Source organism: Mycobacterium kiyosense (genome assembly GCA_021654635.1).
GTDB classification, from domain to species: Bacteria; Actinomycetota; Actinomycetes; order Mycobacteriales; family Mycobacteriaceae; genus Mycobacterium; species Mycobacterium kiyosense.
Map to the genome: position 1 here is coordinate 3,970,591 of AP025179.1, position 57,671 is coordinate 4,028,261.

49 protein-coding genes and 6 pseudogenes (2 of these 55 only partly in view) are annotated in these 57,671 nt (G+C 68.5%); 16 read left to right on the top strand and 39 right to left on the bottom strand.

Going from position 1 to position 57,671, the window contains the following annotated elements:
* On the top strand, nucleotides 1-2,090 hold the 3' portion of the coding sequence (locus L6444_RS18625) for an FAD-dependent oxidoreductase (RefSeq protein WP_236976464.1). It extends 1,012 nt beyond the left edge of the window; the window shows 2,090 of its 3,102 coding nt (coding positions 1,013-3,102); the start codon falls outside the window, past its left edge; it ends in the stop codon at nucleotides 2,088-2,090.
* Between the two features lie 47 nt (nucleotides 2,091-2,137).
* Here the strand turns inward: L6444_RS18625 and L6444_RS18630 are convergent, their stop codons facing one another.
* The 3 genes from L6444_RS18630 to dapB are packed head-to-tail and all read right to left on the bottom strand — an operon-like array spanning nucleotide 2,138 to nucleotide 3,788.
* On the bottom strand, nucleotides 2,138-2,593 hold the full coding sequence (locus L6444_RS18630; protein WP_236976465.1) for a flavodoxin family protein: 456 nt from the start codon (nucleotides 2,591-2,593) through the stop codon (nucleotides 2,138-2,140).
* Entirely contained in the window at nucleotides 2,590-3,054 is a 465-nt protein-coding gene (locus L6444_RS18635) for a hypothetical protein (RefSeq protein ID WP_236976466.1), read from the bottom strand. The genes L6444_RS18630 and L6444_RS18635 overlap by 4 nt, the downstream gene beginning before the upstream one ends.
* Complete coding sequence (gene dapB, locus L6444_RS18640; protein ID WP_236976467.1) at nucleotides 3,051-3,788, bottom strand: 4-hydroxy-tetrahydrodipicolinate reductase; 738 nt, start codon at nucleotides 3,786-3,788, stop codon at nucleotides 3,051-3,053. Before dapB ends, L6444_RS18635 begins: the two co-directional genes overlap by 4 nt.
* Nucleotides 3,789-3,950: 162 nt before the next feature.
* On the opposite strand from dapB, the gene L6444_RS18645 reads away from it, so the two are divergent.
* The 3 genes from L6444_RS18645 (at nucleotide 3,951) to L6444_RS18655 (ending at nucleotide 7,076) form a co-directional block, all read left to right on the top strand.
* On the top strand, nucleotides 3,951-5,321 hold the full coding sequence (locus L6444_RS18645) for an HNH endonuclease signature motif containing protein (RefSeq protein ID WP_236976468.1): 1,371 nt from the start codon (nucleotides 3,951-3,953) through the stop codon (nucleotides 5,319-5,321).
* Between the two features lie 85 nt (nucleotides 5,322-5,406).
* A complete protein-coding gene (locus tag L6444_RS18650; protein ID WP_236976469.1) occupies nucleotides 5,407-5,928 on the top strand; it encodes a GNAT family N-acetyltransferase in 522 nt (173 codons plus the stop codon).
* Complete coding sequence (locus L6444_RS18655) at nucleotides 5,925-7,076, top strand: epoxide hydrolase family protein (protein WP_236976470.1); 1,152 nt, start codon at nucleotides 5,925-5,927, stop codon at nucleotides 7,074-7,076. Before L6444_RS18650 ends, L6444_RS18655 begins: the two co-directional genes overlap by 4 nt.
* Nucleotides 7,077-7,103: 27 nt before the next feature.
* On the opposite strand, the gene L6444_RS18660 is transcribed toward L6444_RS18655, so the two are convergent.
* The 4 genes from L6444_RS18660 to L6444_RS18675 form a co-directional block, all read right to left on the bottom strand.
* On the bottom strand, nucleotides 7,104-8,186 hold the full coding sequence (locus L6444_RS18660; RefSeq protein WP_236976471.1) for a PDR/VanB family oxidoreductase: 1,083 nt from the start codon (nucleotides 8,184-8,186) through the stop codon (nucleotides 7,104-7,106).
* A complete protein-coding gene (locus L6444_RS18665) occupies nucleotides 8,183-9,145 on the bottom strand; it encodes an alpha/beta fold hydrolase (RefSeq protein WP_459551862.1) in 963 nt (320 codons plus the stop codon). The genes L6444_RS18660 and L6444_RS18665 overlap by 4 nt, the downstream gene beginning before the upstream one ends.
* 16 nt (nucleotides 9,146-9,161) lie before the next feature.
* Nucleotides 9,162-10,073, bottom strand: a complete 912-nt coding sequence (locus tag L6444_RS18670) for a metal-dependent hydrolase (protein WP_236976472.1) — start codon at nucleotides 10,071-10,073, stop codon at nucleotides 9,162-9,164.
* A 104-nt stretch (nucleotides 10,074-10,177) separates the two neighbouring features.
* Nucleotides 10,178-10,642: an SRPBCC family protein gene (locus tag L6444_RS18675; protein ID WP_236976473.1), complete on the bottom strand. Its 465-nt coding sequence runs from the start codon at nucleotides 10,640-10,642 to the stop codon at nucleotides 10,178-10,180.
* 138 nt (nucleotides 10,643-10,780) lie between these two features.
* Here L6444_RS18675 and ald point away from each other — a divergent pair, with 138 nt between their 5' ends.
* Nucleotides 10,781-11,896 (top strand): alanine dehydrogenase, encoded by a 1,116-nt coding sequence (ald, locus tag L6444_RS18680; protein ID WP_236976474.1) that lies wholly within the window; start codon nucleotides 10,781-10,783, stop codon nucleotides 11,894-11,896.
* Nucleotides 11,897-11,918: 22 nt separating this feature from the next.
* Here ald and L6444_RS18685 read toward each other — a convergent pair whose 3' ends face one another.
* From L6444_RS18685 to L6444_RS18710, 6 genes are all read right to left on the bottom strand, one after another.
* Nucleotides 11,919-12,947: a nitronate monooxygenase gene (locus L6444_RS18685; protein ID WP_236976475.1), complete on the bottom strand. Its 1,029-nt coding sequence runs from the start codon at nucleotides 12,945-12,947 to the stop codon at nucleotides 11,919-11,921.
* A 4-nt stretch (nucleotides 12,948-12,951) separates the two neighbouring features.
* Entirely contained in the window at nucleotides 12,952-14,271 is a 1,320-nt protein-coding gene (locus L6444_RS18690) for a M16 family metallopeptidase (protein WP_236976476.1), read from the bottom strand.
* A gap of 8 nt (nucleotides 14,272-14,279) precedes the next feature.
* Entirely contained in the window at nucleotides 14,280-16,532 is a 2,253-nt protein-coding gene (locus L6444_RS18695; protein ID WP_236976477.1) for a polyribonucleotide nucleotidyltransferase, read from the bottom strand.
* Between the two features lie 324 nt (nucleotides 16,533-16,856).
* Nucleotides 16,857-17,387: an LppU family putative lipoprotein gene (gene lppU, locus L6444_RS18700; RefSeq protein WP_444980224.1), complete on the bottom strand. Its 531-nt coding sequence runs from the start codon at nucleotides 17,385-17,387 to the stop codon at nucleotides 16,857-16,859.
* Nucleotides 17,388-17,398: 11 nt separating this feature from the next.
* Nucleotides 17,399-17,668 carry a 30S ribosomal protein S15 gene (rpsO, locus tag L6444_RS18705; protein WP_180917911.1) on the bottom strand — a complete coding sequence of 90 codons (270 nt, stop codon included), beginning with the start codon at nucleotides 17,666-17,668 and terminating at the stop codon, nucleotides 17,399-17,401.
* 138 nt (nucleotides 17,669-17,806) lie between these two features.
* Nucleotides 17,807-18,775 carry a bifunctional riboflavin kinase/FAD synthetase gene (locus L6444_RS18710; RefSeq protein ID WP_236976478.1) on the bottom strand — a complete coding sequence of 323 codons (969 nt, stop codon included), beginning with the start codon at nucleotides 18,773-18,775 and terminating at the stop codon, nucleotides 17,807-17,809.
* Between the two features lie 82 nt (nucleotides 18,776-18,857).
* Between L6444_RS18710 and mntR the strand changes: the two genes are divergently transcribed.
* On the top strand, nucleotides 18,858-19,547 hold the full coding sequence (gene mntR, locus L6444_RS18715; protein WP_236976479.1) for a manganese-binding transcriptional regulator MntR: 690 nt from the start codon (nucleotides 18,858-18,860) through the stop codon (nucleotides 19,545-19,547).
* An 82-nt stretch (nucleotides 19,548-19,629) separates the two neighbouring features.
* Here mntR and L6444_RS18720 read toward each other — a convergent pair whose 3' ends face one another.
* The 5 genes from L6444_RS18720 to L6444_RS18740 all read right to left on the bottom strand — a co-directional run bounded on the left by L6444_RS18720 (nucleotide 19,630) and on the right by L6444_RS18740 (nucleotide 24,779).
* Nucleotides 19,630-20,883 carry an acyl-CoA dehydrogenase family protein gene (locus L6444_RS18720; protein ID WP_236976480.1) on the bottom strand — a complete coding sequence of 418 codons (1,254 nt, stop codon included), beginning with the start codon at nucleotides 20,881-20,883 and terminating at the stop codon, nucleotides 19,630-19,632.
* 3 nt (nucleotides 20,884-20,886) lie between these two features.
* Complete coding sequence (locus L6444_RS18725) at nucleotides 20,887-22,089, bottom strand: lipid-transfer protein (protein ID WP_255731315.1); 1,203 nt, start codon at nucleotides 22,087-22,089, stop codon at nucleotides 20,887-20,889.
* Nucleotides 22,090-22,243: 154 nt separating this feature from the next.
* A complete protein-coding gene (gene truB, locus L6444_RS18730) occupies nucleotides 22,244-23,146 on the bottom strand; it encodes a tRNA pseudouridine(55) synthase TruB (protein WP_236976481.1) in 903 nt (300 codons plus the stop codon).
* Nucleotides 23,143-23,823, bottom strand: coding sequence for a 4'-phosphopantetheinyl transferase PptT (gene pptT / locus L6444_RS18735; RefSeq protein WP_236976482.1), 681 nt, complete (start codon nucleotides 23,821-23,823; stop codon nucleotides 23,143-23,145). Before pptT ends, truB begins: the two co-directional genes overlap by 4 nt.
* The gene (locus L6444_RS18740) at nucleotides 23,820-24,779 is read right to left on the bottom strand and encodes a metallophosphoesterase family protein (RefSeq protein ID WP_255730692.1); all 960 of its coding nucleotides are present in this window, start codon (nucleotides 24,777-24,779) and stop codon (nucleotides 23,820-23,822) included. The genes pptT and L6444_RS18740 overlap by 4 nt, the downstream gene beginning before the upstream one ends.
* Before the next feature lie 146 nt (nucleotides 24,780-24,925).
* Between L6444_RS18740 and L6444_RS18745 the strand changes: the two are divergent.
* Both L6444_RS18745 and L6444_RS18750 read left to right on the top strand, forming a co-directional pair.
* Nucleotides 24,926-25,509 (top strand): annotated as a pseudogene (locus L6444_RS18745) (DUF3558 domain-containing protein).
* 42 nt (nucleotides 25,510-25,551) lie between these two features.
* A complete protein-coding gene (locus L6444_RS18750; protein WP_370653110.1) occupies nucleotides 25,552-27,267 on the top strand; it encodes a CocE/NonD family hydrolase in 1,716 nt (571 codons plus the stop codon).
* On the opposite strand, the gene L6444_RS18755 is transcribed toward L6444_RS18750, so the two are convergent.
* The gene (locus tag L6444_RS18755) at nucleotides 27,226-27,771 is read right to left on the bottom strand and encodes a DUF1802 family protein (RefSeq protein ID WP_236976483.1); all 546 of its coding nucleotides are present in this window, start codon (nucleotides 27,769-27,771) and stop codon (nucleotides 27,226-27,228) included. The two genes, L6444_RS18750 and L6444_RS18755, sit on opposite strands and share 42 nt — an antisense overlap.
* Nucleotides 27,768-28,037 carry a DUF2277 family protein gene (locus L6444_RS18760; RefSeq protein WP_236976484.1) on the bottom strand — a complete coding sequence of 90 codons (270 nt, stop codon included), beginning with the start codon at nucleotides 28,035-28,037 and terminating at the stop codon, nucleotides 27,768-27,770. The genes L6444_RS18755 and L6444_RS18760 overlap by 4 nt, the downstream gene beginning before the upstream one ends.
* Nucleotides 28,038-28,164: 127 nt before the next feature.
* Between L6444_RS18760 and L6444_RS18765 the strand changes: the two genes are divergently transcribed.
* Together L6444_RS18765 and L6444_RS18770 are read left to right on the top strand one after the other, a co-directional pair.
* On the top strand, nucleotides 28,165-28,914 hold the full coding sequence (locus L6444_RS18765; RefSeq protein WP_236976485.1) for an enoyl-CoA hydratase: 750 nt from the start codon (nucleotides 28,165-28,167) through the stop codon (nucleotides 28,912-28,914).
* A gap of 4 nt (nucleotides 28,915-28,918) precedes the next feature.
* A complete protein-coding gene (locus tag L6444_RS18770; protein WP_236976486.1) occupies nucleotides 28,919-29,311 on the top strand; it encodes a hypothetical protein in 393 nt (130 codons plus the stop codon).
* 7 nt (nucleotides 29,312-29,318) lie between these two features.
* Here the strand turns inward: L6444_RS18770 and L6444_RS18775 are convergent, their stop codons facing one another.
* The 11 genes from L6444_RS18775 to rimP all read right to left on the bottom strand — a co-directional run bounded on the left by L6444_RS18775 (nucleotide 29,319) and on the right by rimP (nucleotide 41,315).
* Complete coding sequence (locus L6444_RS18775) at nucleotides 29,319-30,392, bottom strand: ABC transporter ATP-binding protein (RefSeq protein ID WP_236976487.1); 1,074 nt, start codon at nucleotides 30,390-30,392, stop codon at nucleotides 29,319-29,321.
* Complete coding sequence (locus L6444_RS18780; protein ID WP_236976488.1) at nucleotides 30,385-31,701, bottom strand: ABC transporter substrate-binding protein; 1,317 nt, start codon at nucleotides 31,699-31,701, stop codon at nucleotides 30,385-30,387. Before L6444_RS18780 ends, L6444_RS18775 begins: the two co-directional genes overlap by 8 nt.
* A gap of 2 nt (nucleotides 31,702-31,703) precedes the next feature.
* Nucleotides 31,704-32,462: a carbohydrate ABC transporter permease gene (locus L6444_RS18785; protein WP_236976489.1), complete on the bottom strand. Its 759-nt coding sequence runs from the start codon at nucleotides 32,460-32,462 to the stop codon at nucleotides 31,704-31,706.
* Entirely contained in the window at nucleotides 32,459-33,355 is an 897-nt protein-coding gene (locus L6444_RS18790) for a carbohydrate ABC transporter permease (RefSeq protein ID WP_236976490.1), read from the bottom strand. The genes L6444_RS18785 and L6444_RS18790 overlap by 4 nt, the downstream gene beginning before the upstream one ends.
* Nucleotides 33,356-33,510: 155 nt before the next feature.
* Nucleotides 33,511-34,821, bottom strand: coding sequence for an MATE family efflux transporter (locus tag L6444_RS18795; protein WP_236976492.1), 1,311 nt, complete (start codon nucleotides 34,819-34,821; stop codon nucleotides 33,511-33,513).
* 3 nt (nucleotides 34,822-34,824) lie between these two features.
* The gene (locus L6444_RS18800) at nucleotides 34,825-35,847 is read right to left on the bottom strand and encodes a DHH family phosphoesterase (protein ID WP_236976493.1); all 1,023 of its coding nucleotides are present in this window, start codon (nucleotides 35,845-35,847) and stop codon (nucleotides 34,825-34,827) included.
* Nucleotides 35,810-36,343, bottom strand: a complete 534-nt coding sequence (rbfA, locus tag L6444_RS18805) for a 30S ribosome-binding factor RbfA (RefSeq protein ID WP_236976494.1) — start codon at nucleotides 36,341-36,343, stop codon at nucleotides 35,810-35,812. The genes L6444_RS18800 and rbfA overlap by 38 nt, the downstream gene beginning before the upstream one ends.
* 11 nt (nucleotides 36,344-36,354) lie before the next feature.
* Nucleotides 36,355-39,222, bottom strand: coding sequence for a translation initiation factor IF-2 (gene infB / locus L6444_RS18810; RefSeq protein ID WP_236976495.1), 2,868 nt, complete (start codon nucleotides 39,220-39,222; stop codon nucleotides 36,355-36,357).
* A 75-nt stretch (nucleotides 39,223-39,297) separates the two neighbouring features.
* Entirely contained in the window at nucleotides 39,298-39,654 is a 357-nt protein-coding gene (locus L6444_RS18815; protein ID WP_236976496.1) for a YlxR family protein, read from the bottom strand.
* Between the two features lie 72 nt (nucleotides 39,655-39,726).
* Nucleotides 39,727-40,770, bottom strand: a complete 1,044-nt coding sequence (gene nusA, locus L6444_RS18820) for a transcription termination factor NusA (protein WP_236976497.1) — start codon at nucleotides 40,768-40,770, stop codon at nucleotides 39,727-39,729.
* The gene (rimP, locus tag L6444_RS18825; protein ID WP_236976498.1) at nucleotides 40,767-41,315 is read right to left on the bottom strand and encodes a ribosome maturation factor RimP; all 549 of its coding nucleotides are present in this window, start codon (nucleotides 41,313-41,315) and stop codon (nucleotides 40,767-40,769) included. The genes nusA and rimP overlap by 4 nt, the downstream gene beginning before the upstream one ends.
* Nucleotides 41,316-41,529: 214 nt before the next feature.
* Between rimP and L6444_RS18830 the strand changes: the two genes are divergently transcribed.
* Together L6444_RS18830 and L6444_RS18835 are read left to right on the top strand one after the other, a co-directional pair.
* Nucleotides 41,530-42,069 carry a twin-arginine translocation signal domain-containing protein gene (locus tag L6444_RS18830; protein ID WP_238305701.1) on the top strand — a complete coding sequence of 180 codons (540 nt, stop codon included), beginning with the start codon at nucleotides 41,530-41,532 and terminating at the stop codon, nucleotides 42,067-42,069.
* Nucleotides 42,066-42,530 carry a ferritin-like domain-containing protein gene (locus L6444_RS18835; RefSeq protein WP_236976501.1) on the top strand — a complete coding sequence of 155 codons (465 nt, stop codon included), beginning with the start codon at nucleotides 42,066-42,068 and terminating at the stop codon, nucleotides 42,528-42,530. Before L6444_RS18830 ends, L6444_RS18835 begins: the two co-directional genes overlap by 4 nt.
* Nucleotide 42,531: 1 nt before the next feature.
* Here the strand turns inward: L6444_RS18835 and L6444_RS18840 are convergent.
* From L6444_RS18840 to mqo, 8 genes and pseudogenes are all read right to left on the bottom strand, one after another.
* A pseudogene (locus L6444_RS18840) lies at nucleotides 42,532-44,276 on the bottom strand (proline--tRNA ligase).
* 388 nt (nucleotides 44,277-44,664) lie between these two features.
* Nucleotides 44,665-46,257 (bottom strand): MFS transporter, encoded by a 1,593-nt coding sequence (locus L6444_RS18845; protein ID WP_236976503.1) that lies wholly within the window; start codon nucleotides 46,255-46,257, stop codon nucleotides 44,665-44,667.
* Between the two features lie 22 nt (nucleotides 46,258-46,279).
* A pseudogene (gene cobA, locus L6444_RS18850) lies at nucleotides 46,280-47,523 on the bottom strand (uroporphyrinogen-III C-methyltransferase).
* A 134-nt stretch (nucleotides 47,524-47,657) separates the two neighbouring features.
* Complete coding sequence (locus L6444_RS18855) at nucleotides 47,658-49,043, bottom strand: cobyrinate a,c-diamide synthase (protein ID WP_236976505.1); 1,386 nt, start codon at nucleotides 49,041-49,043, stop codon at nucleotides 47,658-47,660.
* Nucleotides 49,040-49,654, bottom strand: coding sequence for a cob(I)yrinic acid a,c-diamide adenosyltransferase (gene cobO / locus L6444_RS18860; protein WP_236976507.1), 615 nt, complete (start codon nucleotides 49,652-49,654; stop codon nucleotides 49,040-49,042). The genes L6444_RS18855 and cobO overlap by 4 nt, the downstream gene beginning before the upstream one ends.
* Before the next feature lie 20 nt (nucleotides 49,655-49,674).
* A pseudogene (locus L6444_RS18865) lies at nucleotides 49,675-51,525 on the bottom strand (magnesium chelatase subunit D family protein).
* Nucleotides 51,522-51,998, bottom strand: coding sequence for a GNAT family N-acetyltransferase (locus L6444_RS18870; protein ID WP_236976509.1), 477 nt, complete (start codon nucleotides 51,996-51,998; stop codon nucleotides 51,522-51,524). The pseudogene L6444_RS18865 and the gene L6444_RS18870 overlap by 4 nt, the downstream one beginning before the upstream one ends.
* A complete protein-coding gene (gene mqo / locus L6444_RS18875) occupies nucleotides 51,995-53,479 on the bottom strand; it encodes a malate dehydrogenase (quinone) (RefSeq protein WP_236976511.1) in 1,485 nt (494 codons plus the stop codon). The genes L6444_RS18870 and mqo overlap by 4 nt, the downstream gene beginning before the upstream one ends.
* A gap of 132 nt (nucleotides 53,480-53,611) precedes the next feature.
* Here mqo and L6444_RS18880 point away from each other — a divergent pair, with 132 nt between their 5' ends.
* From L6444_RS18880 to L6444_RS18895, 4 genes and pseudogenes are all read left to right on the top strand, one after another.
* Nucleotides 53,612-54,628, top strand: coding sequence for an alpha/beta hydrolase (locus tag L6444_RS18880; protein ID WP_236976513.1), 1,017 nt, complete (start codon nucleotides 53,612-53,614; stop codon nucleotides 54,626-54,628).
* A gap of 4 nt (nucleotides 54,629-54,632) precedes the next feature.
* A complete protein-coding gene (gene mtr / locus L6444_RS18885; RefSeq protein WP_236976515.1) occupies nucleotides 54,633-56,027 on the top strand; it encodes a mycothione reductase in 1,395 nt (464 codons plus the stop codon).
* Nucleotides 56,028-56,101: 74 nt separating this feature from the next.
* Nucleotides 56,102-56,364: pseudogene (locus L6444_RS18890) on the top strand (hypothetical protein); the annotation flags it as partial.
* A gap of 319 nt (nucleotides 56,365-56,683) precedes the next feature.
* A pseudogene (locus tag L6444_RS18895) lies at nucleotides 56,684-57,671 on the top strand (ISL3 family transposase) (it continues 286 nt past the right edge of the window).

The following is a 57,671-nucleotide window of genomic DNA, read 5'->3' on the forward strand; positions in this document are numbered from 1 at the left end:
TGCGGCCCCGTGCCGGGGTCACTTTCGCCGACGGTACGCAGGTGACTCCGGACTACATCGTCGTCGCCGTCGACGCCCCGGCAGCCGAATATGTCACCACCGCGCTGCGCGCAGCGGGCACCGGCGGCACCGTGGCGAGGCTGGACGGTTACGCCACCATCCCTCCCCCACCTGAGGGTCCCCTGCAGCCTGAGACAACCCGGCCGCGCCAGCGACGGGATCCCTACTCGATGGATCAAATGGGGCGGGTGCCGTGGGATCGGTTCCAAACGCTGTGCGGCATCCAGTACTACTTCGACACGGAATTTCAGTTACTCCGCGGACACATGCTGTTCAGCGGCACAGAGTGGGCGCTGTCGTCGATCAACCAGACCGGATTCTGGGAGAAGCGGCCAAGTCTGGACCGCGACGGACACGTCTCCGTGCTGTCGGTCGACATCGCAGATTTCAACACTCCCTCCAGTCATCTCGTCGACGAGTTCGGCCGGGGCAAGGCGGCTCGCGACTGCACGGCCGACGAAATCGCCGCGGAGGTATGGCGACAGATCGTTTGCGCACTCACCAGTTGCGCCGGATCCGTCGGGGAAGAGGCGATGCCGTGGCCCGTGTGGTACGCGCTCGATCGAAGTCTGATCATGGCTGACGGGCCCGGACAGGGCCGGGGCCGCGTGGTCCGCAACGAGTCACCGTACCTGGTTCCCATCGTCGGCGACTGGAACAATCGCCCCGGCAGCGACCCGTGGAACCCGCACGGATCGTCTTGGAGCAGCGCACCGTCCGAGGACTGGTGGCTCGAAGATCTTCAGCAACGCAACGTCTGGCAGGCCCGCCACGGCGGCTATCAAGTGCACAACAATTCGGTGGTCTTCGCGGGCACCTGGAACAAGACGTTCACCCGGGTCACCTCGATGGAGGCCGCGTGCGAGTCGGGACGCCACGCCGTGAATGCCATTCTCGACCATTACATCTGGGTCGAGTCAGGCGGTGTCGATCGCCGAGACAAGACCACTCTGGACTGGAAGTTTCCGTTCGGCTTCCTCGATCAAGGCCTGTCGAGTCCGATTCGGCTGCCGACCTCGGCCGGCGACTACTGCTACGTGTTCGACATCGAAAACCGCGAGCCCGCCGAAACCCGTGCGCTACGCACGCTCGACTCGAAACTCTGCCAGCAGTCACTGCCGCATCCGCTGGACTCGCCAGTCCCGTTTCCCCTGTCCCCTACCTTCGCGGGAGGTCCACCAATGTCCATGCCTTTCAACGACTTCAACCAGCAGTTGCTCAACTATCTGCAGACCGGGCGACAGCTTCTGGAGCAGTGGACGGCGATGACGGCCGGGTCGGGGTTCCCGGTCGCCCCGCCCATGCCGGCGGCTGCGCCGTTCGTGCCTTACGGGCCGCCCATGCCTTCTATGCCGTCCAGCGCTGCGGTGCCACCAGCGCCGGCTGACTACAGCCAGCAACTGTTCGGCTACCTGCAGGCCTGGCGGCAGTTCCTGGAGTCGGCGACCGGCGCAGCGCCGGCGCCGACATCGGTTGCTTGGCAGCCGAATGCGGCTCCGCCGACCGGGGCGCCCGCCAACGGGCCTTCGCCGACCGGGGCGCCCGCCAACGGGCCCGGGGTGCCCGGGGCGCCCGGTCACTACCGTCCGCCTGATGTGCCGATCCCGCCCGCCGACGACAACGCCAGCAAGGGCGCCCCGCCGGACGACACCGCCAAGGGATCGGGCCCGACGTGGCCGCCGCCGGTGGATCTGCCGCCCAGCAGCTATTCCCTGAGCCAGATCAGCAGCACCGGCTCCGACCTGGCGGCAATGCGCGCCGCGCTCGGGGACCCGTCGGCACCGATTGCGCCCGGCAACGACTTCGGGTATCAGATTGACCGGATTCACGGACCCCACGAGCAATCCCACCCGGCCTCACTCCACCCAACGGAGGCAGCCGCGCGCGCTGAGGTGGGATCGCCTTTTCGCAGCGCGATGAATCGCGTCCAGCCCACTGCGTCGCCGCAGCCAGCGCCGCGATCGCTGTTCACCCGTCCGGGTGCGCAGCGAGTGCGGCCACGGGAAGCCGGCGAAACACCTTCGCCCTGAGCGGCTTTGGCGCCATATCAACGCCTCAAGCTGCTGTGGCCGCGGAGTCAATCCATCAGCGTCGCTGCGACCGTGGCTCCGAGGTTCCAGCACGCTTCGATGTCGGCCCTGGTCGGCTTTCCCGAGACGACGACGTGATCGGTCGCCTTGACCCAACCGAGCCCGGCGGTGATCCCGTCCACGGCACGCACGGCTCCCTCGGTGCCCTCATTCCCGTGCAGCCACAACCCGAAGGGCCGCCCACGCGTCGAATCCATTATCTGGTAATAGCTTTGGTCGAAGGCATGCTTGAGAGCGCCCGATACGTAACCCAGGTTGGCCGGGGTACCCAGCACATACCCGTCGGCTTCCAGCATCTCGACCGGCGTGACGGTGAGGGCGGGCCGTCGGCAGACTTCCACACCCTCGATGTCGGGGTCGGTGGCCCCGGCGATGACCGCTTCGAACATCTCCTGGCAGTGCGGCGACGGCGTGTGATGAATCACCAAGAGTGTCTTCGTCATTGGTGCGCCTGCATCTGAACGGCCGTTTTCATCGCCTCGCGGGCCCGCCTGCGGTCCCCCGCATAGTCGTAGGCGCGCGCCAGGCGGTACCAGCGACGCCAGTTGTCCGGATCTTCTTCCAACTCGGTTCGCACCGAGGCGAACAGCGCGTCCGCGGCGTCGCGTTGGATGCGACCGGATGCTCGTCGCGGTAGCGCACTGACGTCGAGTTCCATTTCGTCCTCGGCGATCAGCCGGGCCAGCTTCTGGTGGGTGAAGCCGGCGCGCAGGGTGGCGACCATCGCCCAGAGCCCCAGGAACGGCATCACCAGCACCGCAACCCCCAGCGCCACGGCGGCGGGGCGCCCCGAACCGATCATTATCAACGCGGCGCGGCCGAGCAACACGAAGTAGGCCAGCATCGCGACGCACATGAAGGCGATGAGCGCCTGGGTGCGCACCGTGCGTGCAGCGTCCGTCATTGCAGGTTGAGCAGGGGCTCAATGCCGATGGTCAGGCCGGGGCGTTCGGTGACGCGGCGTACCGCCAACAGCACGCCGGGCACGAAGGACGTGCGATCCAGGCTGTCGTGGCGAATGGTCAGCGTCTCACCCTCGGTGCCGAACAGGATCTCTTGATGGGCGACCAGCCCGGCCAGCCGCACCGCATGCACCGGAATGCCGTCGACGTCGGCACCGCGTGCCCCGGGCAGGCTGGTGCTGGTGGCGTCCGGGTTGGGCGGCAAGTCTTTTCGCGCTTCGGCGATCAGCTTGGCGGTGCGCGTGGCGGTACCCGAAGGCGCGTCGGCCTTGTGCGGGTGATGCAACTCGATGACCTCCACCGAGTCGAAATACGGGGCGGCCTGCTTGGCGAAATGCATCGACAGCACCGCTCCGATGGCGAAGTTCGGCGCGATGAGCACGCAGGTGCCGGGCTTGGCGGCAAGCCACTCCTGCACCTGCTCCAGGCGCTCGCTGGTGAAACCCGTCGTGCCTACGACGGCATGAATTCCGTTGTCTATCAGGAACTTCAGATTGTCCATCACGACATCGGGATGCGTGAAGTCGATGACGACCTGCGTGCCACCCTCGGTCAGCAGGCTCAGCTCGTCGCCCGCGTCTACCGCGGCCGACAGCGTCAGATCGTCGGCCGCCTCGACGGCACCCACCATCGTCGCGCCGACCTTGCCCTTGGACCCCAGCACGCCTACCCGCATGGCTTGCAGCCTACTGTTCGCGATCTTGGCTGGGACCGGTCGGTATGCGTCGCCCGCAAGCGGGCCCGGACCGAATGATCGACTTATTCACAGTTGGCGGTTTATCCACAGTGTCGGCTCGCTCCCGACCGCCGCTTACCGATTTCGCGATAGAATTCGAACATGTGTGCGATCGCTGCTCCGGCCGACGTCGCGGCCCGCTTGGAGGCCCTCGACGCCGCCGTCGCCGCCCTGCGCGAGCTCGACTTCGCCGCGTTGGACCCGGTGCTCCGGCTGCGCGCTTTGGACCAGTTGGAAACCTCGCGCCGGCGTCAGGCGGTGATCAGCCACGACATCATCCACACCCTGGCCCAGGAGGAAATCTCCAAGCTGGGCGGCGCGCCCCACCAGGTCATCGCCGACTGGTGTCGCCTCAGTTACGCCGAAGCCCGCCGCCGCATCCGCGACGCCGCGCAACTGGCCCCTCGGGTCACGATGACCGGCGAGCAGTTGCCGCCCGTACTTCCCGCCACCGCCCAGCAGTGGCGCGACGGCATGCTCGATGCTGAACACTTGAAGGTGATTCAGAAGTTCGTCGATGAGCTGCCTCAAGATCTCCCCGGCGACGTCGTCGAAGAAGCCGAGGAAACCTTGGCGTCCCAGGCCAGGCAGCTGCGTCCCGACCAACTCGACAAGCTGGCCAAGCGGATGGCCTGCCACCTCAATCCCGACGGCGAGTTCTCCGAGCACGATCGTGCCCGCAAGCGCGGCTTCACCTGGAAACCGCAAGGCGCCGACGGGATGAGCGAAGGCACCCTGATCGCCACCCCGGAGCTACGGGCCAACTTCGATGCGTGGCTGGCCAAATTCGCCGCACCCGGGATGGCCAATCCCGCCGATACAAACCCGTGTGTCGAGGCCGAGCCCAGCGAGCAGGCCGCCGCCGACACCCGCACCCCCCGCCAACGCCAGCACGACGCCCTGAATTACCTGGTGGCACGCCAGCTGGGCGATCCCGCCCTGGGCCAGCACCACGGACTGCCCGTGACCGTCGTTGTCTCCACCACGCTGCGCGAACTCACCGACGCAGCCGGGTACGGTGTCACCGCCTCCGGGGTCCAACTGCCCATGCGCGATCTCATCCGGATGGGCCGCAAAGCGTTCCACTACCTCGCCGTTTTCGACGACCACTCCAACCGGCCGCTGTACCTCGGCCGCAGCCGCCGCATCGCCACCGCCGACCAACGGCTGACCCTGTTCGCGGCCGAGCGCGGATGCACGTTCCCCGGCTGCGACGTCAGCGCCGACAAATGCGAGGTCCACCACATCGACGAATGGGCCGCGGGTGGCCGCACCGACGTCGACAGGATGACCCTCGTCTGCGGACCCAACCACAAATTGCTCAACCGCGGCTGGACAACCAGCAAACGGCGCGATAATCGCACCGCCTGGACACCGCCCTCCCACCTCGACCGCAACCAGCCTCGCACCAACTCCTATCACCATCCGGAACGGATGCTGCGCGACAACGACGACGAACGCGCCGGACCGTGAGCACCCCACAGCAATTCCCGGCCCTGGAGCAGAGCTCTAGGCTGGGTGATCGAACATGCCAGCTGCAGCCAACGGAGGTGCTCACGTGAGATCCAGCGAGATCCGGATCCGCGAAGCCAAGCCGAAGGACTACGCGCGGGTAGCGGCGATGCACTACCCGGTGTGGCGGCAGTCGTGGGACGGCATCGTCGCCCCGCACGTGCTGGACATGATCGTCACCCCCAAGATCTGGGTCGAGACCTCCTATCCGACGACCCTGAAGCGTGGTGGTTGGGGCATGTGGATGGCCGAGTCCAGGGGCCAACTGCTCGGGATGATGCTCCTCGGCCCAGACCTGTCCAATCCCAACCTCATTCAGATCGACGCGCTCTATGTGGTGGAGAAAAGTCAACGCGCCGGTGTCGGGAGCGAACTGCTGGGCAAGGCGCTCGAGCAGTATCCGGACAACGACATGATCCTGTGGTGCGCCGAGAAGAACCGCAAGGCACGAGATTTCTACGAAAAGAAGGGGTTCGATGTGGACGACCGCACGTTCAGCTGGAAACCACTGCCCGGCGTGAGCGTGCCGCATGTGGGTTACCGGCTGTATCGATCGGCGCGGACATGACCGCGGACCACATTCGCGTGCAACCCTACGTTCTCGACGTCCCGGAAGCAGACCTCGACGACCTGCGTCGGCGCCTCAGCGCGGCGCGCTGGCCGGCCGAAATCGACGGGGCCGGCTGGGATTACGGCACCGAGCAGACGTTCCTGAGAAAAGTGGTCGAGCATTGGCTGCACCGCTACGACTGGCGGGCCACCGAGGCCGAGGTCAATGCCGCCGGCTCCTTCCGCACCGAAGCGGCAGGTCAACACGTGCATTTTCTGCATGCGAAATCGGATCATCCGCAAGCCGTTCCGCTGGCGATCACGCACGGCTGGCCGGGCTCGGTCGTCGAGTTCCTCGACGTGCTTCCGTTGCTGCGGAAGCGCTTTCATGTGGTGGCCGTATCGATGCCCGGCTACGGGTTCTCCGGGCCCACCCGCGAACGGGGAGTCGACGTAGCCCGCATCGCCGCGGCGGTCGACGACGTGATGGGCCAGCTGGGCTACCAACGTTACGTGGCCCAGGGCGGCGACTGGGGCGCGCTGGTGACCCGCTATCTCGGTGAGCACTACGCGCACCGCGTGGCCGCGATTCACACCAACATGCTGTTCGCGCCGCCGGACCAGAGCGATCAGGAACTGTTGTCGCGCATCACCGAATCCGAACTCGCCGCACTCGTGGCCAGTAGCGAACGAACCAAGGACGGCACCGCCTACCTGCAATTGCAGTCGACGCGCCCGCATTCGCTGGGTTTCGGGCTCGACGACTCACCGCTGGGCTTGGCGGGTTGGATTCTCGAGAAGTTTCACGCCTGGTGTGACACCCGGGAGGGCATGCCGATCAGCATGGATCGGCTGATCGACAACCTGATGTTCTACTGGCTCACGAACACCGCGACCTCGGCCGCGCGACTCTACTGCGAAGCGGCGCGCGCCGGCACCAGCGCGCTGGACGACTGGACCGGTCGCGTCGACGTGCCCACCGGATACGCCGTGTACCCCTTCGAGCTGATGCAGACGCCACGGGCCTGGGCCGAGGCGCGCTACAACCTCGTTCACTACTCGGTGCAGGACCGCGGCGGCCACTTCGCCGCCTTCGAACAGCCCGCGCTGTTCGCCGCTGACCTTGCGACGTACGCCGATGTCCTGACCGACGCGGGGGTGTTCTAGGCGCGGGTCTGCTACGCGCGGGGTCTGTTAGGCGTCTATGACGATCCGGCCGCCGGCGGACCGCGACACGCACACCAGCATTTCGCCGTCGGCCTCGGCGGCGCGGCCGCGGTGATCGACTTGTCCGGCAAGCACTTTGACCCTGCAGGTGCCGCAGAAGCCCTGCCGGCAGGAGTAGGGGGTGGTGGGGTCGCGGTCCAGCATCACCTGCAGCGCAGAGCGATTCGCCGGAACGGACACCACTTCGCGGGATCGCGCGAGTTCCAGTTCGAAGGGTGTCCCGTCCACCACCGGCGGCGGACTGAACCGCTCGTAGTGCAGCGGCGCGTCGGCGTACCCGTCGCGGGCCACCCGCACCGCTTCGAGCATGGCGGCGGGCCCGCAGACGTACACCGCCGTCGCCGGACCGGCCCCGGCCAACAGCTCCTCGACAGATGCGGTGCCGCCGCGCTCGTCGTCGGCCCACACCGTCACCCGCTCCGGCGCAACGGCCAGCACCTCGTCGAGAAAGGGCATGTACTCCCGGCTGCGCCCGGCATAGATTGCGCGCCAATCGGTTCCGCGCTGCGCGGCCACCCGCAGCATCGGCAGGATCGGCGTGACACCGATGCCGCCGATCACGAACTGCACCTCACCCTCGGCCGAGCCCAGATAGAACGCGTTGCGCGGGCCTTCGAACACCAAGGTGTCACCGACGTCGTAGGCCTCGTGCATTTCGATGGAACCGCCGCCGCCGTCGGCGATGCGCCGCACCGCGATGCGGTACTCGGTGCGCCGGCCCGGCGGTCCGCACAGCGAATACTGCCGGCGCCGACCGGACGGCAGCTGCACGTCGATATGCCCGCCTGGCGTCCACGACGGCAGCAACCCGCCATGCGGATCGGCGAGGGTGAGGGCCACCACGTCGGGCGCGACGAGTTCACGTCCCACGACAGTCGCGTGGTGGGTACGCCGCACCGGCCGCACCCGCGACGGGGTCCACCGCGACGCCGCCGACAACCCGCCGATCATCGAACGCAGACCGCACAGCGCCGTCAGGAACCGGTCCCGATCCCGCCGGCCGTACAGGTCGGGCGGCCTGCTGGCCCAAATGCTCTGCGGCTCGGTCATTTCGGAAGGTCCGCGGCGACATCCGTGGCCGCATTCCCGGCCGTATCCGCGGCCTCGTTCGCCGCCTCGTCTGACGGCTCGAACCCGGCCGACACCTGGTCGACCCAGTCAGCGGTCAGACGGGCGATCTCCCGGGGGTGCGACGTCACCGCCCAGTGCCCGCCCTCGACCGGAACGACCCTGCCGCGCCGCGGAATGGCGCCGAGGTACCGCTGCAGCGCGGGAGTGATGAAGATGTCTTTCCGTGGCACCAGCACCTGGACCGCGACCGGGGTCTGCGCCGGCGCCGGACCGGGCGACAGCAGGGGCCCGGGCAGATTGGCCCGGTAGAGCTCCAATCCGTTGACGTAGTCGGCGATCCCGCGCGGCGCATGGCCGCGGATACCGCCTGACTGCCCGATACGTTCCAGCGCCGCAACGACTTTCACTGCGATTCCGGACCGGAAAGCCAGCTCCGGCACCCCCGGGCACAGCAGGAACGCGAGATACGCCGAGCACAACACCTGCCGGGCGACCGACAGCGCGGCCCGCGGCGTGCGCGCCGAACGCACGAACCTGCCCGCATACGGCAGGTGCGGACCCGAGATCGACGTGAACGAGGCGATCCGGCCGGCCAGCGAAGCGTCGGTGATCGCCGCCCAGCCTTGCACCGAACCCCAGTCGTGCCCCAGCAGATGTACCCGGTCAGCGTCCAGACTGTCGATCACCGCGCCCATGTCGGACACCAACTGCGTCAGCCGGTACCCGGACCTGCTTGTTGGACAAGAGGATTCACCAGCGCCGCGAACGTCGTAGGCGAACACGTTGCACCGACCGGCCGGCTGCCGGGCCACGCCATCCCAGATCCGGTGGTTGTCGGGGTAGCCGTGCACCGCCAGCACCGTCGGCAGCTTCGGGTCCGATTCGCCGTAGCGGTGCACTGCCAGGCAGACACCGTCGGAGGCGCGGATCGTCGTCATCAGACCGTCCTCATGGTCAGTGCGACGCCCGGGCCGCCGGTGACACCGCCAGGTAGTCGACAGCCCGCTGCAGCCCACCCAGCTCCGAGGGGTGGAAGTTCGGCCGATAGTAGGACCCTACGACGCGGATCAGCCGGAGCGGGCCGGGCACCAGTCCGCGGCGGGCCGCCCGCAGGTAGCCGCGCCAGCTCGCCCTGCTGCCCGGCGGCACGTACGGGTCGACGGAGAACATGAACCGCACCCCGCGAATCCACAACAGCAGCAACACCGGCCCCACCACCAGCTGCGCCCGCACCTGTCGCCAGTAACCGGCCCGCAGGTGCTTCATCGTGTCGAACGCGACCGCCTTGTGCTCGACTTCCTCGGCCCCGTGCCAGCGCAGCATGTCCAGCATCACCGGGTCGGCGCCCGCGGCGTCCAGAGCCGGCGAGTCCAGCACCCATTCGCCCAGCACGGCGGTGTAGTGCTCGATCGCCGCGATCATCGCCACCTGTTCGAGCAGCCAACTGTGCTGCCGCCGGGTGCTGCGCCACGGCTTCTCCCCCAGCAGAGTCTGAAACAGCCACCGGACCTGGTCGGTGAACGGCGTCACGTCGATGCCCTGGGCGTCGAAGTGGGCGAGCACCCCGGAGTGCGCCTGGGAGTGCATGGACTCCTGGCCGATGAAACCCTGGACGTCCAAGCGCAGCTGGTCGTCTCTGATCAGCGGCAGCGTCTTCTTGAACACCTCGACGAAGAACTCCTCGCCGGCCGGCAGCAGCAGGTGCAGGACGTTGAGCACGTGGGTGGCCAGCGGCTCGTTGGGCACGTAGTGAAACGGCAGCTTCGTCCAGTCGAAGTCGACGTTGCGCGCTTCGAGAACGAGCCGCTCATGATCGGCAGTGTCCGACGAATGCGGACCCACCGCCCTGTCGTCGACTGTGCTCATCAAGGCCCCCTTGCATCGCGCCTCGTGCCCCGCGCCTCGCGCCTCGCGTCTACCGAACCGCCAGGTAGTTTACTGAAGCGCGGGAGTATGCGATACCCGCGGTACTACCTTTGTTCGGCGCGCTGCTTGAGCCGCTGCAACGTGAGCCCGATGTTCTTGGCGTTTTCCGCGTCGCGATCTGGGACGCCGGTGAGCAGCCCGGCGACCTTGCGGAACCACCCGGGACGCTGATCCCAGGTGCTCTCGGTCACCCGGCAGCCGCCGTCCGCGGCGGCCTCGATGTCGTATTTCCAGCGGGCGATCGGAAGCATCGCGGCACGCACGTCGAACGCGAAAGCACGGCCGGGATCGGCATCGGTGACCGTGCACTTGGTGGTCCAGCGCTTGCCGCCGTTCTCGTTGTGACCGACGAACACCGCACCCTCGGTGACGGCCGCACCCTTGCGCAGCTCCATCTTCACGGCTTCCTCGGCCAGCGAAGCCAGCGTCGGCAGGTCGGTGATCAAGCCGTACACCGCCTCGGGGCTCGCGTCGATCTGCACGGTGGCGGTGGCGGAAGGCGCGGTCATCGAAAAATCATAACCAGCACCTCAGCGGACAAACCCGGGCGCCGATCAGCGCCGCGCCGATGCCCCGAATAGCGCTGACCGCGGAATTTTCTGACAATCGAAGTATCCCCGGAACCGAACTCGGCAGGAGGCCCGAACATGCGTGTAGGAATCCCGACCGAGACCAAGAACAACGAATTCCGGGTCGCCATCACCCCCGCCGGCGTGGCCACCCTGACCCAACGGGGCCACGAGGTGCTGGTCCAGGCCGGCGCGGGAGAAGGGTCGGCCATCGCCGACGAAAAGTTCAAGGCGGCCGGCGCGCAGCTGACCGACACCGCCGAGCAGGTCTGGGCCGAGGCCGAACTGGTGCTCAAGGTCAAAGAGCCGCTGCCGGCCGAATACGGCTACCTGCGTTCCGGACAGATCCTGTTCACCTACCTGCATCTGGCCGCCTCCCGTTCGTGCACCGATGCGCTATTGGCTTCGGGCGCAACGTCTATCGCCTACGAGACGGTGCAGACCGCCGACGGTGCACTGCCGTTGCTGGCCCCGATGAGCGAGGTCGCCGGCCGGCTCTCCGCGCAGGTCGGCTCGTATCACCTGATGCGGACCCAGGGCGGTCGCGGCGCCCTGATGGGCGGGGTGCCCGGGGTGAAGCCGGCCGACGTCGTCGTGATCGGCGGCGGCACCGCCGGATACAACGCGGCCCGAGTCGCCAGCGGCATGGGCGCTTCGGTCATGGTTCTCGACGTCAGCCTCGGCAAACTGCGGCTGTTGGACGCGGAGTTCGCCGGTCGCATCGGCACCCGCTACTCGTCGACCTACGAGCTGGTGGGCGCGGTCAAACGTGCCGACCTGGTGATCGGGGCGGTGCTGGTGCCCGGCGCGAAGGCGCCCAGTTTGATTCCGAATTCTCTTGTCGCACAGATGAAGCCGGGTGCGGTGCTGGTGGACATCTCGATCGACCAGGGTGGCTGCTTCGAGGACTCGCGGCCCACCACCCACGACGAACCGACGTTCGCGGTGCACGACACCCTGTTCTACTGCGTGGCCAACATGCCCAGCGCGGTTCCCAAGACGTCGACGTATGCGCTGACGAACGCCACCATGCCGTACCTGCTCAAACTCGCCGACCAGGGCTGGCGTGCGGCCTGCCGCTCGGATCCCGCTCTGGCCAAAGGCCTTTCGACGCACGCTGGGGCGCTGCTGGCCGACCACGTGGCCCACGACCTCGACCTGCCGTTCACCGACCCGGCCAGCCTGCTGAACTGACCCGGCCTGCCGTGTGGGTGCCCTACCGGATGTAGGGCGCCAAGGCCGTGACGATGTCGGCTGCCGGACCCGCCTGCGCCTCCCGGTAGGCCTCCCCGGCCCACAGGTTGGTGCCGTGCGGGTCCTCCTGCTCAACCGCCGCCGCCCGGATCGGCTTGGTCATCTGGTTGACCTCGGGATAGCCAAGTGGGGCAACGTGATCAAGCAACCGGGTGAAGTTGTTGGCCAGCCCGCGCGCATAGCGGCCGGAGAACGCCCGGGTGACCACGGTGGCGTCGAACAGTGGATTCTTCAGCGCAACCCGGTGCGCCGGATTGGTGCCGGCCTCGTCGGCGAGCAGCAGCGCGGTGCCGACCTGCGCGGCGACCGCGCCTCGGCGCAACACCGCCGCGATCTGCTCGACGGTGCCCAGCCCGCCCGCCGCGATCAACGGCACGTCATACGCGCTGCCGATCTTGTCGAGCAGCTGATGCAGCGACTCGGCACCCGGCTCCATGTCGGGGGCGAACGTGCCGCGATGCCCACCCGCGGCCGGACCCTGCACCACCAGGTTGTCCGCACCCGCCGCGACCGCCACCCCGGCCTCGTAGACCGACGTCACCGTCACCGACACCAACAGTCCCAGCGCACTGAGCCGCCGGACCACGTCAGGCGGCGGCGCCCCGAAGGTGAACGACACCATCTCCGGGCGCACGTCGGCCACCACGTCGAGCTTGCGTTCCCAGTCGTCGTCGTCACCGTGCACCGGGTGCCCGACTTCGACGTGGTAATGGTCGGCCACCTCTTCGAGTTCTTCGGCGTAGTACTCCAATTGCAGCCAGTCGGCGACGCTGGGCTGGGGCACGAACAGGTTGGCCCCGATCGGCCCGGTGGTGGCCGCACGCGCGGCAGCGATATCGGCGGCGAACTGGTCCGCACTCAGGTAGCCGCCCGCGACGAAACCCAGCCCACCGGCATTCGACACCGCGGCGGCCAGCGCCGGGGTCCCCGGGCCACCGGCCATCGGCGCACCCACGATGGGCGCCGCGATATCCCAGAAGCCCAATACCACCGGGCTAACCTACCATCGCGCGAAGTTGTTGTGGCAGCGAGCGTTTCGACCGGTACGGGCCCACCACCGCGGCGCCGTAGGGATTGCCGAGCAGGCGCCGCGCCACCGCGTTGACCTCGTCGAGAGTGACCCTGTCGATCTGCCTCAGGGTGTGCTCGATGCTGCGGTGCGCACCGTAGTTGAGCTCGCTGCGGCCGATCCGGCTCATCCGGGACCCGGAATCCTCCAGACCCAGCACCAGACCGCCCCGCAGCGACCCCTTGGCGATCCGGCACTCGGATTCGGTGATCCCATCTCGCGCAACCGATTCCAGCACCGCGCTGGTCACCTTCATGACGTCGGCGAAGCGCTCCGGCAGACACGCGGCGTACACCGACAGTGCCCCGCTGTCGGCGAACAGGTCCAGCGCCGAATACACCGAGTACGCCAGCCCGCGGGTCTCGCGGATCTCCTGGAACAGCCGGGAACTGAGCCCCCCGCCAAGCGCGGTGTGCAACACCGCCAGCGCCCAGCGGTGCTGCCAGCCGCGGCCGGGGGTACGCAGGCCGAGCGACAGATGGGTCTGCTCGGCGTCGCGGTTGCTCAGCAGCAAGGTGGGACGACCGTTGACCCGGCCGGCACCCTTGCGCGGAGCCGCCGGGCGGCGCCCGCGAACCAGCCGCGATCCGAAGTGCTCGCGCACCAGGCGCACCACTTCGTCGTGCTCGACGTTGCCGGCGACGGCCACCACCATCCGCTCCGGGGTGTAGCGGCGCACGTGGAACGAATGCAACTGCGAGCGCGTCATCGCCGACACCGACTGCGCGCTGCCGATCACCGGCCGGCCCACCGGATGGTCGCCGAACAGCGCCGTCATGAACGTGTCGGTCAGCGCGTCCTCGGGGTCGTCGTCGCGCATCGCGATCTCCTCGAGCACCACGTCGCGTTCCAGTTCGACGTCCTCGACCGCGCAGCGGCCGTTGAGCACCACGTCGGCAACCAGGTCAACGGCCAGCTCCAGGTCACTGTCCAGCACATGCGCGTAATAACAGGTGTGCTCTTTGGCGGTGAAGGCGTTGAGCTCGCCGCCGACGGCGTCCACCGCCTGGGCGATGTCGACGGCAGTACGCGTCGGCGTCGACTTGAACAGCAGATGCTCGAGGAAGTGCGCCGCCCCGGCCACTGTGGCGCCTTCGTCGCGGGACCCGACGCCGACCCAGACGCCGACCGACGCGGAACGCACGGCGGGCAGGTGTTCGGTGACCACCCGCAGGCCGCCTGGCAGCGTGCTACGACGCACGCCGCCAGGTCGGAGCGCCCCGGCGGGCTCAGCGTTGGTTGCCACCCGTCAGATCAGCTGCCGGCCGTCGCGGCGGGCTCGGCCGGCGCGGCCTCGGCGGGGGCCGCCGCGTCGTCTTCGGCCACCAGGACCAGCGAGATCTTGCCGCGCTTGTCGATGTCGGCGATCTCCACGCGCAGCTTGTCGCCGACGTTGACCACGTCCTCGACCTTCGCGATGCGCTTGCCGCGGCCCAGCTTGGAGATGTGGACCAGGCCGTCGCGGCCGGGCAGCAGCGACACGAACGCGCCGAAATCGGTGGTCTTGACCACGGTTCCGAGGAACCGCTCCCCCACGGTCGGCAGCTGCGGGTTGGCGATCGCGTTGATCCGGTCGATCGCCGCCTGCGCGGACGGGCCGTCGGTGGCGCCGACGAACACGGTGCCGTCGTCCTCGATGGAGATCTGCGCCCCGGTCTCCTCGGTGATGGCGTTGATGACCTTGCCCTTGGGCCCGATGACCTCGCCGATCTTGTCCACCGGGACCTTGATGGTGGTCACCCGGGGCGCGAACGGGCTCATCTCGTCGGGGCCGTCGATGGCCTCGGCCATCACCTCGAGGATGGTCACCCGGGCGTCCTTGGCCTGGGCCAGCGCGGACGCCAGCACCTGCGAGGGAATGCCGTCCAGCTTGGTGTCCAGCTGCAGCGCGGTGACGAAGTCCTTGGTGCCGGCGCACTTGAAGTCCATGTCGCCGAACGCGTCCTCGGCACCCAGGATGTCGGTCAGGGTGACGTACCGGGTTTCGCCGTCCACCTCGTCGGAGACCAGGCCCATCGCGATGCCGGCCACCGGCGCCTTCAGCGGCACACCGGCGTTGAGCAGCGCCAGGGTGGACGCGCACACCGATCCCATCGACGTCGAGCCGTTGGAGCCCAACGCCTCGGACACCTGGCGAATCGCGTAGGGGAACTCCTCGACCGGGGGCAGCACCGGGATCAGCGCCCGCTCGGCGAGCGCGCCGTGGCCGATCTCGCGCCGCTTGGGCGAACCGACGCGGCCCGTCTCACCGGTGGAGAACGGCGGGAAGTTGTAGTGGTGCATGTACCGCTTGGAGGTTTCCGGCCCCAGCGAGTCGATCTGCTGGGCCATCTTCACCATGTCCAGGGTGGTCACCCCCAGGATCTGGGTTTCCCCGCGCTCGAACAACGCGCTGCCGTGCGCCCGGGGCACCACTGCGACCTCGGCCGACAGCGCACGGATGTCGGTGATCCCGCGGCCGTCGATGCGGAAGTGGTCGGTCAGGATGCGCTGGCGGACCAGCTTCTTGGTCAGCGACCGGAACGCGGCGCTGATCTCTTTCTCGCGGCCCTCGTACGTGCCGGCCAGCCGCTCGAGCACCTGGGCCTTGATCTCGTCGGTGCGCGCGTCCCGCTCGGCCTTGCCGCCGATACTGAGCGCGGCGGCCAGCTCGTCGGTGGCCACGGTGGCCACTGAGTAGTACACGTCTTCCTCGTAAGGCGGGAAGACCGGGAAGTCGCCGGTGGGCTTCGCGGCTGCGTCGGCCAGTTCCTGCTGCGCGGCGCACAGCGTGGCGATGAACGGCTTGGCGGCCTCCAGGCCCTCGGCGACCACGGTCTCCGTCGGCGCCTGCGCGCCACCTTCGACCAGTTCGATGACCTTGTCGGTGGCCTCGGCCTCCACCATCATGATCGCCACGTCCTTTTCGGCGTCACCGCCGACTACGCGGCCGGCCACCACCATGTCGAACACGGCGCCCTCGAGCTGCTCCACGGTGGGGAACGCGACCCATGTGCCGTCGATCAGGGCGACCCGCACCCCGCCGATGGGGCCGGAGAACGGCAGGCCGCTGATCTGGGTGGAAGCCGACGCGGCGTTGATCGCCAGCACGTCGTACAGGTCGTTGGGGTCCAGGCTCAGGATCGTCACCACGACCTGGATCTCGTTGCGCAGGCCGTCGACGAACGACGGACGCAGCGGCCGGTCGATGAGCCGGCAGGTCAGGATCGCGTCGGTGGACGGGCGGCCCTCACGGCGGAAGAACGAGCCGGGGATGCGGCCGGCGGCGTACATCCGCTCTTCGACGTCGACCGTCAACGGGAAGAAGTCGAAATGTTCCTTGGGGTTCTTGCTGGCGGTGGTCGCCGACAGCAGCATGTTCTCTTCGTCGAGGTAAGCGACCACCGCGCCGGCGGCCTGCTGGGCCAGGCGGCCCGTCTCGAAGCGGATGGTGCGGGTGCCGAAGCTCCCGTTGTCGATGGTGGCGGTTGCCTCGAAAACGCCTTCTTCAATTTCAGTCGCAGACATGACGTCGGTGCGGCCTCTCTGGTTTATTCAGCTGTTTCGCGTCGTCACGCGCGAAGGCGCCCTTCTAGAACCAGCGAAGTCCGGATGCGGCTACGGCCATCGATCGAAGCGGCCGACCTGCCCCAGATCCGGGGAGCCCGGCAGCCACTACCGAAGACCGCCCGATGCAGACTGAGCAGCTCTGGCGAATGCGTGGTGACTCGCTGGAACGGAACCCGCGGATCTGCGTGAACCGCACCATGTCGTCCGGGCCTAAGGGGCCCAGAACGCCCTCACTCTACACCGGCCTACGCGGCGGATTGAGCAAACCTCTAGGTCGGGGGGTCAGGTCCGGGGTCCGGCGTTGACATTTTCGACACACACGGCGAACCGCCGCTGCGCGTAGGTGTAGCCCAAACCGCTGCCGCACTGGTCGACCCCGACCGGGGGGTCGAGGTCGGTGAGGATCTCGGTGGCACGCTGCCGATGCGGTGCCGCGCTGTCGCCGCAGTCGACGCGGACCGGATCGACGGTGTGGTGCGGGTCCACGCTCATGCAACCGCCGATCACCCAGTCGACGTCCAGGCACAGGGTGGAGTCCGAGCCGCTGAGCGCGTTGTGCGTGGAGTAGGACGAGTCGACGTCGGTCGGACATTTCGCCCGGTCACCACCCTTGACCAGGGCGACGACCTTGAAATTGGACTCAGGACTGCCGCACGTTGCCTTGGTCGCCTGCGGGCGGTCGGGTGTGCCGGCGAGTTTGAGACAGTCCCCCACTTTGACGTCGGCGAGGTCGGGCCCGCTGGGCCGCACCGAACATCCCGTCAATGCGCCGCCGATCGTGGCCAGGACGGCCCCGGTGATCAGGGCGCGCAGAGCGCCCAGGGTCAGCGGCGCAGACCGAGCCGTTCGATCAGCGAGCGGTAGCGCTCCACGTCGATCTGGGTCAGGTACTTCACCAGGCGCTTACGCCGGCCCACCAGCAGCAACAGGCCACGACGCGAGTGGTGGTCGTGCTTGTGCACCTTCAGGTGCTCGGTCAGGTCCGCGATCCGCTTGGTCAGCAGCGCGATCTGCGCCTCCGGAGACCCGGTATCGGTCTCGTGCAGCCCGTAGGACTTCAGAATTTCTTTTTTCTGCTCGGCGGTAAGCGCCACGAAAACATCTCCATCAATAGGTCCGCGATCAGGATTTTCCGGCGCGGCCACCGCGAACCGCAGCACACGCCGATGTCGTCGGGCAGTTTAGCAGGGTTATCAGGTCCGGTTCCGCGCGTGCAGGCTGGACGAGACCCGTCAGCTCAGCAGCTTGCGGGTGCACTCGGTGTCGCCGGCGATCTCGGCGACCAGCTCGTCGATCGAGTCGAACCGCTGCTGGCCGCGGATTCGGGCGACGAAGTCCAGCGCCACATGCTGGCCGTAGAGGTCGGCCTCGGTGTCCAGGACGAAAGCCTCGACAGTGCGGGTGCGCCCGGAGAACGTCGGGTTGGTGCCGACCGACACCGCACTCTGGTATCGCTCCCCCGGGATCACCGTGCCGGTCGACGGCCCGTGCCCCAGCACGGTGAACCAGGCGGCGTACACACCGTCAGCGGGAATGGCCGAATACATCGGCGGCGCCACGTTCGCGGTGGGATAGCCCAGCTCGGAGCCTCTGCCGTAACCGCGGACCACCACTCCCTCGACGCGGTGCGGACGACCCAGCGCTTCGGTGGCCGCCATCACGTCGCCGGCGTCCACGCAGGACCGGATATAGGTGGACGAGAAGGTCACGTTCTCGTTGCTGTGATGTTCGGACAGCAGCGACATCGACTCCACCGCGAAACCGAACCGCTCGCCGGCCCGGCGCAGCGTCTCGACGTTGCCGGCCGCCTTCTTGCCGAAGGTGAAGTTCTCGCCCACCACGACTTCCACCACGTGCAGGTTCTCCACCAGCAGCTCATGCACGTACCGCTCGGGGGTGAGCTTCATGAAGTCGGTGGTGAACGGCATCACCAGGAAGACGTCGATACCGAGTTCCTCGACGAGCTCCGCACGCCGGGTCAGCGTGGTCAGTTGCGCCGGATGACTGCCCGGATACACGACCTCCATCGGGTGCGGGTCGAATGTCATCAGCACCGACGGCACTCCGCGGGCGCGGGCCGCTTTCACCGCATGCGCGATCAACTCGGCGTGCCCACGGTGCACACCGTCGAAAACCCCTATGGTCAGCACGCATCGACCCCAGTCAGTTGGGATCTCGTCCTGGCCGCGCCACCGCTGCACGACCGCAAGCCTAATCGTCCCGCTTGGCGTCCCGGCAATCTCAGGGCAACGGATTAGGCGTGGGTTGCCTAAGATTTGGCATGTGAGGGCGGACGACGAGCCTGGTGGACTCACCGCGGTTGCCCAGGACTATCTGAAAGTCATCTGGACTGCCCAGGAATGGTCCCGGGAAAGGGTCAGCACCAAGATGCTGGCCGAGAAGCTCGGGGTGTCGGCCAGCACCGCCTCGGAGTCCATCCGCAAGCTCGCCGAGCAGGGCCTGGTCGATCACGCCAAGTACGGCGCGGTCACCCTGACCGAATCCGGCCGGCGCGCGGCGCTAGCGATGGTGCGCCGGCACCGGCTGTTGGAAACCTTTCTGGTCAACGAACTCGGCTACGGCTGGGACGAGGTGCACGACGAGGCCGAGGTGCTCGAGCACGCGGTGTCCGATCGGCTGATGGCCCGCATCGACGCCAAGCTCGGATTCCCGCAGCGCGACCCGCACGGCGACCCCATTCCGGCCACCGACGGTCAGGTCCCGACACCGCCGGCGCGGCAACTGTGGGACTGCGGCGACGGCGACACCGGGACGGTGGCGCGCATCTCCGACGCCGACCCGCAGATGCTGCGGTATTTCGACAGCGTCGGGATCAACCTGGACTCGCGGCTGCGGGTGCTGACCCGACGCGAGTTCGCCGGGATGGTCTCGGTGGCGGTCGAGTCGGACGACGGCGCGACGACGGTGGACCTGGGCAGCCCGGCGGCGTGCGCGATCTGGGTGGTTGCCTGACTCTGCTCAAAGCCCGGTCCGAGGGCGGCGGGGCCGCGATCGGCGGCGGGGCGAGTTTCGCGGCTTCGTTACGCTCGCGCGGCTAGTTGCTCAGCAACCCCTTGGCGATGTGCGTCACCTGCACCTCGTTGCTGCCGGCGTAGATCATCAGCGACTTCGCGTCGCGGGCAAGCTGTTCCACCCGATATTCGGCCATATAGCCGTTGCCGCCGAACAATTGCACCGCCTCCATCGCGACATCGGTGGCCGCCTCCGAGGAGTACAGCTTGATCGCCGACGCCTCGGCCAACGTCAGCGGTTTACCGGCCTGTTGACGCTCGATGGTGTGAAATACCATGTTCTGCACGTTCATTCGGGCGATCTCCATCTTGGCCAGCTTCAGCTGGATCAGCTGGAACTGCCCGATGTTCTTGCCCCACAGGGTGCGACTCTTCGCGTAATCCACACTGAGCCGGTGACATTCGTTGATGATGCCCAGTGCCATCATCGCGATGCCGATGCGTTCGGTGGAGAAGTTGGCGCGGGCGCTGTCGCGGCCGTCGCCGTCGTCGTGCTGCTCGTTCTCCCCGAGCAGCCGGTCCGGGCTCAGCCGGACGTTGTCGAAGAACAACTCGCCCGTCGGCGACGACATCATGCCCATCTTCTTGAACGGCTTGCCCTGAGTCAGGCCCTCCATGCCGGCGTCGAGGACGAAGACCAGCACCGGGCGGTTCCGCTTCGCTATCGAAGGGTCGCCCTCGTCCAGCTTGGCGTAGACGACCAGCACGTCGGCGTAGGGGCCGTTGGTGATGAACGTCTTCTGCCCGTTGAGGATATAGTCCTGCCCGTCGCGCTTGACGTAGGTCTTCATCCCGCCGAACGCATCCGAGCCTGAGTCGGGTTCGGTGATCGCCCACGCCGCAATCTTTTTCAGCGTCATCAGGTCGGGCAGCCAGCGTTCCTTCTGCGCCAGGGTGCCGCGGCTCATGATGGTAGCCGCGCCCAGGCCCAGGCTCACCGACGCGGTGGAGAGCAACCCGATGCTGACCCCGGCGAGTTCGGAGATCAGCACCGCCGCCATCGACCCCTGCGCGCCTCCCATGCCGCCGAGCGCGTCTGAGCCGCCGCCCTTTTCGAGCTGCTCGCCGTTCTGCTTGGCGCGCTCGCGTTCCAGCATCTTCTTCACCGACTCGGCGGCCAGCGCGTCAAGGCCGAACTGGCTGAACAACTTTCGCGCGATCGGGTACGGCGATAGCTCACCGGTCTCCAGCGCGTCGAGATTCGGCCGGATCTCCTTGTCGATGAACTGGCGCACGGTGTCGCGCACCATCAGGTCGGTTTCGGACCACTCGAACATGGTTCAGCGCTCGGCGCGCTGGTAGGCGGTGACGACGGCGGCACCGCCGAGGCCGATGTTGTGTTGCAGCGCGGCCGTGACGTTGTCGACCTGGCGCTTGTCGGCGGTGCCGCGCAGCTGCCAGGTGAGCTCCGAGCACTGCGCCAGACCGGTCGCCCCCAGTGGATGACCCTTGGAGATCAGCCCGCCCGAGGGGTTGACCACCCAGCGTCCGCCGTAGGTGGTCTGGTTGTCGTCGATCAGCTTGGCCGCCTCGCCCTCGCCGCACAGGCCCAGCGCCTCGTACAGCAGCAGCTCGTTGGCCGAGAAGCAGTCGTGCAGCTCGATCACCTGGAAGTCGTCCGGGCCCAGCCCGGACTGGTCGTAGACACGTTGAGCGGCTTGCACATTCATGTCGTAGCCGATGATGTTGGCGGCGCTGCCGTCGAAGGTCGACTCGAAGTCGGTGGTCATCGCCTGTCCGACGATCTCGACGGCCTGTCCGGCCAGATTGTGCTTGGCCACGTACTCCTCGCTGGCCAGCACCACCGCCGCCGAGCCGTCCGAGGTCGGTGAGCACTGCAGTTTGGTCAGCGGGTCGGAGATCATCTTGGCGCCCAGGATGTCCTCGAGCGAGTACTCCTCCTGGAACTGTGCATACGGGTTGTTGACCGAGTGCTTGTGGTTCTTGTAGCCGATCTTCGCGAAATGCTCGGCGGTGGTGCCGTACTTCTTCATGTGCTCACGTCCGGCCGCCCCGAACATCCACGGCGCCACCGGGAATGCGAACTCCTCGATGGCGGCCAGCGCCTGGACGTGCTTACCCAGCGGCGACTCGCGGTCCTGGGATCCGACCTGAAGCGACCCGGGCTGCATCTTCTCGAAGCCCAGCGCCAGCACGCAGTCGGCCAGGCCGCCGCGGATGGCTTGGGCGCCGAGGTACAGCGCGGTGGACCCGGTCGAGCAGTTGTTGTTGACGTTGACGATCGGAATGCCCGTCATGCCCAGCTCGTAGAGAGCACGCTGGCCGCTGGTGGAATCGCCGGCCACGTAGCCGACGTAACCCTGCTCGATCTCGCTGTAGTCGACCCCGGCATCTTCGAGCGCCTTGGTGCCCGATTCCTTGGCCATCTGCGGGTAGTCCCAGCCTTCGCGGCGACCCGGCTTCTCGAACTTCGTCATGCCCACGCCGACGACGTAGACCCTGTTGGCTGACTTGTTGGACACCTTGCTGGACAACTTTGTCCCCTTCCGTGGGCCCGGCCTCGCGAGTGAACGCCACCGCGAAAATTCAAGGGCGGATTTCGCAGTGACGTTACGCTCGCGGGCCCCGCGGGTGGTTAGAGGGTCGCCGGGCGGAATCGGATTGCCCGGCTCCTCCTCAGTCCGTACCGGACTGCATCGTCGCCGGGCGGACTACCACCACCGATCGGGTGCGAGACCCCTCGTCCCGCAGCAGCGCGATCACCCGATCGCCGGCGGCGCAGGCCGCGTACACACCGTCGATACCCGCCACAGCCAGAGCCCGGCCGTTGGCCGCGGCATCGGCTTCCTCGGCGGTGAGTTCGCGACGCGGGAACATCAGCAGGCAGGCCTCGTCCAGACTGAGGCTCAGCCGCGGGCGCTCGGCCAGCTCGTCGAGTGTCACCGCGTGGTTCAGGTCGAAGCGGCCGACCCGGGTGCGCCGCAGCGACGTCAGATGTCCACCCACTCCCAGCGCATCGCCGAGGTCGCGGGCCAGCGCGCGAATGTAGGTGCCCGACGAGCAATCCACCCGCACGTCCAGGTCGACCAGCCCGTCCGACCGCCGCACCGCCAACACCTCGAACCGGTCGATGCGCACCGGCCTTGCCGCCAGCTCGACCACCTCACCGGCACGGGCCAGCTGATAGGCCCGCCGGCCGGCGACCTTGATCGCGCTGACCGCCGACGGCACCTGGCTGATGTCGCCACGCAGCCCGCCGACCGCCGTCTCGATCGCCTCCTCGGTGAGGTGCGCAGCTGAAACCGACTGCAGCAGTTCACCTTCGGCGTCCTCGGTGGAGGTGGTCTGACCCAGCCGGATGGTCGCCGCGTACGACTTCGACGTCGCGGTCAACAAGCCGAGGACCTTGGTGGCCCGCTCGATACCGATCACCAGCACCCCGGTGGCCATCGGATCCAGCGTGCCGGCGTGACCCACCCGGCGGGTGCCGAAGATCCGCCGGCACCGGCCCACCACGTCATGGCTGGTCATCCCGGCGGGCTTGTCAACGACCACCAGTCCCGGCCCGAGACCGCTCACAGCACGATCGCGGTGAGCACCAGGTCGCGCTGCACCGACCACCGCCCGGCCAACGACGTCAGCGGCGGACCCGACACGGCGGCCGGGTCGATCAGGATGCGGGACACGAAACGGCCCGCCGATTCCGAATCCGCCGAGAAGGTGATGTGCGCATCCTCGAACCCCAGCCACCGCTTGGTCAGCGGAAACCACGCCTTGTAGGTTGCCTCCTTGGCGCAGAACAGGATTCGATCCCAGTGCAGGCCGGCCGGCAGTGCCCGCGGAATCTCGCTGCGCTCGGCGGGCAGGCTGATCGCGTCCAGCACACCGTTGGGCAGCACATCGTGCGGCTCGGCGTCGATCCCCACCGAGCGGACCCCTTCGCTGCGTCCCACGACCGCACCACGGTAACCGGTGCAGTGCGTGAGGCTGCCCACGATCCCGTCGGGCCAGCGGGGTTCGCCCTTGTCTCCCTTGAGGATTGGCACCGGCTCGACACCCAGCTCACCGAGCGCGATCCGGGCGCAGTGCCGCACGGTGATGAATTCGCTGCGCCGCTTGGCCACCGACTTGGCGATCAACGGCTCCTCTTCGGGCATCGGTTGCAGCCCGGGCGGATCGGAATACAGCTCGGCGTAAGCCATGTCGTCGATCAGGGTGCCGGGCAGCAGCGCCGACACCAGCATGCCGGCCGTCACCGGTTCTGCCGCTGCCGCAGTTTTTCCCGGAACTGGGTGGCCTGTGCCTTCATCTCCGGGGTGATCACGAAGTGACCGCCGAAGTCGTTGAGGTAGCCCGGCGCGTACTGCGGGTCGGGCAGCACCTGCCGCAGCCAGCTGTAGGGCTTGCGGCGCCGCCACTCCCGCGGGTAACCGACCGACACCTCCTCGAAGCGCACGTCGTCGTGCCAGGTGGTGCGGGGAATGTGCAGATGGCCGTAGACCGAGCAGACCGCGTTGTAGCGGGTGTGCCAGTCGGCGGTCTTGGTGGTGCCGCACCACAGCGAGAACTCGGGGTAGAACAGCGCGTCGCAGGGGTCGCGCACCAGCGGGAAATGGTTGACCAGGACGGTGGGCTGCATCCAGTCCAGCTGTTCCAGACGAGCTCTGGTTTTCGCGACGCGCTCGCGGCACCAGGCGTCCCGGGTGGGATACGGCTCGCAGGAGAGCAGGAACTCGTCGGTGCAGACCACGTTGCGTTCTTTTGCGATGGCCATGCCCTCGGCTTTGCTGGCCGCCCCGGGTGGCAGGAAGCTGTAGTCGTAGAGCAGGAACATCGGCACGATGGTGGCCGGCCCACCCCGTTCGGTCCACACCGGCCACGGGTGCTCGGGGGTGATCACGCCCATCTCGTCGCACATGTTGACCAGGTAGTCGTAGCGGGAGCGGCCGAAGATCTGCATGGGATCACGGTTGGTGGTCCACAGCTCGTGGTTGCCCGGCACCCAGATCACCTTGGCGAAGCGGCGCCGCAGCAGGTCCAGCGCCCAGCGGATCTCGTCGGTGCGTTCGGCGACGTCACCGCAGACAATCAGCCAGTCGTCCGGCGACGACGGGTGCAGCGACTCGGTCACCGGCTTGTTGCCCATGTGACCGGTGTGCAGATCCGAGACAGCCCACAGCGTCGGCTGTCCGGTCGCTTCATGCCCTGTCACGATTAACCACCCTAACGACCCGGCGCCGATGACACGATTTGCCGCCTGGCGGAGCGGGGCTAGAACGAGTTCCAGTTTTCGCTGTGACTGCGCGGACGCGACTTGTACACTCCCGGCAATAGGGCCGCCAACAGCAGGGGGGTGTCGTGTTCGCCAAGGTGCGTCTGGCCGCAGCGTTCGGTGCGCTGGTCACAGCCGTCGTGGTGGGAGTGGCGGGCTGGCAGCACGGCCCGGTTCCCGGACACCGAGGCGTAGTCGAATTGCGGTCGACGGCCCAGCCGATGGAAACCACGATGAAGAGCCCGATCGTGGAGACCCAGAATCCCAGCCCGTTCGACCCGTGCACCGACATCCCGTTCGACGCCGTGCAGCGGCTGGGCCTGGCCTTCACCCCGCCGGAGCCCCAGGAAGGGCTGCGCTGCCAGTTCGACGCCGGGAACTACCAGCTGGCGGTCGAGCCGATCGTCTGGCGCACCTACGCTCAGACGTTGCCGCCGGACGCCATCGAGACCACCGTCCAGGGGCATCGCGCCGCGCAGTACTGGGTGCTCAAGAGCCGACGTATCACAACAGCTACTGGTACATCTCCTGCATGGTGACGTTCAAGACGAGCTACGGGGTGATCCAGCAGTCGCTGTTCTACTCCACGGTCTACTCCGAGCCCGACGTCGACTGCCCGTCCACCAACCTGCAGCGGGCCAACGAGCTGGCACCCATGTACAAGTTCTAGCCCGCCCGACGCGCCTTTCGGCCCTTCCCTAGTGTGGGAAAAGTGAGTACCACATCGACCGAGCACGACGACCTGAAGCTGCGTGACCGCGCAGCCGGAGTGAGCGGCCGCGTCGCCCTGGGCGCGCTGGGCAGGGCATTGCACCTGCCCCGGGCCACGACGCGCTACACCAGGCACCATGTTCAGGTACCGATGCGCGACGGTGTGCACCTGGTCGCCGACCACTATGCGCCGCTGACGCCCAAGCCCGCCGGCACCTTGCTCACCCGCGGCCCCTACGGCCGCCGGTTCCCGTTCTCGCTGGCCTTCGCCCGGTTGTACGCGGCCCGCGGCTACCACGTGGTGCTGCAGAGCGTGCGGGGCACGTTCGGATCCGCAGGCCAGTTCGAACCGATGGTCAACGAAGCCGCTGACGGGGCCGACACGGTGCAGTGGCTGCGCGAGCAGCCCTGGTTCACCGGCAGTTTCGCCACCATCGGCCTGTCCTATCTCGGCTTCACCCAATGGGCTCTGCTTCAGGATCCGCCGCCGGAGCTGGCCACCGCCGTCATCACGGTGGGGCCGCACGACTTCCGTGAATCCGTTTGGGGCACCGGCACATTCGCCGTCAACGACTTTCTGGGCTGGAGCGCGATGGTGGCCCGCCAGGAGGAGCCCGGCCTGCTGCGAGCGGGCATCCGCCAGCTGAGCGGGCCCCGCAAAGTGGCGCGCGCACTCGCCGAGGTGCCGATGGGCAAATCGGCCCGTGCGCTGCTCGGCGAGGGTGCGCCCTGGTTCGAATCGTGGGTGGACACCCACCACGGCGACCCGTTCTGGGACCAGCTGCGCTTCCCCGACGCACTGGACCGCGTCAACGTCCCGGTGCTGCTGCTCAGCGGTTGGCAGGACATTTTTCTGCGGCAGACGCTGCAGCAATACCGGCACCTGCGCGACCGGGGCATCGAGGTGGGACTGACGATCGGTCCCTGGACACACACCCAGATGCTCACCAAGGGTCTGGCGACCTGTACCCGGGAAACCCTGGACTGGCTCGATACCCACCTGGGCGGCGCCACGGCGCCGCGCCGGCCGTCCCCGGCGCACATCTTCGTCACCGGGCAGGGCTGGCGTCACCTGGCGGACTGGCCCCCAGCCACCACCGAACACGCGCTCTACCTGCAGCCCTACGGCCACCTGGGTGACCAGCCGCCGACCACCAAGACCCGGCCGGCCAATTTCCACTACGACCCCGCCCACCCCACGCCGACGATCGGCGGGCCGCTGCTCTCCCCGAAAGGCGGCTACCGCGACGACACCAAACTCGCCATGCGCGACGACGTGCTCAGCTTCACCGGGGCCACCCTCACCCACGACCTGTTCGTGTACGGCAACCCGGTCATCGAGTTGGAGCACAGCGCCGACAACCCCAACGTCGACCTGTTCGTCCGGGTCAGCGAGGTCGACGCGAAGGGCAGGTCCCGCAACCTCAGCGACGGCTACCGGCGACTCGGGCCGCTGGAGCCGGGCACGCACCGGGTCCGCATCGAACTGGACGCCGTTGCGCACCGCTTCGCGGCCGGCTCACGCGTCCGAGTGCTGATCACCGGCAGCTGGTTCCCCCGCTATGCGCGCAACCTGGGCACCGAGGAGCCGATGCTGACCGCGCGGCAGCACAAGCCGGCGACGCATTCGGTGCACTTCGGCGAATCCCGCCTGCTGCTGCCGGTCGGGCGCGGATCAGCTGACCGCCCGGCGGACGCGGGCGACGACGCCGGCTAACGCCTCCTCGGTGTGCACCGGCGCCGCCAGGCTCGGCCGCACCGGCAGCTCTACCCAGCTGGTACAACCCCGGTATTCGGGAGTCCGGGGCAGCCGCACCGGCTCGGCCAGCGGTAGGGCCGAGACCACCAGCACCGCGAGTTTGTGCCGGGGCCGAAAGTCCAGCCGGTCGGCGCGCACCGAATCGGCGGTCCAGATGTGCAGATCCTCGATCTGGCTGAGTCCTTCCAGCCGGTTGACCTCAACTGCGGCAACGACTTTCGCAGCGGCACGCACCGTCACGTGTTCGTCGTCGCTGTCCTGCGCCGCCGGCCCGAGCAAACCCCGATGCTCCGGCCGGACCCGCGCGGCATGGCTGTGCGCCACGGTCGGGAACAGCAGGAAATCCTGCGCGGCGACTTCGAAACGCTTCTCACCGATGCCGCCCTTGCGCAGCAGGACGGTCTGGCGCCCGTCGAGCAGCGCGTGCACGGCCGCGCTCCACTCCTTCAGGGCGGGCGTCACTGTGACCTGGCGAGCCGGGCCACCACCTCGGGGCGGCGCAGCGGCGGTACGGTCCGGGGCGGTTGCCGTCGGGCCGGAAGCGCCTCGAGCAACCGCGCCGTGGTCGCGGTGACCTCGGCGACGGCGGCTTCGAACGCCTCGGCGTTGGCCGCCGACTGGTGCGTGATGCCGCTGACCTTGCGCACGTACTGCCGCGCGGCCGCGGCGATCTCCTGGGCGGTGGCCGGCGGTTCGAGTCCGCGCAGTTCGGTGATGTTGCGGCACATGGCGTCCACCATAAGCCGGGGCGGCAACTACGCGAAGGTGTGTGGACGGGGGTTGCCGATGGTGCCGACGTGCTCGGCCAGCTGCCGTCGCCAGATGCGCACCCGGGCGACGGCTACGGTGAAGGCCATGACCGACGACATCCTGCTGATCGAGACCGACGCACGAGTGCGCACCCTGACCCTGAACCGTCCGCAGTCCCGCAACGCCCTGTCCGCGGCACTACGCGACCAGTTCTTCGGCGCCCTGGCCGACGCCGAGACCGACGACGGCGTCGACGTCGTCATCGTCACCGGCGCCGACCCGGTGTTCTGCGCCGGGCTGGACCTGAAGGAACTCGGCGATCAGACGGCGCTGCCGGACATCTCCCCGCGCTGGCCGGCCCTGACCAAACCGGTGATCGGCGCGATCAACGGCGCCGCCGTCACCGGCGGGCTCGAGCTGGCGCTGTACTGCGACATCCTGATCGCTTCCGAGCAGGCGCGGTTTGCCGACACCCACGCCAGGGTCGGTCTGCTGCCCACCTGGGGCCTGAGCGTGCGATTGCCGCAGAAGGTGGGCGTGGGCCTGGCCCGCCGGATGAGCATGACCGGCGACTACATCTCGGCCGCCGACGCGCTGCGCGCGGGCCTGGTCACCGAGGTGGTCCCGCACGACCAGCTGCTGCCAACCGCTCGTCAGGTCGCGGCCTCCATCGTCGGCAACAACCAGGACGCGGTGCGCGCGCTGCTCGCCTCCTACCACCACATCGACGACGCGCAGATCGGCGGCGGCCTGTGGCTGGAAGCCGCAGCGGCCCGGCAGTTCAAAACCAGCGGCGACGACATCGCCGCGAACCGCGCCGCGGTGCTGCAGCGCGGACGTTCGCAGGTGCGCTGATCGCATGCACCCGCAGCAGCCGGGCTACTGGCCGCCGCCGCGGCGCAGCAGCACGGATGTCGGGGCGACGGTGGTGCTGTCGATTGCGCAGGCGGTGGCCTCGGCGGTAGCGGTCGTTTCCGCGGCGGCGCTGATGCTGTGGTTGATGATGCCGATCTGTAGTGACAACTGCGACAGTCCGCAAGTCGATCACTTTGTGCACCAGACACTTACCGCGGCGGCCGTCGCGGGCGGCGGGGTCGTGGTCGCCCTGCTGCTGGCCGGTACCGGAATCGCCGTGGCGGCGGCCCGGCGGTCTCCTATGTGGATCTGGCCGGCCGCGGGTCTGGGAATCGTCCTCGTGACCTACGGCGTCTCGGTGGGCGTGTGGATGGCCGGTCTGCCCGCCGGTAGGTGACCGCGGCCTAGCCGATGCGGTGCGTCGTCTCGCTGTCGAAGAAGCACACCTCGTGCGGGTGCGGCACGATCGCCAGGGTCTCCCCCACGCCGACCGCGGTGCGGCGGTCGGTGCGGAACACGATGCGCTGGTTGCCGGTTTCGTTGCCCAATGGCGTTGCGTAGACGAACGATTCGAAGCCGAGTTCCTCGACCAGTTCGACGTGCACGGACAGCGCACCCGGTGTGCCCGCGGGCGTGACATCCCAGGACTCCGGTCGGACACCCATCAGCACCCGCTCGGATGCGCCCCGTGGCACCGGGATGCCCAAGCCGGCGGAGCGCACCGTCCCGTCGGCCACTGCGACCTCCAGCAGGTTCATCGACGGGGCCCCGATGAATGTCGCGACGAAGGTGTTCACCGGATCGTCGTACAGCGCGCGCGGCGTGTCGACCTGTTGCAGCACAACGTCTTTGAGCACGGCAACCCGGTCCCCCATCGTCATCGCCTCCACCTGGTCGTGGGTGACGTAGACGGTGGTGGTGCCCAAACGGCGCTGCAGGCCCGAGATTTGCGAGCGGGTGCTGACCCGCAGTTTGGCGTCCAGGTTGGACAACGGCTCGTCCATGCAGAACACCCGCGGCCGGCGCACGATGGCCCGACCCATCGCGACCCGCTGACGTTGCCCGCCGGACAGTTTCGACGGCTTGCGGTCCAGCAGTTCGGTCAGCTCCAGCATCGCGGCGACTTCTTCGACGCGCCGCTTGGTGTCGGCGCGCGACACTCCGGCGTTGCGCAGTGCGAAACCCATGTTGCCGGCCACCGTCATGTTCGGGTACAGCGCGTAGTTCTGGAACACCATCGCCACGTCGCGGGCCCGCGCCGGCAGCGCGGTGACATCGACGTCGCCGATCGTAATGCTGCCACTTGCAACGGGTTCCAGGCCGGCCAGCATCCGCAGCGTGGTGGATTTGCCGCAACCGGACGGGCCGACCAGCACCAGGAACTCGCCGTCGGCGATGTCGAGATCAAGCCGGTCCACCGACGGGGCTTCGGCGCCCGGATAGCGGTGCGTGACGGCGCGGTACTGCACGCTAGCCACGGTCGGGCAGCTTCCGTTTGATCTGCCGGTCGTAGATGACCTGCAATTGTCGCTGGATGTCGGTGAAGGTCGAGCGCACGTCGGCTCCCCGCAGCCCGATGGACTCCAGCCCGGCCGAGATGACGCGGTCGGCACCTGGCAGGAACACCCGGGCGTAGTCCTGCGGTCGGGTGTTCGGGAGTTGGTCGAACGCCACCCGGGCGCGCGGATTGTCGGCCAGATACTGCTGCTGGCTGGGATCGTCCACCGCTGACTTGCGCACCGCCAGGTATCCGGTGCGCTGACTGAAATAGGCGGTGTTCTGCGGGTTGGTGAGGTAGGCAATGAACTTGACCGCGTTGCGTTTTCGCTCCTCAGACAGATTCGCCGGGATCGCCAGCCCGGCCCCACCCGTCGGGCAGGCGGGCGCACCGCCGGGGCCGGTGGGCAACGGCGCCACCCCGAAGTCGAATCGGGCCTGCGCGGTGATGCCGACCAGCGCGCCCGTCGACGCCACCGTCGAGGCCAGGATGCCGGTGGCGAACTCGTTGGCGATGTTGTTGGCGACGGCCGCATAACGCTTGACATGAATCGAGTCGTGTAGGAACGTGCCCGCCGCGATGGTCTGCGGGTCGGTGAACCTCAGCTCCCACTTGTCCGAATATGCGCCACCGAACGCCCAGTTGGGCCCCTCGAAGGTCCAGGAGATGCCCTCCGAATTGGCCCAGCCGTGTGCCCAATTGCGTTGTCCCACCACCCTTTGCAGCCGCGGGCCCCAGTCGTCGAACTCCTTCCAGGAACTGGGGCCGCGGTCGGGCAAGCCGGCCTGTTCCCACCTGGCTTTGTTGTAGTAGAACAGCGGCGTGGAGCGCGCGTAGGGCAGCGCGTAGTGGTGGCCGTCGAACGCGTAGTCGGCCAACAGCGAGTCGACATAGTCCGAGGTCTGAACCCCTACTTGCCGAAACAGGTCATCGAGTGGGGCTATCACCCCGCTGAGTGCGAAATGGAACCACCAGATGTCGTCCAGCACGACGACATCGGGCACGTCGGCGCCGATGACGGCGGCGTTGAACTTCTGCGCCACCTCGTCGTAGTCCTTGCCCGCGTCGATCAACTTGACCTGCAACCCCGGAAACTCCGCTTGAAAGCGGTTGATCAGCTCTTTCTCCACCGCGGTCGACAGGCCGGGGTGGTTGGACCAGAACGCGATTGGGCCGCTGCCGGACTTGACGGGCCTGGGTCCGCCCATCGCCGCGCAGCCGGCAGTCATCCCGGCGGCCGCGGTCAGCGACAGAAACCTTCTGCGGCTCAAGGTTTCTGGTGCAACCATGCTCACCCCTTCACCGCGCCCGAGGTCAGGCCCTTGATCATCTGGCGTTGCAGGGCGACGAAGATGAGCAGGATCGGCAGCATCGCCAGCAGGGTCACCGCCATCACCGGACCCCAGTTGGTCACGCCCTCGGCCTGCTGCAGGAAGGTCAGGCCGACCGGCAGCGGGGCCACCGATTCGTCGTCGGACATCAGGAAGGGCCACAGGTATTCGTTCCACTCGTTGACCACGGTGATGATGCCGAAGGCGACCATGGTGGGTCCCGACATCGGCAACACCACCCACAGACATAAAGAACGGTTGCGCAACTCAAGTTCGGCCAGCGGCAGGATGATGCCCGGGAAGGTGTTGCGCAGCCCCAGCTGTGAAATCAGCGCGTAATTGGAGATCACGGTGATCTGGTTGGGCACCATCAGCGCGGCGATGATCAACAGGAACACCGCGTTGCGCCCCGGGAACCGCACGAAAACCAGGCCGAACGCGCTGAGCACGCCGAGCACGAACTTCACCAGCGCCAGAACGGTTGTGATGATCACCGAGTTGCGCAGGTATGTCCAGAACGGGATCTGATGGGTGGCGGTCCGGTAGTTCTGCGGATACCAGTGCGGCGGCCACCAGGTGGTGGGTTGGGAATAGATGTCGGGCTGCTGCTTGAACGACGTGAAGAACACGAACGTCAGCGGACCGGCGATCAACAGGATCACCAGCAGCATCGCCGCGTAGCCGAGCAGGCGAGCGGGCCGGAGCGCATCGGAAGTCATTGTCGCTGCTCGCGATCCATCACGCGTACCTGGTAGTAGGTGATGGCCAGCAACACCAGGAACATGATCGTGGCCACGGTGGCTCCGTAACCGGCGCGGAAGTTGCGGAAGGTCTCCACGTACACCTGGAAGACCATCGTGGTGGTGCCGGTGCCCTCCGGGCCGCCACGGGTCATCACGTTGATCACGTCGAACACCTGCAGCGAATTGATCAGCACGGTGATGGACAGGAAGAAGGTGGTGGGACGCAGCTGCGGCAGCAATACCCGGCGAAACGTGGTCCAGCGGCCGGCGCCGTCGATCTCGGCCGCTTCCAACAGATCTCGGCGCACCCCCTGCAGCGCGGCCAGATAGATGACGAAGGTGTAGCCGAGGTTCTTCCAGACATAGGTGACGGTCACCATGAACATCGCCCAGTGCGCATCCTGGTAGAAATCGGGCACCCCGGCCCCGATGCGGTGCAGCAGGTCCTGGATCAGACCGAAATGCGGGTCGAAGACGAACTGGGCGGCCAGGCCAACGGCCGCGCCGGAGATGACGAACGGCGCGAACACCGTGGAGCGCACCAGGTTTCGTCCGCGCAGCGGTTGGTCGAGCAGCATGGCCAGGGCCAGCCCCAACACCATCGAACCGACCACCGCGGCCACGGTGAACACCACGGTGTTGAGCAGAATCTGGGCCGTGTCCGCGCGGGTGAACCACTCGGCGTAGTTGGAAAACCCGACGAACTGCGCCCGCGGGTCGGAGATGTTCCAGTCGAAGAACGACAGTCGGATGTTGTCGGCCAACGGCCGGTAGATGAACAACGACAACAAGGCCAGGTTGGGGCCCACCAACACCACGAACAGTGCGTAGTCCCGACGCGACCGGAGCCGTGGACGTGGGGTCGTCACCGGCGCAGTGTATCGCTCGCCTACCCGCCGGGCCGTTACCGCCGAACGTCACGCCAGCGCAGCGCCCGGCGACGCGAGACACGCTGGCGTGACGCTCGCGGGGCGGGGGCCGCGGGGCGGGGCGGGGGCCGCGGAGCGGGCCGGGAACGCAGACGCTACCGCGCCCAGCGACCCGACAGCGCCCGCCACCCGCCGAACATCAACCGCAGCACCATGAACAGGCTCAGCCCCGACCAGATGCCGGCCAGCCCCCACCCGAAAGCCAACGACAACCAGATCAGCGGCAGGTAGCCCAGCAGCGCGCTGGTCGCCGTCGCGGTGCGCATGAACGCGGCGTCACCGGCGCCTAGCAACACCCCGTCCAACGCGAAAACTATTCCGGCGACCGGCATTTGGGCCACCAGGAACCACCACGGCACACCGATCGCCGAAAGCACCGATGCGTCGTCGGTGAACAGTCCCGGCAGCACCGCCGACCCCGCCCCCAGCCCAACCGCCAGGATCGCGGCGGCCAGCAGCGAGAACCACGTCACCCGCCGCGCCACCCATTTCGCGTGCGCGACGTCGCCGGCCCCTAAAGCGGCGCCCACCAGCGACTGTGCCGCGATGGCCAACGAATCCAGGACCAGCGCCAGAAACGTCCACAGCTGCAGCACAATCTGATGCGCCGCCAGCGCGGCGGCGCCGAACCGGGCTGCCACCGCGGCCGCCGAGACGTAGCAGACCTGGAAAGCCAGCGTCCGCACGATCAGGTCCCGGGCCATCACCAGCTGGTTGCGCAGCACCGGCCGGTCCGGCCGCAGCGCCACCCGCTCGGCCAGCAGCGCGCCGGCGAACAACAATGCCGCCAGCCACTGGCCGGCCAGGTTGGCCACCGCCGACCCGACCAACCCCAGCCGGGGCAAGCCCAGCCAGCCGTACACCAGCAGCGGGCACAGCAGCGCCGACAACGCGAATCCGGCCACCACGTGGCGCAGCGGCCGCACCGTGTCCTGCACGCCGCGCATCCACCCGTTTCCGGCCAGCGAGACCAGGATGGCCGGCACGCCCAGGATCGCGATCCGCAGCCAGGGCAGGGCGGCCGTCGCGACCGCGGCGCTGCCCGCGATCGCCGACACCGCCGGCACCGCAACGACCTGGACCGCGGCGATGGTCACGACGCCCAGGGCCACGGCGATCCAGGTGGCCTGCACCCCTTCGTGGACGGCAGCCGCACGGTCGCCGGCTCCGAACTGGCGCGCCGAGCGCGCGGTCGTCCCGTACGACAGAAATGTCGATCCGGATCCGACCAGGCCCAGCACCAGGCTGCCGATGGCCAGACCCGCCAGCGACACCGCGCCGAGCCGACCGACCACTGCGGTGTCGAACAACAGGTAGAGCGGCTCGGCGGCCAGCACCCCCAGGGCGGGCAGGGCCAGCGCGGCGATCCGCCGGCCACTGGCACCGCCGCCGGCCGGTGCCGTCATCGCTCAGCCCAACGCGGCACACAGCGACGCGACGGCGTCCTCGATGGAACCGCTGGTCGAGTAGCCGGCGGCCAACCGGTGGCCGCCGCCGCCGAACCCGGACGCCACGGTAGCCAGGTCGACGTTCTTGGCGCGCATCGACACCGACCACTGCCGCGGCTGGACCTCTTTGAACACCGCGGCGACCTCGGCCTGCTGGGTGGTGCGCACGATGTCCACCACGCTCTCGACTTCCTCGGAGCGGGAGTTGAGCCATTCCTGGTGATCGACCACGGCGTAGACCAGGCCGCGGCCCCCGACCGCGTCGGGACACAACTCGGCCGAGCCCAGCACCCGGGACAGCATCGGCAGCCAGGCGAAGGGGTGGCTGTCCATCAATGACCGGCTGATGGACGCGTTGTCCACCCCGAGGTCGACCAGCCGGGCGGCCAACCGCAGGGCGCGGGCGCTGGCCCAGCGGAACGACCCGGTGTCGGTGGTCAGCCCCGCATAGATGCAGTGCGCTACGTCGATGTCGATCGGCTTGCCCCACACGTCGAGGATCTCGGCGATCATCATCGTGGTCGAATCCGCGGTCAGGTCGACGAAGTTCGCGGTGCCGAACATGCCGTTGGAGGCGTGGTGATCGATCACCAGCAGCTGCTGGCCGGGTCCGGCCAGCTCACGCAGGCTGCCGAGGCGGTGCGGGCTGGGCACGTCGACCGTCACCACCAGGTCGACGTCGCGGTGCAGCTGGCCAGGGCTGACCAGCAAGTGACCGCCGGGCAGCGAGCGCAGCGACTCGGGCAGCTCGTCCGGCGCGGCGAAGCTGACCTCGACGCGCTTGTCGCACCGGTCGAGCACCGCGGCCAGCGCCAGGCCGGCCCCGATGGTGTCGGCGTCCGGATGGACGTGACAGATCACCGCGACCGTACCGGCATCCGACAACAACTGGGCGGCGCCGACGGCGTCGACGCGCGCCCCCTCAGGGCGCGGCATGCTGGTCAGCTCAGTCTTCAGGTCGATCTTGCGATCGGTTGTCGTCATCGGTGTCCTCAGCTTCGAGCCCACTCGCACTGCCAAGTCCCCCGGCGGTCGACGGTTCGGCCGCCGTCCCACTGTCACGGTACGGGTCGGCCTCCCCGGCCGGCTTCGCACCCACCCGCACCCGCGCCAGATCAGCATCCGCCGCGCGGGCGCGAGCCAGCAACTCTTCCATCCGGTTCACCGAATCGGCCGTGGTGTCCCGGATGAACGTCAAGGTGGGCGTGAAGCGTACCCCGGTGCCGGCTCCGACCTTGGTGCGCAGTACGCCCCTGGCCCGCTCCAGCGCCGCGGCCGCTGCCTCGTAGTCCGGCTCGTCGTCGAGCGTGGGACCCATCACCGTGTAGTACAGGGTCGCGTCGTGCAGGTCGTTGGTGACCTTGGCGTCGACGATGGTCACCCCGGCCAGGCCCGGATCCTTGATCTCGTACTCGATCGCCGAGGCGACGATGGTGAAGATCCGCTTGGCCAGCCGGCGCGCCCGGGCGGGGTCAGCCATGACGCAGACTCCTACCCACGTTGCTTCTCCACCAACTCGAACGACTCGATGATGTCGCCTTCCTTGATGTCCGAATAACCCAGGGTCAGACCGCATTCGAAGCCCTCGCGAACCTCGGTGACGTCGTCCTTCTCCCGGCGCAGCGAGTTGATCGACAGGTTCTCGGTGACCACGATGTTGTCCCGCAGCAACCGCGCCTTGGCGTTGCGGCGCACCACCCCGGAGGTGATCATGCAGCCGGCGATGATGCCGACCTTGGAGGACCGGAAGATCGCGCGGATCTCGGCGCGACCGAGCTGGTTCTCCTCGTAGATCGGCTTGAGCATGCCGCGCAGGGCCTTCTCGATCTCGTCGATCGCCTGGTAGATCACCGAGTAGTAGCGGATCTCCACACCCTCGCGGTTGGCCAGCTCGGTCGCCTTGCCCTCGGCCCGCACGTTGAAGCCGATGATGATCGCGTCCGACGCCGACGCCAGGTTCACGTTGGTCTCGGTGATGCCACCGACACCGCGGTCGATGACCCGCAGGGCGACCTCGTCGTCGACCTCGATCCCCATCAGGGCCTCTTCCAGCGCCTCGACGGTACCCGCGTTGTCGCCCTTGAGGATCAGGTTCAGCTGGCTGGTTTCCTTCAGCGCCGAGTCCAGGTCCTCCAGGCTGATCCGCTTACGGCTGCGGGCGGCCAGCGCGTTGCGCTTGCGGGCGCTGCGCCGGTCGGCGATCTGGCGGGCGATGCGGTCTTCGTCGACGACCAGGAAGTTGTCACCGGCGCCGGGCACCGACGTGAAGCCGATGACCTGCACCGGACGCGACGGCAGCGCCTCCTCGACGTCGTCGCCGTGTTCGTCGACCATCCGGCGAACCCGGCCGTAGGCGTCGCCGGCGACCACCGAGTCGCCCACCCGCAGCGTGCCGCGCTGCACCAGCACGGTGGCCACCGGGCCACGGCCACGGTCCAGGTGCGCCTCGATGGCCACACCCTGGGCTTCCATGTCGGGGTTGGCCCGCAGGTCCAGGGCGGCGTCGGCGGTCAGCAGCACCGCCTCCTCGAGCGCCTCGATGTTGGTGCCCTGCTTGGCCGAGATGTCGACGAACATGGTCTCGCCGCCGAACTCCTCGGCGACCAGGCCGTACTCGGTGAGCTGACCGCGGATCTTGGCCGGGTCGGCGCCCTCCTTGTCGATCTTGTTGACCGCCACCACGATCGGCACGTCGGCCGCCTGCGCGTGGTTGATGGCCTCCACCGTCTGCGGCATCACACCGTCGTCGGCCGCGACCACCAGGATGGCGATGTCGGTGGCCTTGGCGCCGCGGGCACGCATGGCGGTGAACGCCTCGTGACCCGGGGTGTCGATGAAGGTGATCAGTCGCTCGTTGCCGTCGTGCTCGACGCTGACCTGGTAGGCGCCGATGTGCTGGGTGATGCCGCCGGCCTCGCCCTCGCGGACGTTGGCCTTACGGATGGTGTCCAGCAGGCGGGTCTTGCCGTGGTCGACGTGACCCATCACGGTGACGACCGGCGGACGCTGTTCGAGTTCCTCCTCGCCGCCCTCGTCCTCGCCGTAGGTGAGGTCGAAGGACTCCAGCAGTTCGCGGTCCTCGTCCTCCGGGCTGACCACCTGGACCACATAGTTCATCTCGCTGCCCAGCAGCTCGAGGGTCTCGTCGCCCACCGATTGGGTGGCGGTGACCATCTCCCCGAGGTTGAACAGCGCCTGCACCAGCGCGGCCGGGTTGGCGTTGATCTTGTCGGCGAAGTCGCTCAGCGAGGCGCCGCGGGCCAGCCGGATGGTCTCGCCGTTGCCGTGCGGCAGCCGCACCCCTCCGACGACCGGGGCCTGCATGTTCTCGTACTCGGCGCGTTTGGCCCGCTTGGACTTGCGGCCACGCCGGGGCGCGCCGCCGGGACGGCCGAATGCACCGGCCGCACCGCCACGCTGGCCCGGACGGCCACCGCCGCCGCCACCGCCGCCGGGGCCACCGCCACCGGGACGGCCGCGGAAGCCGCCACCGCCGCCGGGAGCGGCGCCGACGCCACCACCGCCGCGGTAGTTACCGCCGCCGCCGTCGGACCGACCGCCACTGGGGCCCCCGGGACGGGCGCCGCCGGGGCGGGGCGCACCGGTACGCGGCGGACGGGGACCGCCGGCACCACCGGGACGCGGGGGCATGCTGCCGGGCGAGGCACCGCCTGGGCGCGGTGCACCCGGACGGGGCGCACCGGGTCGCGGAGCCTGCGGATGCGGCCGCGGAATGGGCCGATCGACGGGCTGCGCCGACGAGAACGGGTTGTTGCCGACGCGCGGGGTGCGAACGCCCGGCTTGGGCGCGGGTCCGGGCCGGGGGCCGGGTGTCATGCCCGGCTGCGGTGCCTGCGGGCTGGGCGGCTGACCCGGAGCCGGAGCTTGCGGGCCCGGGGTCGGCGGGGCCGGCGCGGTGGGCTTGGCCACCGGAGCCGTCGGAGGCGGCTGGGTGGCCGCCGCGGTGGAGGCGGCCGGAGCTGCCGGAGCTGCCGGAGCTGCCGAGGCCGCAGCGGCCGGACGGGCCGCGCGGCTGGGGTCTGCCGGCTTGGCGACGGCGGGTGACGTCGTCCCGTTGCCGACCGCCTTGTCCAGCGCCCGGTCCAGGGCGGCGTCCGACGGCTTCGCGCCGGCCGCGACCTTGTCGGGTGCCTTGGCCGCCGGGCTTTGCGCGGCGCCCTTCGCGGGTGCCGCCTTGCCGCCGCCGAACGACTCGCGTAGCCGCCGGGCTACCGGCGCCTCCACCGTCGACGACGCGGACTTGACGAATTCGCCCTGTTCATTAAGCCGGGCGAGCACTTCCTTGCTGGTGACACCGAGTTCCTTTGCCAACTCGTGTACGCGGGCCTTACCTGCCACTACATCTCCTGTCTATGAGGCGACAGTGGTGGGCCGCGCCTCGGTTATTAGCTATGACGCATGGTCATCGGGACTTCACGGTGTGCTCATGTTCGTTGCTACCTGTTCTGTTGCCCGGTGGGACGAGCTGAACTGCTCGACCACCGCGGATGTGTCCGGCGAACCGGTGATGCGCAGCGCTCGGGTGAAAGCTCGCCGCCGAATCGCCAGTTGTACGCACTGCGGGTCGGGATGCAGCCATGCACCTCGCCCCGGCAGGCTGGCAGCCTGGTCAACGATCACGGCGTACCCGCCATTCCCGTCCGACCGAGCCACTACGCGCAGCAGTTCGACGGCCAACTCTCGCTTCCGGCATCCGACGCACGTCCGCACCGGTCCACTGGGCTTATCGGGACGTCCGTGCGCTGATGCCGGAGGCTCGCGCTGGATCACGGCTCAGTCTAGCGTCACCGAAGTACTGCTCCGAACCACCCGGCGGGCAGCAGTGGTCCGCGGCCCGGCCGATTAGTGCTCGTGCGCCATTCCGTGACTGGCCCCCTGCTCCGGCTGGTCTCCGGACGGACCCGGCGAGTCACCGCGGATGTCGATGCGCCAGCCGGTCAGCCGGGCCGCCAGCCTGGCGTTCTGTCCTTCCTTGCCGATCGCCAGGGACAGCTGGAAGTCGGGCACCACCACGCGCGCGGCCCGGGCGGTCTGGTCGATCACCTGCACCGAGACGACCTTGGCCGGCGACAGCGCGTTGGCCACGAAGCGGGCCGGGTCTTCGTCGAAGTCGATGATGTCGATCTTCTCCCCGGACAGCTCGCTCATCACGTTGCGGACCCGCTGACCCATCGGACCGATGCAGGCGCCCTTGGCGTTCAAGCCCGCGACGTTGGACTTCACCGCGATCTTGGAGCGATGGCCGGCCTCGCGGGCCACCGCGACGATCTCGACCGATCCGTCGGCGATCTCGGGCACTTCCAGCGAGAACAGCTTGCGCACCAGGTTGGGGTGGGTGCGCGACAGCGTGATCACCGGCTCGCGGGCGCCGCGGCTCACGCCGACGACATAGCAGCGCACCCGGTTGCCGTGTTCGTAACTTTCGCCGGGGACCTGCTCGGCGGCTGGGATGACGCCCTCGGAGGCCTTGGCCTCGGTGCCCATCCGCACCACCACCAGCCCGCGGGCGTTGGCCCGGCTGTCGCGCTGGATGACCCCGGCGACGATTTCGCCCTCCCGGGTGGAGAACTCACCGAAGGTGCGCTCGTTCTCGGCGTCCCGGAAACGCTGCAGCATCACCTGGCGCGCGGTGGTGGCGGCGATGCGGCCGAAACCCTCCGGGGTGTCGTCCCACTCGCTGATCAGGTTGCCTTCGTCGTCGGTCTCGCAGGCGATCACCCGCACCACACCGCTCTTACGGTCGATCTCGATACGCGCCTCGGTCTGGTGGCCCTGGGTGTGCCGGTACGCGGTGAGCAGCGCGGACTTGATCGTCTCGAGCAGTTCGTTGACCGAGATACCCCGGTCCACTTCGATCGCGTGCAGCGCGGCCATGTCGATGTTCACGTTCCGCCCTCCATCCCCTGCGCCAATTCCAGCTCGGCTTGTGCCGGCGGCGAAAATTCAACCTGCACAACAGCTTTGACGATCTCGGCGAGCGGGACTTCGCGTATCGCCAGGTCTCGTCCGGCGCGCACCACCAGAGCCACCGAGTCGTCCCTCATCGGGCCGACCCGGCCCGTCAACCGCGATCCGTCTGCCAGCGTGACGTCCACTTTGCGCCCGCGCGCCCGGCGGAAGTGCTTTTCGCTGGTCAACGGACGCTCCACACCCGGAGAGCTGACCTCGAGGATGTAGGTGTCCGTCCCGCCGCGGTTCGCGCCGGCCGACCCGTCGAGGCCGTCCAGGCCGTCCAGCAGGTTCGACGCCGAGCGGGACAGCTCCGCGATGGTGTCCAGATCCAGGGCCTGATCGCCGTCGGCGACCACGGTGATGCGCGGCGGACGGCAGCGGCTGTCGATGACCACGTCTTCGATCTCGTAACCGGCGCGCGCGAACTCAGCGCTGAGCAGCTCGATCACCTGCTCCTGCGAAGGTAGCCCGATGGTCACGGCGAGCTCCTGATCTTGAGTTGTGGTCGTTCGACGGTCCCCCGGCGGGGTCGCCACCCAGACTTGCGGCCAGCTCACAACGATACGCCAGGAATGAGCAATGACGCCTTGATCACGTCGTCGGGCCCGACGGGCTACGCCTGCCCCCGACTGCCGATGTGTCCGCCGGTTGCCGTGACGTCGGCCACGGTGAGGTGATGGCAGGATGTGGGGCGTGTCCAGAGCAGTGCCGGTGATCAGTCGGCGGGGTGTGCTGGCCGGCGGTGCGGCACTCGCCGCGCTCGGGGTGATCACCGCCTGCGGCGAGTCGGCGCCCAAGCCGCCCGTCGTCGAGGAGTTGCTGGGTCCGCTGGAACAGGCCCGGCACGACAGCGCGCTGGCCAGCGCGGCCGCCGGAGCCGTAGGCAGCCCGCCCCAGATTGCGGCCGCGTTGAGCGTGGTCGCCACCCAGCGCGCCGCGCATGCCCGGGCGCTGTCCACCGAGATCGCCCGCGCCGCGGGCAAGCTGGTCTCCTCGACGAGCGAGACGAGCAGTAGCAGCAGCAGCGCCAGCCCGGCGGGCGAGCCGGAGGCACCGCCACCCCCGCCACCGGCCGTCTCGGACGTCATCGACTCGCTGCGCAAGTCGGCCGAGGACGCCAACCGACTGGTGGCGAGCTCGTCGGGCTACCGGGCCGGGCTGCTCGGATCGATCGCAGCGTCGTGCACCGCGTCGGCCACCGTCGCCCTGGTACCGGGGGGACCGTCGATATGACCGGCCCGAAGCGGGCGCCGGCGGGAAAGGACGCGGACGTGGCGGCGCTGGGCGAGGCGCTCGCCGTCGAACACGCCACCATCTACGGCTACGGCATCGTGTCGGCGATGTCGCCGCCCAGCGTCAACGATCTGGTGGTGGAGGCGCTCAACCAGCACCGGCAGCGGCGCGACGATGTGATCGCGATGCTGACCGCACGCAAGGCCAGCGTGCCGGTGGCCGCGGCCGGCTACCAGCTGCCCTCGCCGGTAGCCAGCCCCTCGGAAGCGGCCCGGCTGGCGGCGCGGATGGAAAACGACGGCGCCACGGCGTGGCGGGCGGTCGTGGAGCACGCCGACACCGCCGAGGACCGCGCGTTCGCCTCCACCGCGCTGACCCAGAGCGCGGTGCTGGCCGCCCGCTGGAACAAGGTGCTGGGCGGCTGGCCCATCACCACGTCGTTCCCGGGCGGCTCGGAGTAGGTCAGCGGCTCATGGCGGCGACGAGGTCGGTGGCCAGGGAGTCGCCGACGCCCAGTTCGGTGGTCTGTCCGGCGAACCGGTCGCGCAGCTCCACCCGGCCGTCCGCCCAGCCCCGGCCGACCACGACCACCCAGGGCATGCCGAGCAGTTCGGCGTCCCTGAACTTCACCCCGGGGGATGCCTGACGGTCGTCGAGCAGGACCTCGACACCGACTTTGTCCAGTTCGGCGGCCAGCTTCTCCGCGCCCAGCCGAGCCTCGGGGTCTTTGTTGGCGATCACCAGATGCACGTCGAACGGCGCTATCGACGACGGCCAGCGCAGCCCGAGTTCGTCGTGGTGCTGTTCGGCCACGACGGCGACCAGCCGGGACACCCCGATGCCGTAGGAGCCCATGGTCAGCCGGACCGGCTTGCCGTCCTCGCCGAGCACGTCGGCGGTGAACGCGTCGGCGTATTTGCGGCCGAGCTGGAAGATGTGCCCGATCTCGATGCCGCGCGCCATGACCAACGGCCCGGCGCCGTCCGGCGAGGGATCGCCTTCGCGTACCTCGGCGGCCTCGATGGTGCCGTCGGCGGTGAAGTCGCGCCCGGCGACCAGGCCGACGACGTGGCGGCCGGGTTCGTCGGCGCCGGTGATCCGGCTGCTGCCGTCCACCACCCGGGGTCGACGAGGAAGCGAACCTTGTTCTCCCGCAACGCTTTCGGGCCGATGTAGCCCTTTACCAGGAATGGGTGCCGGGCGAAGTCGGCGTCGTCGAGCAGCGCGTACTCGGCGGGTTCCAGCGCGGCGGCCAGCCGCTTGTCGTCAACCTCGCGGTCGCCTGGGACGCCGATGGCCAGCAGCTCCCACTCCCCGCCCGGCTGGCGAACCTTGACCAGGACGTTCTTCAGGGTGTCGGCGGCGGTGACGGTGCGGTCCAGCGCCGCGTTGGCCCAGTCGACCAGGGTGGCGATGGTCGGGGTGTCGCCGGTGTCGTGGACCTGCGCCTCGGGCAATCCGTCGGTGGGCCGGCTCTCCGGGCGGGCGGTGACGACGGCTTCGACATTGGCGGCGTATCCGGATTCCGGGCAGCGGACGAAAGTGTCCTCGCCGATCGGGCTCTCGGCCAAAAATTCCTCGGAGGCACTGCCGCCCATCGCGCCGGAGACCGCCGATACGACGACGTAGCGCACCTGCAGCCGGTCGAAGATGCGCTGGTAGGCCTCGCGGTGGGCGTGATAGGACGCTTTGAGCCCGGCGGCGTCGATGTCGAAGGAGTAGGAGTCCTTCATCACGAATTCGCGGCCGCGCAGGATCCCGGCCCGGGGGCGGGCCTCGTCGCGGAACTTGGTCTGGATTTGGTACAGCGTGAGCGGGAAGTCCTTGTAGGAGCTGTACTCGCCCTTGACGGTCAGGGTGAAAATCTCTTCGTGGGTGGGGCCCAGCAGGTAGTCGTTGCCGCGCCGGTCCTTGACCCGGAACACGCCGTCGCCGTACTCGGTCCAGCGGTTGGTGGTTTCGTAGGGCGCGCGGGGCAGCAGCGCCGGCAGCAGGATCTCCTGGCCCCCGATGGCGTTCATCTCCTCGCGGACGACGCGTTCGATGTTGCGCAGCACTCTCAGGCCCAGCGGCAGCCAGCTGTACATGCCCGGCGCGACGGGTCGGACGTACCCGGCGCGGATCAGCAGTTTGTGGCTGGGCACTTCGGCGTCGGCGGGGTCGTCGCGCAGCGTGCGCAGGAACAGCTCGGACATCCGGGTGATCACAGGCGGCAAGCCTAGCTTGGTGGCCAGGGACGGGCCGCCGAGGAGTCAGCTGGTGGCTGCGCCAGGCGGTTTGCGTTGAAGGCAGGGCGTTGGGTGTGAACGCAGGGCTTTGGGTGTGAAGTCAGGGCGTTGAGTGTGACGTTAGGGCGTTGAGTGTGACGTTAGGGCGTTGAGTGTGAAGGCAGGGCGGCTTTTTTGCAGAATTCCCGCCCAGGCTTCACACCGAAAGCCGAGGCTTCACACTCAAAGCCCAGGCTTCACCTGCTATAAGCGCGGAGAACGGCGGTGGTCGCTTTGCGGCCTTCCCTGCGTGTCGATGGGAGTGGGCGGCCGGAGACTCAGCAGCTACCCGGCCACCGGCCTGGCAATGCGGCCAAGCTTAGGAGGATCAAAGCTCCCCGGCGTCCATCGCTTCCTTGACTTCCTGCGCGTGCGCGACCTGCTCGGGCGTGTACCCGATGAACAGCGCCGCACAGCCCACGATGACGGCCGCGCCGGCCACCCACAGCAGCCCGTAGGTGTAGCCGTGGTCGAGCGCCCGCAACTGCGCGTCGTTCATGAACTTCACCGGGCCGGTGGTGCCGCCCAGGAACAGGGTGCGGGAGGTGATCACGGCCTGGATGACGGCCAGCACCAGCGGGCCACCCAGGCTCTGCAGCATCAGCGTCAGCGCCGAAACCGGTCCGATCTGGTCGAATCCGACGCCGGCGATGGCCGACAGGGTCAGCGGCACGACGACCATACCGATCCCGATGCCGCCGACGACGATCGGCATCACCAGGTTCGGGAAGTACGGCACGCCGCGGTGCATGAACATCGAGCCGTAGATCATGGCGCCCAGTAGCAGCCAGCCGCCGCCGATCGTCAGCACCCGCGGCGAGAACCGGGACACCAGCTGCGAGGAGATGCCCAGACCGATGCCCATCGCGATGACGAACGGGATGAAGCCGATGCCCGCCCGCAGCGCGCTGTAGCCGAGGATGTCCTGCACGTACAGGCCGATGCAGACGGTGAGGCTGAACATGACACCGCCGGCCAGCAGGATGGCCACGAAGGTGACCAGCCGGTTGCGGTCACGGAACAGCTCGAACGGGATGACCGGGTTCTCGGCCTTGCGCTCGACGATGGCGAACGCGATGGCAGCCGCCCCGGCGACCAGGCCGGAGCCGATGGTGGTGACCGAGATCCAGCCCTTCTCCGGGCCGATCGAGAAGGCAAAGACGGCCGCGGTGCACGCCAGCGTGGCCAGCATGGCGCCGGTGGCGTCGAGCTTCATCCGCTCCCGGTTGGTCTCTCGCAGCGCGGTGCGGGCCAGGTAGATCATCACCAGCCCGATCGGCACGTTCACCAGGAACGCCAGCCGCCAGGAGTATTCGGTCAGGAAGCCACCGACGACCAGGCCCATCACCGAGCCGATCGCCGTCATGGCGGCGAACACCGCGGTGGCGAAGTTACGCGCCGGGCCCTTGGGGAATGTGGTCGCCACCAGGGCCAGTCCGGTGGGAGATGCGATCGCCGACCCCACGCCTTGGGACAGCCGGGCGATGACCATGGTCGCCTCGTCCCAGGCGACCGCGCACAGCACCGAGGAGATGGTGAACAGCGCGACGCCGACGATGAACGTTCGTTTGCGGCCGATGGTGTCGCCGAGGCGACCGCCGAGCAGCATCAGCCCGCCGAAGGTCAGCACGTAGGCGGTGATCACCCAGCTCCGGCCCGCGTCGGACAGGCTGAGCTCGTTCTGGATCTTAGGAAGCGCCACGATCGCGACGGTGCTGTCCATCGTTGCCAGCAGCTGCATCCCGCCGATCGCGATGACCGCGGCGATGAACCGGCGCGACGGCAGCCATGTCGGGTAATACCTGCTCATGCGCTGCAAAGCGGTCTCCACCGATCGCGTGGGACGCTCCTGGGCCGAACGTTCTGAGCGTCCATCAGTCCAAGTGTGGACTGTCCGCTCGGATTCGTTGAGAGCCGTCATAGCGGGTTACCTTACAGTAATCTTAAGAATTGTTTAAACCCCAGCCGGCCCGGAGGCCATTTGCAGGCCTACGACGGGGCCGATAACGATGATCGCGGGAGGTCGGATGCCTTCCGCACGGATTTTCTCCGGCGTGTCCGCCAATGTCGCCCGCAGCGTCAGCTGTGCCGCCGTGGTGCCGTGCTGCACCACCAAGACGGGTGTTTGCGCAGGTCGGCCGCCTTTCAGCAACGCCGCGGCGAAGAGTTCGACGCGTTCCACCGCCATCAGCAACACGATCGTTCCGGTCATTGCTGCCAAAGCATCCCAATTCACTAACGATTCGGGATGGTCGGGCGCCAGGTGCCCGCTGACCACCACAAATTCGTGATTTACGGCCCGGTGCGTGACCGGAACACCCGCCGCGGCCGGTACTGCTATGGCACTTGTCACACCTGGCACCACGGTCACCGGAATCCCGGCCTCGGCGCACGCCTGCACCTCCTCGAATCCCCGGGCGAAGACGAACGGATCCCCGCCTTTGAGTCGCACGACGAACTTCCCGGCCCGGGCCCGCTCGATCAGGACGGCGTTGATGGCGTCCTGGGCCATGGCCCGGCCGTAGGGGATCTTGGCCGCGTCGATGATCTCGACGTGCGGGCCGAGCTCGGCAAGCAGCTCGGCCGGCGCGAGCCGGTCTGTGACCACCACGTCGGCTTGGGCGAGCAGCCGGCGACCGCGCACCGTGATCAGTTCCGGGTCGCCCGGGCCGCCCCCGACCAGCGCCACCCGGCCGGGCTCGGTGTCGGAGTTCTCGATGCCGGAGTTTTCGGTGCTGATGAGCCCCTGCTGCAGCGCCTCACGGATGGCCGAGCGGATGGCCGCCGAACGGCGATGCTCGCCGCCGGCCAGCACTCCCACCGAAAGGCCCGCGTAACTGAACGTTGCCGGGGTGACCGCGGTGCCCTCCACGGCGATGTCGGCCCGCACGCAGAAAATCCGCCGGCGTTCGGCCTCGGCCACCACGGCGGCGTTGACCTGCGGATCATTGGTGGCTGCGAGTGCATACCAGGCGTCTTGCAGATCGCCGTCGCGGTACTCGCGCACCGACAGGGTGATGCCTTCCATCGCCTCCACGGAGCGGGTGGCGCTGCGCGAGACGACGTGCACGTCGGCGCCGCTGGCGATCAGCAGCGGTAACCGGCGCTGCGCGACGCTGCCCCCGCCGACGACGACGACTTTGCGGCCGGCCAGTCGCAGTCCCGCGAGGTAGGGGCTCTCGGTCACCGGGCAAGCTTAATGTTCGGCCGCCGGGGGCGTTCGGCCGCGAGTATGACTGCGGGTGCGATTGCGGGTGCGACCGCGCCGCGGATTGCGGTGCTGAATTTCGCGGTGCCGTTACGCGGCGACAGTCGCGGCCGTTACGTTCGCGGGCTCAGTGCGCCGGCGTGGGCGACGAACCGGGCCACCGCCCCGGGTATGGCCGCCGCGTGGGTGTGCAGATACGACGCGTGCACGCCATGGTGCACGGCACCTTCGCCACCGGGCCGGCCCCGCCCTGCCTGGCGATACGCCCAGGCGGGCTGGTAGGAGCGGGCGAAAGTGATTGCGGTTCGGTGGAATTCGTGCCCCACCACCCGCTCGCCGAGGGTGTGCAGTGGCGAGTCGGCCAGCGCGACCGCGTCGCGGTAGCCGAGGGTGAGCCGCTGGGTGAATTGCGCCGATCCGGCCAGCACGCCACACATCGGGTGCCCGTCCACGTCGGACACCAGATAGATCAGCCCGGCGCATTCGGCGTGCACGGGGGCTCCGGCCGCGGCCAGCTCGCCGATCTGGCGGCGCAGGCCGGCGTTGGCGGACAGCTCGGCGGCGAACTGCTCGGGGAATCCGCCCGGCAGCAGCACGGCACCCGCCCCGTCGGGCAGCAGATCGGACAGCGGATCGAACTCGGCGATCTGGGCGCCGGCCGCCCGCAACAGCTCGGCATGCTCGGGGTAGCCGAAGCTGAACGCCTTGCCCGACGCCACCGCGACCATGGCGCGCCGTGCGATCGGCGGGCCCACCGCGGCCGCCGGATCCCACGCCGGGTCCTCGACACGGCACGAGGCGGCGGCCAGCACGGCGGCCAGATCGACGTGCCGGCCCACCAGATCGGTCATCGCCTCGACCGCCCGCCGGGCGTGCCGGCCGTACTCGATCGCCGTCACCAGTCCCAGATATCTTGTCGGAAGCTCTAATTCGGCGGCGCGCGGAATGGCGCCCAGCACTGGGACGCCGGCCTGCTCGCACGCCTGCCGCAATACCTGTTCGTGCCCGTCGGTGCCGACCCGGTTGAGGATGACGCCGCGGACCCGAGTGTGCGGATCGAACGTCGAAAAGCCGTGCAACAGAGCGGCAATACTGTGACTCTGACCCCGCGCGTCGACCACCAGGATCACCGGAGCGCCCAGCAGACCCGCGACGTGCGCGGTCGAACCCGCTGCCGGGCCCGCTGCGTCCGAATCGATCCGTCCGTCGAACAGTCCCATCACACCTTCGATCACCGCGACGTCGGCGCCTACGGTGCCGTGCCGGTACAGCGGGCCGATCAGCCGCTCCCCCACCAGCAGCGGGTCCAGGTTGCGCCCGGGGCGCCCGGCGGCCATCGCGTGATAGCCGGGGTCGATGAAGTCCGGGCCCACCTTGAACGGCGCCACCCGGTGACCGGACCGGTTCAGCGCCCCGATCAAACCCGTTGCGACAGTGGTCTTTCCGCTGCCGGAAGCCGGCGCGGCGATGACGACGGCCGGTGTCGGGGCCGCGGTCACCACTCGATGCCTTTCTGCCCCTTGCGGCCGGCGTCCATCGGGTGCTTGACCTTGGTCATCTCGGTCACCAGGTCGGCGGCCTCGATCAGGCGCGGCGGAGCGTCGCGCCCGGTGATCACCACGTGTTGATGGCCGGGCCGGGCGGTCAAAGCGCTGACCACGGCGTCGACGTCGATCCAGCCCCACTTCAGCGGGTAGGTGAACTCGTCGAGCACGTAGAAGTCGTGTTGTCCGGCGGCCAGCCGACGCGCGATCTCCGCCCAGCCGCCGGCGGCGGCCGCCGCATGATCGACCTCGCTGCCGGCTTTGCGTGTCCAGGACCAGCCGGCGCCCATCTTGTGCCATTCCACCGCACCGCCGACGTGGTGTTCGTCGTGCAACCGGCCGAGGTGCGCAAACGCCGCTTCCTCCCCCACCTTCCACTTCGCGCTCTTCACGAATTGGAAGACCGCGACGTTCAGGCCGGCGTTCCAGGCCCGCAACGCCATTCCGAATGCGGCTGTCGACTTGCCTTTTCCGTCGCCGGTGTGCACGGCCAGCACGGGGGTGTGCCGCCGCGCCCGGGTGGTCAGGCCGTCGTCGGGTACTTCGATCGGATTACCCTGTGGCATAGTCGATTACCTGTTTGCGCTTATGCGACGCTGCGTACGGCGCGGGTCAGGTGGTCGGCGTGCAGCTGCTCGAGCCGGATGACCGGCGCACCCAGCTGGCGGGCCAGAGCAGGGGCCAGGCCAAGCCGCACAAAGGATGTCTCGCAGTCGACCACTACCGCGGCGGTGCCCTCGGCAGCCAGCCGCGCTGCCGCGATCCTGGTGCGGCCCAACGGGTCCGGGCCCGCGGTGGCGCGGCCGTCGGTGAGCACCACCACCAGCGGTCGCCGGGCCCGGTCGCGCACCCGCTCGCGCAGCACGAGTTCTCGCGCCGCCAGCAGACCTTCGGCCAGCGGGGTCCGGCCCCCGGTGTCGAATCGGGCCAGCCGCCGCCCGGCGATGTGCGCCGACGAGGTCGGCGGCAGCAGCACGGTGGCGCCGTGCTGGCGGAAGGTGATGACCGCGACCTTGTCGCGCCGCTGGTAGGCATCGCGCAGCAGCGACAGGGTGGCGCCGCCGACGGCGGCCATTCGGTCGCGGGCCGCCATCGACCCGGATGCGTCGACGACGAAGATCACCAGGTTGCCCTCGCGGCCCACCCGCACGGCGCGTCGCACGTCGCCCGGGCCCAGCCGGAGCCGGCCGGCCCCGGACGCATGCTCGGCCGCGGACAGCAGGGTGGCAAACAGGTGCAGGCCGTGGGCGTCCGGCGCGGCGGGGTCGGCGGCGGCGACCACGCTGCCGGAGGCGTTGCGGGCGCGGGATCGCCGGCCGGGCGCGCCTTCGCCGACGCCGGGGACGGTCAGCGCCCGGGTGCGGAACACCTGCGACGGCGCTGCGCTGGGGCGCGGCGGTTGCGGGGCGGGGGTCGTTGTGGTGGCGCCTCGGTGTCTGCGGCGCCATCCGCCGACCGGCCGCCGCCGGGCGGGTCGGGGTCCGGCTCGGGGCGCCGGGGATTCGGCTTGGGATTCGGCGGCCTTGGCCAGCGCCTCGTCCAGTTGGTCGCGATCGATGCCGTGGTCGTCGAAGGGGTCGCGGCGACGGCGATGCGGCAACGCGAGCTCGGCGGCCACCCGGATGTCCTGTTCCGCCACGGTGTGCGCGCCGCGCCAGGCCGCGTGTGCGGTCGCAGTCCGGGCCACCACCAGATCCGCCCGCATCCCGTCAACGTCGAATGCTGCGCACAGCGCCGCGATACGCCGTAACTCGTTGTCCGGCAACACCACATCGTCGACCACCGCCCGTGCGGCAGCTATCCGGCGGGCAAGCTCGGCATCGGCGTCGGCGTAGCGTTGCGCGAACGCGTCCGGGTCGGCCTCGTAGGCCATCCGCTGCCGGATCACCTCCACCCGCACGTCGACGTCGCGCGATGCCTGCACGTCGACGGTGAGGCCGAACCGGTCCAGCAACTGCGGACGCAGTTCGCCCTCTTCGGGATTCATTGTTCCGATCAACACGAAGCGGGCCTCGTGGGTGTGCGAGATACCGTCCCGTTCGACATGCACCCGGCCCATCGCGGCGGCATCGAGCAGAATGTCGACGAGGTGGTCGTGCAGCAGGTTGACCTCATCGACGTAGAGCACGCCCCCGTGCGCTCGGGCAAGTAGACCCGGCGCGAAGGCATGTTCGCCGTCACGCAGCACCCGCTGCAGGTCCAGCGACCCCACTACCCGGTCTTCGGTTGCGCCCAAAGGCATTTCGACCAGCCCGGCACCGTCCGAGCCGGTGGCCGCCGACAACAACGCGGCCAGACCGCGCACCGCCGTCGACTTCGCGGTGCCCTTCTCGCCGCGGATCAGCGCCCCGCCGATCTCCGGACGCACCGCGCAGAGCAGCAGGGCCAGCCGCAACTGCTCGTGCCCGACGATCGCGCTGAACGGGTAGGGCTTCACCGCTGCGCCCCCACCGCGGGGCCGGAAGCGGGTCGCAGCATCGGGACGTGCGGGATGCCGCCGTCGATGAATTCGTCGCCGTCGCGCACGAACCCGTGTTTGGCCCACATGTCGGCCAGGTAGGTCTGCGCGTCGACCCGGCACGGGTAGTCGCCCACTTCGGCCAGGGCGGCGCGCAATAGCCGGGTGGTGTGGCCCTGCCCGCGAGCGCTGCGTTTGGTGCACAGCCGGCCCAGGCGGAACGCCTTCTCGCCGCCGGGGTGTTCCTCCATCAGCCGCAGCGTGCAGATCACTTCTCCTGGTGAGGTTTCCAGCCAGAAATGCCGGGTCTCGGCGAGCAGGTCGCGACCGTCCAGCTCGGGATAGGGACACGCCTGCTCGACCACGAACACCTCCACCCGCAGCTTGAGCAGCTCGTAAAGCGTTGGGGCGTCCAGGTCTTTGGACCACATCCGGCGCAAAGCTTCAGTCAACGGCGCTCTCCCAACTGCAGTGCCCGCGCCGTCCACGACCTCAACTCCTCATACAGCGCCGGCTCGCGGGACAGTTGCGCGCCCAGCGACGGCACGATCTCTTTGAGGGTGGGCAGCCAGGATTGGTAGCTACCCGGGAAGTAATTCTCCAGCACTTCCAGCATTGCGGGTACCGCGGTCGAGGCACCCGGCGATCCGCCGAGTAATCCGACGATGCTGTGGTCGGCGGCGCCGACGATGGTGGTGCCGAATTCCAGCACGCCGCCGCGGCGCCGGTTCGGCCGGATCACCTGCACCCGTTGTCCGGCCACCGTCAGCTGCCAGTCGGAACCCGTTGCGCTGGGCGCGAATTGGCGCAGCTGGCGGATCCGGCCCGGCTCGGGCAGGCGTAGCTGACCGAGCAGGTAGTTGAGCAGTTTCGTCTCGGTGACCCCGACGCCGAGCACCGACGACAGGTTGCCGGGCCGAATCGAGCGGGGCAGGTCGCTGAAATGCCCGTGCTTCAAGAACTTCGGCGACCAGCCGGCATACGGCCCGAACACCAGCCACGGTTTGCCGTTGACGTACCGCAGGTCCAGATGCAACGCACCCAGCGGCGGCGCACCTGCAGCTGGGCGGCCGTACACCTTGGCCCGGTGCGCCGTGGTCAGCGCGGGTTCGGCGGTACGCAGGAAACGGCCGCCGATCGGAAAGCCGGCGAAACCCTTGATCTCCTCGATCCCCGCCTTCTGCAACAGCGGCAGCGCATCGCCACCCGCACCGACGAACACGAATCTGGTGTTCAGCTTCCGCTTTTCGCCGGTGCGGCGGTTAACGACCGTCAACGTCCAGCTGCCGTCGGACTTTCGCGACAGCCGGCTGACCTGGTGACCGAACAGGACCGTGGCGCCGGTGCTCACGCAGTAGCCGAGGAGTTGCCGGGTCAGCGCACCGAAGTCGACGTCGGTGCCGTCGGCGGCCCAGTTCAAGGCGACGGGTTCGGCGAAGTCCCGCCCGGCGGCCATGAACGGCAACCGGCGCGCGAACTCGTCGGGATCGTCGATCATCTCGGTAGCGGCGAACAACGGGTTGTGCGCCAGCGCCGCGCACCGCCGACGCAGATAGTCGACGCCGTCGGCGCCGCGCACGAAACTCACGTGGGGCACAGGCCGCAGAAACCCGCGGACGTCGGTCAGCATGCCGTTCTCGACGGCGTACGCCCAGAACTGCCGGGTGACCTGGAACTGCTCGTTGACCAGCACCGCTTTGGTGATGTCGATCGAGCCGTCGGGCCGCTGCGGGGTGTAGTTCAGCTCGCACAGGCCCGCGTGACCGGTGCCGGCGTTGTTCCACGGACTGCTGCTTTCCGCGCCGACGGCGTCGAGCCGTTCGATCACGGTGACCGACCAGTCCGGTTCCAGCCGCCGCAGCAACGCGCCCAGGGTGGCGCTCATGATTCCGGCGCCCACCAACACGACGTCGGTCGTGGATCGCTCTGCCACCGGGTCCCTGATCCTTCCTTGCCGGCCTGCGCCGGTCCCAGGCTATCGCGAGCGGCTGGGCCGTCACGACTTCTGGGGCGTGGGCGCCCGTCGATGGCCGCGTCCCGGCGACCACGCTTTAAGCTGGCCCTCGTGACTGGCTGGATGCCCGACGTCCTCCCCGGGTACTGGCAGTACACGATCCCGTTGGGACCCGACCCCGACGGTGAGGGCGATGTCGTGGCCACTTTGGTGCGCCGTGGCGACCAGCCGGCCGGTGATCGCGCGGTGCTGGCGATCCACGGCTACACCGACTACTTCTTCCAGACCGAGCTGGCCGATCACTTCGCCGGCCGCGGCTTCGGGTTCTACGCCCTGGACCTGCGGAAGTGCGGCCGCTCACGGCAGCCGGAACAGACGCCCCACTTCACCACCAAACTCACCCAGTACGACGACGAGCTGAACCGCGCGATCGCCCTGATCCGGGAAGGCTCCCCGCGGGTCAGCGTGCTGATGTACGGGCATTCGGCGGGCGGGCTGATCGTGTCGCTGTGGCTGGACCGGCTGCGCCAGCGGCGCCTGCTCGCGCCGACCGGCATCGACGGGCTGGTCCTCAACAGCCCGTTTCTGGACCTGCACGGCCCCGCGGTACTGCGGCTCGGCGTCACCTCGGCCACCATCGCCGCGCTGTCCCGGGTGCGCAGCAGAGGTGTCGCGCGGGCCAGCGGCACCGGTGGTTACGGCTCCAGCCTGCACCGCGACTATCACGGCGAGTTCGAATACAACCTGCAGTGGAAACCGCTGGGCGGCTTCCCGGTTACCTTCGGCTGGCTGCACGCCGTGCGTCGCGGCCAGGCCCGACTGCACCGGGGACTCGACGTCGGCGTGCCGAACCTGATACTGCGTTCGGACCACACTGTGGACGAGAACGCCGGGCCGGCCGCGCTGCAACAGGGCGACGCGGTTCTCGACGTTCGTCAGATCGCCCGCTGGGCGGGGTGTATCGGCAACCGCAGCAACATCATTCCGGTGCCGGACGCCAAACACGACGTGTTCTTGTCGCTGCCGCAGCCACGCAAGCTGGCCTACCACCATCTCGACCGCTGGCTCGACGACTACCTGGACGAACTGAACGACACCGGCGCCTCGGCACCGTCGGGGAAAGGCTGATTCAATGGAGACCTACGACCTGGCCATTATCGGAACCGGTTCGGGCAACAGCATTGTCGACGAACGCTACGCCACTAAACGGGTGGCGATCTGCGAGCAGGACATCTTCGGCGGCACCTGCCTCAACGTGGGTTGCATCCCGACCAAGATGTTCGTCTACGCCGCCGAGGTGGCCAAGACGATCCGAGGTGCGGCGCGCTACGGGGTGGACGCGCACATCGACGGGGTGCGCTGGGGCGACATCGTGTCGCGGGTATTCGGGCGCATCGACCCGATCGCGGCCGGGGGCGAAGAGTACCGGCGTTCGGCGAAGAACGTCGACGTCTACGATCGGCACACCCGTTTCGGGCCGGTCCAGGCCGATGGGCGCTATCTGTTGCGCACCGAGGCCGGCGACGAGTTCACCGCCGAGCAGGTGGTGATCGCGGCCGGTTCACGGCCGACGATTCCGGCGGCCATCGCCAAATCCGGTGCCCGGTACCACACCAGCGACACCATCATGCGGGTTCCCGAGCTGCCCGAGCATCTGGTGATCGTCGGAAGTGGCTTCATCGCAGCGGAATTCGCGCATGTGTTCTCCGCGCTCGGCACCCGGGTGACGTTGGTGATCCGGGGCGGTTGCCTGCTGCGGCACTGTGACGACACCATCTGCGAGCGGTTCACCCGCATCGCCGCGGGTAAGTGGGAGCTGCGGACGCACCGCAATGTCGTCGCCGCCCGCAACCGCGGCGGCCCGTCTGCCGGAGTGTCGCTGACGCTGGACGATGGCTCGACCCTCGACGCCGACGCACTGCTGGTGGCGACGGGACGGGTGGCCAACGGCGACCGGCTGGACGCCGAGCAGGCCGGGGTGGCCGTCGAGAACGGCCGGGTGATGGTCGACAAATATCAGAGAACCACGGCCCGTGGGGTTTTCGCGTTGGGCGACGTTTCGTCGCCGTACCAGCTCAAGCACGTCGCCAACCATGAGGCACGGGTGGTGCAACGAAATCTATTGTGCGACTGGGACGACACCAAGTCGATGGCTGTCACCGACCACCGGTTCGTGCCGTCGGCGGTGTTCACCGATCCTCAGTTGGCCAGTGTCGGGCTGACCGAAAACCAAGCCGTCGCACAAGGATTCGATGTGACGGTGAAGATCCAGGACTACGGCGACGTCGCATACGGCTGGGCGATGGAGGACACCACCGGCATCGTCAAGCTGATCGCCGACCGCGGCACCGGTCAGCTGCTCGGCGCGCACTTCATGGGGTATCAGGCCTCGGCGCTGATTCAGCCGCTGATCCAGGCGATGAGCTTCGGGTTGACGGCCCCGGAGATGGCCCGCGGCCAGTACTGGATCCACCCGGCGCTGCCCGAGGTGGTCGAAAACGCCTTGTTGGGGCTGGGATGCCTGTGATTACCCGGCGAGCTGGAAAGGCGTGGTGAGCGCGGCTCGGCGGGGTTGTCGGTGCCCGCTGTTTTGATGGGGTTATGTCTTCGTCCACCCTTGCTGAGCCTGCGGCGGTTTCGCCTGCGCAGCGTTCGGAGGCGTTGTTTGAGGAGTTGGCGGAGCTGACCGGGCAGCGCAATGCCATCGATGGGCGGGTGGTGCAGATCGTGGCTGAGATCGAGCGTGAGGGGCTGCGGGGGGCCACCGGCGGCGCTCGATCGCGGCGTTGGCGCCCTGGCGCACCGGGGTGTCGCTGCGCAACGCCAAAACCCTGGCTGCCATCGCCCGACAAGCTGAACATTTCAATGACCCCACTTACAAATAAATGGAAAATGAATGGTTCAACTGGGTCAAAAAAGGTGCCCACGTAGATTTCCGGATCGATCTCATGTCACCAGGGATTGATCCACACACTTCTTGTCAAGTACGACGTTTTCGGGCTCTTCGTGAACGAGAGTGCGTCGGTGATCGGCGGATTGCCGGGAATGTTGTCGTGTCGGTGAGCTGAGGTGGGCCCTCGGCGGGTGACGATTCGGGTTCCTACACCTGCCACAACCACCACACCGAGGGAACCCGTGCCTGAGGCTACTGCCTGCTCGCCGTCTGTTGTTGCCGACACGATCATGCGCACCATCGAGTTGGGGGTGACGATCACTGACGCCGCAGTCGACGAGAAGCAGACCACGATCTTTTGCACGCCGGTGGCCCGTGATCCCCGCTGCCCGGACTGTGGCCACGACGGCCGCTATCGCGACACGGTCGTGCGGCCGTTGACCGATCTGCCGGTGGCCGGCTGCCCTCCTGGTGCTCAGGGTCGCAATCCCGCGCTACCGTTGTCTCACACCACAGTGCGGGCGGGCGGTGTTCAACCAGAACCTCGACAAACTTGCCGCCCCACGCTCGTCGACGACCCGTCGGTGTGCCCGATATGTATTGCGGCGGTTAATGATCGACCGCACGACCATTTCGGCGATCGCAGGCGAACTCGGGGTGTCCTGGCATACCGTCAGCACGATCGCCGTGCGCACCGTTGCGGCTGTGATCGCCGCGGCCGGACCCGATCGGCTTGACGGTGTGCGGGTCATCGGGGTCGATGAGCACCGCTGGCTCCACGGCGACGCGGCACCGCAGGGTTCGTCACGTTGATCATCGACCTCACCCCGGTCCGCGACGGCACCGGGCCAGCACGGCTGCTTGACCTTGTCGAAGGGCGCTCCGCTGCAGCACTGAAGGCTTGGCTGGCCGATCAGCTGCCGGCGTTTCGCGAGCAGGTCGAGGTCATCGCCATGGACGGCTTCGGCGGCTACAAGACCGCCGCCACCGAGGAACTGCCCGACGCCACCGCGGTCATGGATCCGTTCCACGTCGTCGCGCTGGCGGGCCTGAAGTTGGATCTGTGCCGCCAACGCATCCAGCAGCTGACCTGCGGGCACCGGGGTCGCACCGGCGATCCGCTCTACGGAGTACGCCGCTCCCTGCGCACCCGGTGCCGTTGCCAAGCGCCCGGCAACGGGCACGATTGGGAGCGGTGTTCGCCGATGACGATCATCTCGGGGTCATGGTGACCTGGAGCGTCTATCAGCGCATCATCGCCGCCTACAGCCACCCCGA

Coding starts and splice junctions, on each gene's coding strand:
- L6444_RS18630 (WP_236976465.1), bottom strand. CDS start 2,593: ATGACGAAGACACTCTTGGTGATTCATCACACGCCGTCGCCGCACTGC.
- L6444_RS18635 (WP_236976466.1), bottom strand. CDS start 3,054: ATGACGGACGCTGCACGCACGGTGCGCACCCAGGCGCTCATCGCCTTC.
- dapB (WP_236976467.1), bottom strand. CDS start 3,788: ATGCGGGTAGGCGTGCTGGGGTCCAAGGGCAAGGTCGGCGCGACGATG.
- L6444_RS18645 (WP_236976468.1), top strand. CDS start 3,951: ATGTGTGCGATCGCTGCTCCGGCCGACGTCGCGGCCCGCTTGGAGGCC.
- L6444_RS18655 (WP_236976470.1), top strand. CDS start 5,925: ATGACCGCGGACCACATTCGCGTGCAACCCTACGTTCTCGACGTCCCG.
- L6444_RS18660 (WP_236976471.1), bottom strand. CDS start 8,186: ATGACCGAGCCGCAGAGCATTTGGGCCAGCAGGCCGCCCGACCTGTAC.
- L6444_RS18665 (WP_459551862.1), bottom strand. CDS start 9,145: ATGACGACGATCCGCGCCTCCGACGGTGTCTGCCTGGCAGTGCACCGC.
- L6444_RS18670 (WP_236976472.1), bottom strand. CDS start 10,073: ATGAGCACAGTCGACGACAGGGCGGTGGGTCCGCATTCGTCGGACACT.
- L6444_RS18675 (WP_236976473.1), bottom strand. CDS start 10,642: ATGACCGCGCCTTCCGCCACCGCCACCGTGCAGATCGACGCGAGCCCC.
- ald (WP_236976474.1), top strand. CDS start 10,781: ATGCGTGTAGGAATCCCGACCGAGACCAAGAACAACGAATTCCGGGTC.
- L6444_RS18695 (WP_236976477.1), bottom strand. CDS start 16,532: ATGTCTGCGACTGAAATTGAAGAAGGCGTTTTCGAGGCAACCGCCACC.
- L6444_RS18720 (WP_236976480.1), bottom strand. CDS start 20,883: ATGTTCGAGTGGTCCGAAACCGACCTGATGGTGCGCGACACCGTGCGC.
- L6444_RS18760 (WP_236976484.1), bottom strand. CDS start 28,037: ATGTGCCGCAACATCACCGAACTGCGCGGACTCGAACCGCCGGCCACC.
- L6444_RS18765 (WP_236976485.1), top strand. CDS start 28,165: ATGACCGACGACATCCTGCTGATCGAGACCGACGCACGAGTGCGCACC.
- L6444_RS18770 (WP_236976486.1), top strand. CDS start 28,919: ATGCACCCGCAGCAGCCGGGCTACTGGCCGCCGCCGCGGCGCAGCAGC.
- L6444_RS18780 (WP_236976488.1), bottom strand. CDS start 31,701: ATGGTTGCACCAGAAACCTTGAGCCGCAGAAGGTTTCTGTCGCTGACC.
- L6444_RS18785 (WP_236976489.1), bottom strand. CDS start 32,462: ATGACTTCCGATGCGCTCCGGCCCGCTCGCCTGCTCGGCTACGCGGCG.
- L6444_RS18795 (WP_236976492.1), bottom strand. CDS start 34,821: ATGACGGCACCGGCCGGCGGCGGTGCCAGTGGCCGGCGGATCGCCGCG.
- L6444_RS18800 (WP_236976493.1), bottom strand. CDS start 35,847: ATGACGACAACCGATCGCAAGATCGACCTGAAGACTGAGCTGACCAGC.
- rbfA (WP_236976494.1), bottom strand. CDS start 36,343: ATGGCTGACCCCGCCCGGGCGCGCCGGCTGGCCAAGCGGATCTTCACC.
- L6444_RS18835 (WP_236976501.1), top strand. CDS start 42,066: ATGACCGGCCCGAAGCGGGCGCCGGCGGGAAAGGACGCGGACGTGGCG.
- L6444_RS18845 (WP_236976503.1), bottom strand. CDS start 46,257: ATGACGGCTCTCAACGAATCCGAGCGGACAGTCCACACTTGGACTGAT.
- cobO (WP_236976507.1), bottom strand. CDS start 49,654: ATGCCACAGGGTAATCCGATCGAAGTACCCGACGACGGCCTGACCACC.
- mtr (WP_236976515.1), top strand. CDS start 54,633: ATGGAGACCTACGACCTGGCCATTATCGGAACCGGTTCGGGCAACAGC.